General features: G+C 61.2%; 49 protein-coding genes and 2 pseudogenes (1 of these 51 running past the window's edge). 20 read left to right on the top strand and 31 right to left on the bottom strand.

The annotated features are described in order from the left end of the window. A protein-coding gene (locus tag AC2I9W_RS14045) for an aminotransferase class V-fold PLP-dependent enzyme (protein ID WP_486410563.1) crosses the window boundary here: on the top strand, positions 1-28 show its final stretch. Its footprint begins 1,121 nt before the window's first position; 28 of the gene's 1,149 nt are visible here — the last part of the coding sequence; its start codon lies off the left edge, out of view; its stop codon occupies positions 26-28. A 77-nt stretch (positions 29-105) separates the two neighbouring features. Continuing rightward, positions 106-516 (top strand): FKBP-type peptidyl-prolyl cis-trans isomerase, encoded by a 411-nt coding sequence (locus AC2I9W_RS14040; protein ID WP_486410562.1) that lies wholly within the window; start codon positions 106-108, stop codon positions 514-516. Here AC2I9W_RS14040 and norR read toward each other — a convergent pair whose 3' ends face one another. Continuing rightward, positions 517-2,121: a nitric oxide reductase transcriptional regulator NorR gene (gene norR / locus AC2I9W_RS14035; RefSeq protein WP_486410561.1), complete on the bottom strand. Its 1,605-nt coding sequence runs from the start codon at positions 2,119-2,121 to the stop codon at positions 517-519. A gap of 159 nt (positions 2,122-2,280) precedes the next feature. On the opposite strand from norR, the gene hmpA reads away from it, so the two are divergent. Further along, positions 2,281-3,459 carry an NO-inducible flavohemoprotein gene (gene hmpA / locus AC2I9W_RS14030; RefSeq protein ID WP_486410560.1) on the top strand — a complete coding sequence of 393 codons (1,179 nt, stop codon included), beginning with the start codon at positions 2,281-2,283 and terminating at the stop codon, positions 3,457-3,459. A gap of 403 nt (positions 3,460-3,862) precedes the next feature. Here the strand turns inward: hmpA and AC2I9W_RS14025 are convergent, their stop codons facing one another. After that, entirely contained in the window at positions 3,863-4,108 is a 246-nt protein-coding gene (locus tag AC2I9W_RS14025; protein ID WP_486410559.1) for a DUF3297 family protein, read from the bottom strand. A gap of 153 nt (positions 4,109-4,261) precedes the next feature. On the opposite strand from AC2I9W_RS14025, the gene AC2I9W_RS14020 reads away from it, so the two are divergent. Then, positions 4,262-5,587, top strand: a complete 1,326-nt coding sequence (locus AC2I9W_RS14020; protein ID WP_486410558.1) for a DUF445 domain-containing protein — start codon at positions 4,262-4,264, stop codon at positions 5,585-5,587. Positions 5,588-5,702: 115 nt separating this feature from the next. Here the strand turns inward: AC2I9W_RS14020 and AC2I9W_RS14015 are convergent, their stop codons facing one another. From AC2I9W_RS14015 to AC2I9W_RS14005, 3 genes and pseudogenes are all read right to left on the bottom strand, one after another. Then, a complete protein-coding gene (locus tag AC2I9W_RS14015) occupies positions 5,703-6,134 on the bottom strand; it encodes a hypothetical protein (protein ID WP_486410557.1) in 432 nt (143 codons plus the stop codon). Positions 6,135-6,244: 110 nt separating this feature from the next. Continuing rightward, on the bottom strand, positions 6,245-6,649 hold the full coding sequence (locus AC2I9W_RS14010) for a hypothetical protein (protein WP_486410556.1): 405 nt from the start codon (positions 6,647-6,649) through the stop codon (positions 6,245-6,247). A 111-nt stretch (positions 6,650-6,760) separates the two neighbouring features. Then, a pseudogene (locus AC2I9W_RS14005) lies at positions 6,761-7,135 on the bottom strand (ATP-binding protein); the annotation flags it as partial. 292 nt (positions 7,136-7,427) lie between these two features. On the opposite strand from AC2I9W_RS14005, the gene dsdA reads away from it, so the two are divergent. Continuing rightward, entirely contained in the window at positions 7,428-8,789 is a 1,362-nt protein-coding gene (gene dsdA / locus AC2I9W_RS14000; protein ID WP_486410555.1) for a D-serine ammonia-lyase, read from the top strand. Positions 8,790-8,815: 26 nt separating this feature from the next. Here the strand turns inward: dsdA and AC2I9W_RS13995 are convergent, their stop codons facing one another. Next, positions 8,816-9,163 (bottom strand): ankyrin repeat domain-containing protein, encoded by a 348-nt coding sequence (locus tag AC2I9W_RS13995; protein WP_486410554.1) that lies wholly within the window; start codon positions 9,161-9,163, stop codon positions 8,816-8,818. Positions 9,164-9,351: 188 nt separating this feature from the next. Here AC2I9W_RS13995 and AC2I9W_RS13990 point away from each other — a divergent pair, with 188 nt between their 5' ends. Continuing rightward, complete coding sequence (locus tag AC2I9W_RS13990) at positions 9,352-10,350, top strand: TauD/TfdA family dioxygenase (RefSeq protein WP_486410553.1); 999 nt, start codon at positions 9,352-9,354, stop codon at positions 10,348-10,350. A 260-nt stretch (positions 10,351-10,610) separates the two neighbouring features. Here AC2I9W_RS13990 and map read toward each other — a convergent pair whose 3' ends face one another. The 6 genes from map to purU form a co-directional block, all read right to left on the bottom strand. Beyond that, on the bottom strand, positions 10,611-11,405 hold the full coding sequence (map, locus tag AC2I9W_RS13985; RefSeq protein ID WP_486410552.1) for a type I methionyl aminopeptidase: 795 nt from the start codon (positions 11,403-11,405) through the stop codon (positions 10,611-10,613). After that, a complete protein-coding gene (locus tag AC2I9W_RS13980; protein WP_332677736.1) occupies positions 11,405-11,659 on the bottom strand; it encodes a ParD-like family protein in 255 nt (84 codons plus the stop codon). The genes map and AC2I9W_RS13980 overlap by 1 nt, the downstream gene beginning before the upstream one ends. Before the next feature lie 361 nt (positions 11,660-12,020). After that, the gene (locus tag AC2I9W_RS13975; RefSeq protein WP_486410551.1) at positions 12,021-13,568 is read right to left on the bottom strand and encodes an FAD-linked oxidase C-terminal domain-containing protein; all 1,548 of its coding nucleotides are present in this window, start codon (positions 13,566-13,568) and stop codon (positions 12,021-12,023) included. A 104-nt stretch (positions 13,569-13,672) separates the two neighbouring features. Further along, positions 13,673-15,628 carry a UvrD-helicase domain-containing protein gene (locus AC2I9W_RS13970; protein WP_486410550.1) on the bottom strand — a complete coding sequence of 652 codons (1,956 nt, stop codon included), beginning with the start codon at positions 15,626-15,628 and terminating at the stop codon, positions 13,673-13,675. A gap of 107 nt (positions 15,629-15,735) precedes the next feature. Next, entirely contained in the window at positions 15,736-16,638 is a 903-nt protein-coding gene (locus AC2I9W_RS13965; RefSeq protein WP_486410549.1) for a LysR substrate-binding domain-containing protein, read from the bottom strand. Between the two features lie 24 nt (positions 16,639-16,662). Beyond that, on the bottom strand, positions 16,663-17,511 hold the full coding sequence (gene purU / locus AC2I9W_RS13960) for a formyltetrahydrofolate deformylase (protein WP_486410548.1): 849 nt from the start codon (positions 17,509-17,511) through the stop codon (positions 16,663-16,665). 51 nt (positions 17,512-17,562) lie between these two features. Between purU and AC2I9W_RS13955 the strand changes: the two genes are divergently transcribed. Then, positions 17,563-20,280 (top strand): EAL domain-containing protein, encoded by a 2,718-nt coding sequence (locus AC2I9W_RS13955; RefSeq protein ID WP_486410547.1) that lies wholly within the window; start codon positions 17,563-17,565, stop codon positions 20,278-20,280. 46 nt (positions 20,281-20,326) lie between these two features. On the opposite strand, the gene AC2I9W_RS13950 is transcribed toward AC2I9W_RS13955, so the two are convergent. After that, positions 20,327-21,217: a ChaN family lipoprotein gene (locus AC2I9W_RS13950; protein WP_486410659.1), complete on the bottom strand. Its 891-nt coding sequence runs from the start codon at positions 21,215-21,217 to the stop codon at positions 20,327-20,329. A 156-nt stretch (positions 21,218-21,373) separates the two neighbouring features. Here AC2I9W_RS13950 and AC2I9W_RS13945 point away from each other — a divergent pair, with 156 nt between their 5' ends. Further along, positions 21,374-22,474: an AbrB family transcriptional regulator gene (locus AC2I9W_RS13945; protein WP_486410546.1), complete on the top strand. Its 1,101-nt coding sequence runs from the start codon at positions 21,374-21,376 to the stop codon at positions 22,472-22,474. Next, positions 22,471-22,704, top strand: coding sequence for a hypothetical protein (locus AC2I9W_RS13940; RefSeq protein ID WP_486410545.1), 234 nt, complete (start codon positions 22,471-22,473; stop codon positions 22,702-22,704). The genes AC2I9W_RS13945 and AC2I9W_RS13940 overlap by 4 nt, the downstream gene beginning before the upstream one ends. 78 nt (positions 22,705-22,782) lie before the next feature. Here AC2I9W_RS13940 and AC2I9W_RS13935 read toward each other — a convergent pair whose 3' ends face one another. The 3 genes from AC2I9W_RS13935 to AC2I9W_RS13925 all read right to left on the bottom strand — a co-directional run bounded on the left by AC2I9W_RS13935 (position 22,783) and on the right by AC2I9W_RS13925 (position 25,348). Then, positions 22,783-23,082: a BTH_I0359 family protein gene (locus AC2I9W_RS13935; protein ID WP_158393847.1), complete on the bottom strand. Its 300-nt coding sequence runs from the start codon at positions 23,080-23,082 to the stop codon at positions 22,783-22,785. A 292-nt stretch (positions 23,083-23,374) separates the two neighbouring features. Then, positions 23,375-24,535 (bottom strand): DUF3108 domain-containing protein, encoded by a 1,161-nt coding sequence (locus AC2I9W_RS13930; protein WP_486410544.1) that lies wholly within the window; start codon positions 24,533-24,535, stop codon positions 23,375-23,377. A gap of 21 nt (positions 24,536-24,556) precedes the next feature. Then, positions 24,557-25,348 (bottom strand): IclR family transcriptional regulator, encoded by a 792-nt coding sequence (locus AC2I9W_RS13925; RefSeq protein ID WP_486410658.1) that lies wholly within the window; start codon positions 25,346-25,348, stop codon positions 24,557-24,559. A gap of 108 nt (positions 25,349-25,456) precedes the next feature. On the opposite strand from AC2I9W_RS13925, the gene AC2I9W_RS13920 reads away from it, so the two are divergent. From AC2I9W_RS13920 to AC2I9W_RS13910, 3 genes are all read left to right on the top strand, one after another. Beyond that, positions 25,457-26,527 (top strand): fumarylacetoacetate hydrolase family protein, encoded by a 1,071-nt coding sequence (locus AC2I9W_RS13920; RefSeq protein WP_486410543.1) that lies wholly within the window; start codon positions 25,457-25,459, stop codon positions 26,525-26,527. 19 nt (positions 26,528-26,546) lie between these two features. Continuing rightward, entirely contained in the window at positions 26,547-27,542 is a 996-nt protein-coding gene (locus AC2I9W_RS13915) for a TraB/GumN family protein (protein ID WP_486410542.1), read from the top strand. A gap of 97 nt (positions 27,543-27,639) precedes the next feature. Continuing rightward, entirely contained in the window at positions 27,640-28,614 is a 975-nt protein-coding gene (locus tag AC2I9W_RS13910; protein ID WP_486410541.1) for a Bug family tripartite tricarboxylate transporter substrate binding protein, read from the top strand. A 91-nt stretch (positions 28,615-28,705) separates the two neighbouring features. Here AC2I9W_RS13910 and AC2I9W_RS13905 read toward each other — a convergent pair whose 3' ends face one another. From AC2I9W_RS13905 to AC2I9W_RS13885, 5 genes are all read right to left on the bottom strand, one after another. Next, positions 28,706-29,257: a RidA family protein gene (locus AC2I9W_RS13905; protein WP_486410540.1), complete on the bottom strand. Its 552-nt coding sequence runs from the start codon at positions 29,255-29,257 to the stop codon at positions 28,706-28,708. A 30-nt stretch (positions 29,258-29,287) separates the two neighbouring features. Next, positions 29,288-29,782: a c-type cytochrome gene (locus AC2I9W_RS13900; RefSeq protein ID WP_486410539.1), complete on the bottom strand. Its 495-nt coding sequence runs from the start codon at positions 29,780-29,782 to the stop codon at positions 29,288-29,290. Positions 29,783-29,810: 28 nt separating this feature from the next. Beyond that, positions 29,811-31,406, bottom strand: coding sequence for a flavin monoamine oxidase family protein (locus AC2I9W_RS13895; RefSeq protein ID WP_486410538.1), 1,596 nt, complete (start codon positions 31,404-31,406; stop codon positions 29,811-29,813). Positions 31,407-31,721: 315 nt separating this feature from the next. Continuing rightward, positions 31,722-33,278: a sensor domain-containing diguanylate cyclase gene (locus AC2I9W_RS13890; protein ID WP_486410537.1), complete on the bottom strand. Its 1,557-nt coding sequence runs from the start codon at positions 33,276-33,278 to the stop codon at positions 31,722-31,724. 140 nt (positions 33,279-33,418) lie between these two features. Further along, positions 33,419-35,092, bottom strand: coding sequence for an ABC1 kinase family protein (locus tag AC2I9W_RS13885; RefSeq protein WP_486410536.1), 1,674 nt, complete (start codon positions 35,090-35,092; stop codon positions 33,419-33,421). 392 nt (positions 35,093-35,484) lie between these two features. Between AC2I9W_RS13885 and AC2I9W_RS13880 the strand changes: the two genes are divergently transcribed. From AC2I9W_RS13880 to AC2I9W_RS13870, 3 genes are all read left to right on the top strand, one after another. Beyond that, positions 35,485-36,648 (top strand): ABC transporter substrate-binding protein, encoded by a 1,164-nt coding sequence (locus tag AC2I9W_RS13880; RefSeq protein ID WP_486410535.1) that lies wholly within the window; start codon positions 35,485-35,487, stop codon positions 36,646-36,648. 84 nt (positions 36,649-36,732) lie between these two features. Beyond that, the gene (locus tag AC2I9W_RS13875) at positions 36,733-37,944 is read left to right on the top strand and encodes a M20 aminoacylase family protein (RefSeq protein WP_486410534.1); all 1,212 of its coding nucleotides are present in this window, start codon (positions 36,733-36,735) and stop codon (positions 37,942-37,944) included. A 104-nt stretch (positions 37,945-38,048) separates the two neighbouring features. Next, positions 38,049-38,303 (top strand): acyl-CoA-binding protein, encoded by a 255-nt coding sequence (locus tag AC2I9W_RS13870; protein ID WP_486410533.1) that lies wholly within the window; start codon positions 38,049-38,051, stop codon positions 38,301-38,303. A gap of 125 nt (positions 38,304-38,428) precedes the next feature. On the opposite strand, the gene AC2I9W_RS13865 is transcribed toward AC2I9W_RS13870, so the two are convergent. Both AC2I9W_RS13865 and AC2I9W_RS13860 read right to left on the bottom strand, forming a co-directional pair. Further along, the gene (locus tag AC2I9W_RS13865; protein WP_486410532.1) at positions 38,429-40,114 is read right to left on the bottom strand and encodes a phosphoethanolamine transferase; all 1,686 of its coding nucleotides are present in this window, start codon (positions 40,112-40,114) and stop codon (positions 38,429-38,431) included. A gap of 129 nt (positions 40,115-40,243) precedes the next feature. Next, positions 40,244-41,425 (bottom strand): aminopeptidase, encoded by a 1,182-nt coding sequence (locus tag AC2I9W_RS13860; RefSeq protein ID WP_486410531.1) that lies wholly within the window; start codon positions 41,423-41,425, stop codon positions 40,244-40,246. A 42-nt stretch (positions 41,426-41,467) separates the two neighbouring features. Here AC2I9W_RS13860 and AC2I9W_RS13855 point away from each other — a divergent pair, with 42 nt between their 5' ends. The 3 genes from AC2I9W_RS13855 to AC2I9W_RS13845 all read left to right on the top strand — a co-directional run bounded on the left by AC2I9W_RS13855 (position 41,468) and on the right by AC2I9W_RS13845 (position 43,767). After that, on the top strand, positions 41,468-42,085 hold the full coding sequence (locus AC2I9W_RS13855) for a hypothetical protein (protein ID WP_158393833.1): 618 nt from the start codon (positions 41,468-41,470) through the stop codon (positions 42,083-42,085). A 74-nt stretch (positions 42,086-42,159) separates the two neighbouring features. Then, positions 42,160-43,431 carry a class I SAM-dependent methyltransferase gene (locus tag AC2I9W_RS13850; protein ID WP_486410530.1) on the top strand — a complete coding sequence of 424 codons (1,272 nt, stop codon included), beginning with the start codon at positions 42,160-42,162 and terminating at the stop codon, positions 43,429-43,431. A 12-nt stretch (positions 43,432-43,443) separates the two neighbouring features. Then, entirely contained in the window at positions 43,444-43,767 is a 324-nt protein-coding gene (locus AC2I9W_RS13845) for a DUF1840 domain-containing protein (protein WP_158393831.1), read from the top strand. 79 nt (positions 43,768-43,846) lie between these two features. On the opposite strand, the gene AC2I9W_RS13840 is transcribed toward AC2I9W_RS13845, so the two are convergent. The 8 genes from AC2I9W_RS13840 to AC2I9W_RS13805 form a co-directional block, all read right to left on the bottom strand. Then, positions 43,847-44,839, bottom strand: coding sequence for a tripartite tricarboxylate transporter substrate-binding protein (locus AC2I9W_RS13840; RefSeq protein WP_486410529.1), 993 nt, complete (start codon positions 44,837-44,839; stop codon positions 43,847-43,849). Between the two features lie 169 nt (positions 44,840-45,008). Further along, entirely contained in the window at positions 45,009-46,256 is a 1,248-nt protein-coding gene (locus AC2I9W_RS13835) for a phenylacetate--CoA ligase family protein (protein WP_486410528.1), read from the bottom strand. A gap of 160 nt (positions 46,257-46,416) precedes the next feature. Continuing rightward, positions 46,417-47,256 carry an ABC transporter ATP-binding protein gene (locus AC2I9W_RS13830; protein ID WP_486410527.1) on the bottom strand — a complete coding sequence of 280 codons (840 nt, stop codon included), beginning with the start codon at positions 47,254-47,256 and terminating at the stop codon, positions 46,417-46,419. 177 nt (positions 47,257-47,433) lie between these two features. Then, positions 47,434-48,747 (bottom strand): ABC transporter substrate-binding protein, encoded by a 1,314-nt coding sequence (locus AC2I9W_RS13825; protein ID WP_486410526.1) that lies wholly within the window; start codon positions 48,745-48,747, stop codon positions 47,434-47,436. A 189-nt stretch (positions 48,748-48,936) separates the two neighbouring features. Continuing rightward, positions 48,937-50,001: a branched-chain amino acid ABC transporter permease gene (locus AC2I9W_RS13820; RefSeq protein WP_486410525.1), complete on the bottom strand. Its 1,065-nt coding sequence runs from the start codon at positions 49,999-50,001 to the stop codon at positions 48,937-48,939. A gap of 17 nt (positions 50,002-50,018) precedes the next feature. Next, on the bottom strand, positions 50,019-50,948 hold the full coding sequence (locus tag AC2I9W_RS13815; RefSeq protein ID WP_486410524.1) for a branched-chain amino acid ABC transporter permease: 930 nt from the start codon (positions 50,946-50,948) through the stop codon (positions 50,019-50,021). 11 nt (positions 50,949-50,959) lie between these two features. Beyond that, positions 50,960-51,742, bottom strand: a complete 783-nt coding sequence (locus AC2I9W_RS13810; RefSeq protein WP_486410523.1) for an ABC transporter ATP-binding protein — start codon at positions 51,740-51,742, stop codon at positions 50,960-50,962. An 11-nt stretch (positions 51,743-51,753) separates the two neighbouring features. Continuing rightward, positions 51,754-53,688 carry an AMP-dependent synthetase/ligase gene (locus AC2I9W_RS13805; RefSeq protein WP_486410522.1) on the bottom strand — a complete coding sequence of 645 codons (1,935 nt, stop codon included), beginning with the start codon at positions 53,686-53,688 and terminating at the stop codon, positions 51,754-51,756. A 229-nt stretch (positions 53,689-53,917) separates the two neighbouring features. On the opposite strand from AC2I9W_RS13805, the gene AC2I9W_RS13800 reads away from it, so the two are divergent. Together AC2I9W_RS13800 and AC2I9W_RS13795 are read left to right on the top strand one after the other, a co-directional pair. Continuing rightward, positions 53,918-54,649, top strand: coding sequence for a Crp/Fnr family transcriptional regulator (locus AC2I9W_RS13800; protein WP_486410521.1), 732 nt, complete (start codon positions 53,918-53,920; stop codon positions 54,647-54,649). An 84-nt stretch (positions 54,650-54,733) separates the two neighbouring features. Beyond that, positions 54,734-55,538, top strand: a pseudogene (locus AC2I9W_RS13795) (pseudouridine synthase); the annotation flags it as partial.

The raw sequence follows: 55,538 nt of genomic DNA, 5'->3' as shown, positions 1-55,538 counted from the left end.
GATCGGCATCCCTGCAGCCAGGAACTGATCGCCGCATTGCGGTGATGAGATTTTGTCCCCGGCTTCGTAATAGAGTCGGGGTTTTGTTTGTTACAGCGCATACCCATGAAAAAAGCAGCATCTCTCGTCTGTGCCGTGTTTGCCATGTGGGCTGGCTCGGCCGCTCAGGCCGCGCCGGTCACCACCGCCAGCGGACTGATCTATGACAGCCAGGTGGAGGGCACAGGCCCTAGTCCCAAGGCGACAGACACCGTCAAGGTGCATTACCGTGGCTACTTTCCCGATACGGGCAAGGAGTTCGATAGCTCCTACGCGCGCAAGCAGCCCATCGAGTTTCCGCTCGATGGCGTGATCCCCTGCTGGACCGAGGGCGTGCAGAAGATGAAGGTGGGCGGCAAGGCCAAGTTCACCTGCCCACCCGAGATCGCCTACGGCAGCCGTGGGGCAGGACGCGCGGTTCCGCCCAATGCCACGTTGAATTTTGACGTCGAGCTGCTGGACATTCGGGGGCGTTGATCAGGGGCGCTGTATCTGAAGCCGCCGGGCCAGGCGCTGCAGATTGGCGCGGTCGAGCTGCAGCTCACGCGCTGCGGCGGCCCAGTTGCCATGGTGCCGGCTCAGGCTGGCGCTGACCAGCTGGCGCTCGTATTCGGTCACGGCAGCTCGCAGGCCGGCTTCGGGCAAGTCCATGGGCGGGTTTGCAAGCGGCGCGCTCTGGGCCGGTGCAGGCGCTGATGATGACGTGGGCGTGAGGGTTTCGGCACGGTCCCAGAGGTCGGCCAGTCCCAGGCTCACAATGCGCAGCCTTGTGCCTGAGCGGCTGGCGCTGCCGTCATGGCGGCTCAGGGCCTTGAGCACGGCACGACTGATCAGGTGCTCCAGCTCGCGCACATTGCCGGGCCAGCCATGCTTGAGCAAGGCAGCCTGTGCGGCGGCGTCCAGACGCAGCCCGCCCAGGTTGAGCCTTGAGCGGTTTTCTTCCAGAAAATACCCGGCCAGCTGCAGCACATCGCTGTCGCGCTCACGCAGTGGCGGCACATGGAGCGGATAGACATTGAGCCGGTGATAAAAGTCCGCGCGCATGCGCCCGGCGGCCACTTCCGCCGCCAGATCGCGGTTGGTGGCGGCAATCACACGCACATCCACATGGTGCTCGCGGTCCGAGCCCAGGCGCTGCAGCTGACCGCTTTGCAGCACCCGCAGCAGCTTGGCCTGCACGGGCAGCGACAGCTCTCCCACCTCGTCCAGAAACAGCGTGCCCTGGTGCGCCTGCTCGAACTTGCCGCTGCGCTCGCTCAAAGCGCCCGTGAAGGCGCCGCGCACATGGCCAAACAGCTCGCTTTCGACCAGGTTGTCGGGCAGGGCTGCGCAGTTGATGCTGATCATGGGCTTGCCCGCGCGGCCCGACTGCGCATGCACGGCCTGGGCCACCAGCTCCTTGCCGGTGCCGGTTTCGCCGGTGATGAGCACGCAAAGATCGCTGGCGGCGACCAAGGCCATGTCCTTTTGCAGCTGCCGCATGGCCGGGCTTGAGCCTTGCAGCCCGCGCTGGGCGGGCGCAGCCGCTCTGGCAGAGACGGTGGCACCACGTGCGAGCTGGGCCAGCTGGTGCACGCGCTCGGCCGTGGCCACGGTGGCGGCGGCCAGGTTGCTGAAGGCCTGCAGCATGGCCAGTGCGGCGGGGTCGGCAAAGCGGCCCGGCTCCAGCGCGTCCAGTGTCAGCAGTCCCCACGGCAGGCCGCCCAGCTGCAGCACACAGCCCATGCAGTCATGCACATGCAGCCCGTTAATGGCCTGGCCCTTGTGCGCTACTAGCCCGTCATAGGGATCGGGCAACGGGCTGTCAGGCGCAAAGCGCATGGCCTGTCCAGCGGCCAGCAACTGGGCAAAGCGCGGATGCTCGGCCAGGCGAAAGCGCCGCCCCAGCGTATCGGGCATCAGACCGTCGATGGCCATGGGGCGCAGCCATTCGCCTTCGAGCTTGAGCAGGGCCACGGCATCGGCGGGCAGCAGATTGCGCAGCGCGGCCAGCAGGCGGCGCAGACGCTCGCGCTCGCTCAGATCCTGGGCCAGATCGGCGATCAGCGGAATGACGGCATGGAGGACGTGGGATGTTGTCATATTGACATCAGGATGGGTCTAAAAGACTTCTTATGCTTGATGTCATATTGACTCATATTTCTGCAAGCCATTGTTTTGCAATGGTCTTGAGGTTGGCACGCAGCTTGCAGTTATTTGGTCAAGCCTTGCAACTGGCAAGGCGGCAACCTGGAGATTTGCATGCTGACCGAACGTCAACGCGAGATTGTCAAAGCCACCGTCCCTTTGCTGGAAACCGGCGGCGAAGCCCTGACCACCCATTTCTACCAAACCATGCTGGCCGAGTACCCCGAGGTGCGCCCGCTGTTCAATCAGGCCCACCAGCAAAGCGGTGCCCAGCCCCGCGCGCTGGCCCACAGCGTGCTGATGTATGCCAAGAACATCGACCGCCTGGAAGGCCTGGGCAATCTGCCCGCCCAAATCATCAACAAGCATGTGGCGCTGCAGGTGCAGGCCGAGCATTACCCCATCGTGGGTGCCTGCCTGCTGCGCGCGATTCGCGAGGTGCTGGGCGCTGAAATTGCGACCGATGAAGTCATCGCCGCCTGGGGCGCGGCCTATCAGCAGCTGGCCGATATTCTGATCGCGGCCGAGCGCAGCATCTACGAGCAGACCGCCAGCGCCGAAGGCGGCTGGCGCGGTGCGCGTGACTTCAAGCTGGTGAAGAAGGAGGCCGAGAGCGCCGAGATCACCTCGTTCTATCTGGAGCCAGCCGATGGCGGCGCGGTGATTGCCCATCAGCCCGGCCAGTACATCGGTCTGCGTGTGATGGTCGACGGTCTGGAGCAGCGCCGCAACTATTCGCTGTCTGCCGCCAGTAATGGCAAGAGCTATCGCATCAGCGTCAAGCGCGAAGCCGGTGGCAAGGTCTCGGGCTATCTGCACGATCAGGTGCAGGTGGGCGATGTGCTGCAGCTGTTTGCACCGTCGGGCCACTTCACGCTGCAAGAGGGCAGCAAGCCGCTGGTGCTGATCAGCGGCGGTGTGGGCATCACGCCCACCTTGCCCATGCTTCAGGCAGCGCTGCCCACGGGCCGCGAGATCACCTTTATCCACTGCGCGCGCGACCGTGGCGTCCATGCCTTTCGCGAGAAGATCGATGCGCTGGTGGCCGCCAATGAGCAGCTCACACGTCGTTATTGCTACGACCAGGCGGGCGACAGCGATGGCGTGGATGCGCAAGGCCTGCTGAGCACCGATCAACTGGGGCAGTGGCTGCCCGCATCCCGCGATGCCGATGTCTACTTCCTGGGCCCGCGTGGCTTTATGCGCAGCGTCAAGCAGTCGCTGCGTGATCTGGGCGTGCCTGACGCCCAGGTGCATTACGAGTTTTTTGGACCCGCGGAGGCGCTGGCTTGACGTTATTGCGGCCCTGAGCGGCTTTACCGGCCTTGCTGCTTCCTCCTCTTTCTACGCGCTGCGCGCTAGCGGGAGAGGACGAAGTGGTCGCGGCGGGGCGGCCCTTGCTCGGCGTCCCTCGCTTTGGGGCACGCCGGTTTTGTACGCTGTGATCTGCAAGCAATGGATGCTCATTAAAAAAGAGCTGCCTGCGCTTGGTATGTCTGGATTTCAATGCGAAAAGCATCTGAAACCCATGCAAATCCATCGCTGGCAGCTCTTTTTATGGAGTCATGACATTGCAAGCAGCTCTTTTTATTGAGACGCGGCCCAAGTGAGAGACATTGAGCAAGGGCCGTCCCGCAGCGAGAATGTCGTCCCCCTCCCGAAGAGAGAGGGGGAAGGCGCAAAGCGCCTCAGGGGGTCAACGATAGTAAGCCTCGACCGTCCCCTTGATCTTGATCAACAGGGGGTGGCCCTTGCGGTCCAGCGCCTTGCCGTGGGGTACTTTCACCCAGCCTTCGCTGATGCAGTATTCCTCGACGTCAAAACGCTCCTTGCCGTTAAAGCGGATGCCGATGTCGTGCTCGAACACGGCGGCCACATGGTGGGGGCTGCGAGGGTCGATGGACAGGTGGTCGGGCAGTTCGGGGCGGGTAGCGTCGGTCATGATTCTTGGGAAGTCAGGGATACAAAGCTCGCTATTTTCGGCGCATTTGCAAAAGCCTGTCTTGCCTCACACCATGTGTCAGACAAGGCAGACGGCTCTCAATCGGGGCTGCTGCCATAGGCGAGCAAGGCTGGCTCGCCTATGCTTGCACCCATGCTCACGCAAGAACAACGACTGTCTCTGCAGCAAGCCAAGCGCTTGCCGCTGATTCTTTTGCTGATCGTCACGGCCGGTTTTATCGCCACGGCGCTGGCGGGCTCGCGCTGGGGCATTGCGGGCCAGGCCGTGCCGCTGTGGCTGGTCTGCCTGCGTGCCATCTGCGAGGCCGCCATGGTCGGTGCACTGGCCGACTGGTTTGCCGTCTCGGCCCTGTTTCGGCGCATACCGCTGCCGCTGGTGGGGCGGCACACGGCCATCATCCCGCGCAACAAGGACCGCATAGGCCAGAACCTGGCCACGTTTGTGCGCGACAAGTTTCTCGATGCCCCCTCGCTGGTGGCGCTGATCGAGCGCAACAACCCGGCGCAGGCACTGGCGGACTGGCTGACGGCCCCGGCCAACAGCCAGTTGCTGGGTAAGCAAGTGGCGCGGCTGGCGCTGGCGGCGCTGGAGATGGTACAGGACAAGCAGGTCGAGAAGTTTCTGACACAGTCGCTCAAGGCTGTGATGCAGCATGTGGATCTGTCGCGCACGGCGGCTTCGCTGCTGTCGGGGCTGACGGCGGGCGGCCGCCACCAGGAGGTACTGGACGATGTGCTGGCGCGCATCAGCCGCGTGCTGCGCCAGGAGCAGACCCATGTGCTGATTGCACAGACGATTGTGATCTGGCTCAAGCGCGAGCACCCGATCAAGGAAAAAATGCTTCCCACGGACTGGCTCAGCGACAAGGGCGCAGCCATGATCGCTAGTGCGCTGGACAGCCTGCTGCAGGACGTGGCGCAAAACCCCGGACATCGGCTGCGCGAAGCTTTTGATGGCTCGATTCAGCGACTGATCGAGGGCTTGCAGAACGACCCGGCCTACGCCGAGCGGGTGGAGAAGCTGCGCAACTATCTGCTGCACGACGAGAAGCTGGCCGCCTATCTGCGTGAGCTATGGGCTGGCTGGCGTGCCAAGCTGGAGCGCGATCTGGCCGACGAAAACTCGGCCCTGGCGCGCCGTGCTGCGGTGATGGGGCGCTGGCTGGGCCAGGCGCTGGCGCATGACGAGGCGTTGCGCAGCTCCATGAACGAGCGCCTCAAGCGCTGGGCGACAACGCTGGCGCCCGATGTCTCGCAGTTCATTGCCAAGCATATTGCCGACACGGTCCAGCGCTGGAATGCCGAGCAGCTATCCGAGCTGATCGAGGCGCATATCGGCAAGGACCTGCAGTACATACGCATCAACGGCACGCTGGTGGGCGGAGCCGTCGGGCTGCTGCTGTTTGTGATCTCCCACGCCGGAGCCTTGTGGCGCAATCTGCTGGTGTGGTGGGCCTGAACGCTGAGGCTGAGTTCTATTGAATAGATAGCTGCAAGCGCTGGTTATTCAATGGTTTCAAGGTGATAAATGCTTGAAATCAACTTTTATCAAGCGCTGGCAGCTATCAAAACCATTAAGCGCTGGGCGTGGCCGGGTCGGATGGCAGCAGCTGCTTGCCAATCAGCTGCCAGGCCTTGGCGGCATCAGTCTGGCCGGCAAACAGGTGGCAGCTGGCAGCGGTCATGGCGATGCGGCCATTTTCGGGCTCCAGATCAAAGGCCAGTTCACACTGCGCGGCTGCATTGGCCCACATGACGAGCGCGTTCTTGTTCTCTTCTTTTTGCAGGGCGTGGGCTTCGGCCATCCAGGCCTGGGCCAGGCGGAAGGCGGCTTCGGGCTCGGTCATGTCGGCCTTGTGCGCCAGGTAGAACTCTTTGCCGGCCGCTTGCCACAGTGCGCGGGCCTGGTCGAAATTCTGTGTGGCAACCTTTTGCGCTTGCAGCACCAGTGCATTGCCCGCTTGCAGGTGGGCTTCGTAGGTCGAGGTGTCTTGGTCTTGAGGCATGGCCGATATTGTCCTCATTGCATGGCTGGACGAGGCGCATGCTCGCGCAAGTCCCCAGGACTGCCTCGGGACTTAGGCACCACTTCGGCCAGCGAGCTGGTTGCGAAGCGCTAGTAACGGAAATCGAGCTGGCGCGGGCTTTTGCCGATTTGCACGGACTGGGTCTGGCTGTTGCCGTCCTTGGTGGTGGCGGTGATCTGGTAGCTTCCGGCAGGCAGCTTGATCAGACAGACGGGGCCGTTGGCGATGAACTGGCTGCTGAGCTTGGGGGACTGCACATCGACCTTGACACTGGCCAGATAGGCTCCGCTTTTTTCTGCGAACAGCAGCGACAGCGGGTAGTTCTTCATTGCGGCGCGCATGGCCGTGGATTCATCCTCGCCGATGCCGCCGCAGCTGTAGCTCAGCGGGCCGACCTCTTGCATGGCTGGAATCTGGCTCTGTGACAGGGCAGGCAAAGCCAGCAAGGCGCTGGCGGCCAGAGTCAGTGCGGTGCGGTGGTTAAAACCAGGCATGGTGTTTCCTTTCTGAGAACCACAGACTGGCGATGCTGCGACTGCGGCGCGCTGCCGCTTGTAAGCCCTGCTTGGTGCTGCTTGTGGGTGGCGCAGGCATTTACGTGGCATTTACGCGGCGCTGCTGAACGTTGCAAGCGTCTGAGGCTGTTGCGGGTGTGGCTCGGCGGGCAGGCTCAGGCCAATGCGGGTGAGGTGCGGGCCTGACTCTGCAAACGCCTGCCCGCCATGCATGCGTGCAATGGCGGCCACGATGGCCAGGCCCAGCCCGTTGTTGCGGTCGCCCTGGCTGCGGGCGGCGTCGGAGCGGTAGAAACGGTCAAACAAGCGCGGCATATGCTCGGGTGCAATGGCCGGACCTTGGTTGCAGACGACCAGCGAGATCAGCCCCGGTTGCGGCGTGCTGATCTGTACTTTGATGGCGCTGCCCGGCGTGGCGTAGCGTGTGGCATTGCCCAGCAGATTGGACAGCGCACGGCGCAGCAGCAAGACTCGTGAGCAGGTGAAGGCCGAGGCGGCTGAAGCGGTGTGCCAGGGCGGACCGTCGCGCTTCAACTCCGGTGCTTATCCAGCAGACCTGCCACAGGCCGGTGGCGGCAAGACGCGGCAGGAGGTCATCAACGAGTTGCTCCAGGAAACTCCGGAGCAGCGGGAAGTCCGGCTGCGCTCTTTTTGCTGCTGAGTCCATGCCGGAAGCCCTGCTGGCTGAAGTTCGGGTTGCGTAGTGGTGGGGGGAGAGCGGCTACCATGCAGGCCGCTTATTGAAATCTTCGCCATCATGCCAAGTCGCCAAGCCCTACCGTCCCAGCTTTTGTCTCGGCTCTTGAACCAGCAGGCCCTGGACGCACTGCGCCAGGCCAGGCCCGCATTTTGGGCTGGGCGCTCCGAGTGTTGCAGCTCTGCACTGACACTGGGGCACGATCAGGTCGCGCAGGCCGTGGAGCGCATAAAGCGTTTTGCACCGCTGCTGCAAAAGCTGTTCCCCGAACTGCAGGCTTCGGATGGTCGTATCGAATCGCCCTTGCTGGCTGTGCCTGCGATGCAGCAGGCGCTGGGCCTGCCAGATGCCATGGGGCAGTTGTGGGTCAAGGCCGATCACTCGCTGCCCGTGGCAGGCTCGGTCAAGGCGCGTGGCGGTGTGCATGAGGTGCTGGAATATGCTGAGCAAGTGGCGCAGCAGCATGGACTGCTGGCCGATGGCGACTATCTGCACCTGGCCTCTGATGCGGCGCGGGCCGTGTTTGCGCAGTATCAGGTGGCGGTAGGCTCCACCGGCAATCTGGGCCTGTCGATTGGTGTCATGGCCTCGGCCCTGAGCTTCAAGGCCGTGGTGCATATGTCGGCCGATGCCAAGGAATGGAAAAAGCAGCGCCTGCGTGCACGCGGCGTGCAGGTGGTCGAGCATGAAGGCGACTACGCGCAGGCTGTGGCCGCCGGTCGCGCCTTGGCCGAACAAGATCCGCACTGCCATTTTGTGGACGACGAGCACTCGCTGTCTTTGCTGCTGGGCTATGCGGCGTCCGCTCCTTATCTGGTAGCGCAGCTCGCAGAAGCCAAGCGCGCTGTGGATGAAAAGCACCCTTTGTTTGTCTATATCCCCTGCGGCGTGGGCGGCGCGCCCGGTGGTGTGGCTCTGGGTTTGCAGCAGGCCTTTGGCGATCATGTGCACTGCTTTTTTGCCGAGCCTGTGCAGTCCCCCTGCTTCATGGCAGAGATGCTGGCGGCCAGCGGTGCGCTGCCAGAGTTGCCACGCCACCCTTCGGTCTATGCGCTGGGTCTGAACAATCAGACCGAGGCCGATGGTCTGGCCGTGCCTGCTGCCTCGGAACTGGCAGCCGATGTGGTGGGTGGTTTCCTTGCCGGGGTCTATACGGTGGAAGATGACACCTTGCTGCGCCACCTCTACCGCCTGCATGACAGCGAGGGACTGAATATCGAGCCTTCTGCCGCTGCGGGCTTCAGCGGGCCACGCGCCTTGCTGGACAGTGCTGCGGGTCAGGACTATCTGCAGCGCCAGAACCTGCTGCCCCACATGGGGAATGCCACGCACCTTGTCTGGACCACGGGAGGCCTGTTTGTGCCCGATGAGGAATATGCCCAATTTCTGGCACGCGGGCGGCAGCTGTGCGCAGCGGCTTGAGCGGATTGTTCAAGCCTCAGCAGCGTTCAGAGTGGCAGCCAGCGCTCCCAAAAACGAGCGCGTTTCGGTGACTCGGTGGCACCAAACTCCTGCAGCAGCCGCGTTATTTTGGGGCGCTGATATTGGCGGGCCGCTTGCAGCGGTGTCAGCTCGTCCAGTTGTGCCGCCAAGTTGGGGTTGGCTCCGTGTTCTAGCAGCACGCGCGCCACGTCGGCATGGCCGTTCAAGATGCTGACGACCAAGGCGGACATCATGGCCTCAGGATGCTGGTAGTCCACATCCACCCCTTCGTTGAGATGAAAGCGCACACAGGCCTCATCGCCACGCTCTGCTGCGTAGTACATGTCTTTCCAGTCACCGCCTGCACTGGCCATATCTGCTCCTTGAGTGGACTGTCTCCAGCCACTGTAGGCCAGAGTGCGGCGCAAGTGTGCAAAAAATGCCGGTGATGCCCCTCGTCTTGGATGGCGATTGCGCAGCACCGGGCTCAGGTACTTTGCGGGTTAGGATGCTGGTTTTTTGACGGGCTGAGGCAAGCACTTGGCTTGAGAGAAGGTACAACGTGAGCAGCATTCTTCTGAACCCGGTGACAGGTCCCGCCGCATGGCGTGGTGCAGACGTGGCCGGTGACACATCCTGGATTCATCACCTCAGCTCCGAAGCCATTGCTGCTCTGGATGCAGCCTTGGCGCATTTGCAGCAAAAGGGCCTGGCTTTTCCCGACTTCACGCAAGCCGACTTTCCTTTGCCCAAAGCCCTGCGCACCGAGCTGACGCGCTATGCCGAAGACTTGGAAAAAGGCATGGGTTTCTTGCTGCTGCGCGGCCTGCCCATCGAGCGCTATAGCGACGAGCAGATCAGCGCCATCTACTACGGCATTGGCCTGCACATGGGGCAGCCCGTGCGCCAGAACCCGCGTGGCGACTTGCTGGGTCTGGTCATGAACGTGGGCGACAAAACGAAGAAAACCACACGCGTTTACGAAACCAATAACTATCTGCCCTATCACACCGACCCCTCCGATGTGGTGGCTCTGCTGTGCGTGCGCAAGGCGAGAGAAGGCGGCTTGTCCAGCCTGGTCAGTGCCGCTGCTGTTTACAACGAAATTCTGCGCACCCACCCGGAATACCTGGGCCTGTACTACCGCCAGTGGCACTACGCCCACCTCTGCGAAAAAGGCGTGGAGCCGGGTTTGTCACCGCTGTTCAGCTACCACGAGGGCAAGCTGGCCTGCCGCTACCTGCGCCAGTACATCGAGCTGGGCCATGAAATGCGCGGCCAGCCGCTGACCCCTGTGGAGCTGGAAGCGCTGGATGTGTTTGACCGCGTGATGCACGACCCCGCGATGCGCCTGGACATGATGCTGGAGCCCGGTGATATGCAGTTCGCCAACAACTACATGGTGCTGCACTCCCGCAATGGCTTTGAAGACCATGACGCGCCAGAGCAGCGTCGCAAATTGCTGCGCCTGTGGCTGAAGATGCCCAATGCGCGGGCATTGGCACCGGAGTTTCCGGGACGCAATGGATTTCCGCTGCAGACGGATCAGGTGGCGGGCTAAACATACCTGCAAGCAGGCTTGCTTTGTAGCGATTTTATCAAATCAATAGCTGCCAGCGCTTGCTGGATAAGCGCTAGAGGCTGAAAAGGCTGTGAACTCTTTGCATGGGTTAGCAGCCTTTTTTGTTGAGTGATTTGAAGCTGTATTGGCGGCTTTCTGGGATGCCTTTGGAGGGCTGTTTGCGACCCAAAGCAGAAGTTCATGCCCAAAAAACGTTGTTCACAACTTTGGGTGTAAATAGTCTGTACAAAAGGATGTACTCAAGCGGGTTTGCGGGTATCTGTTCCATCTGGCCAAGTTGTTAAAACCTCGTAACCTTGGGCAGTGACCAGCACCATATGCTCCCACTGCGCGGACAAGGATCGGTCTTTGGTAACGACAGTCCAGCCATCTGGCATTTCCTTGGTCTCTGGCCGACCGGCATTGAGCATGGGCTCAATGGTGAAAATCATTCCGGCCTCTAACTGCAAGCCTTGCCCGCGCTTACCATAGTGCAGCACGGATGGCTTATCGTGATAGACAGTTCCAATGCCGTGGCCGCAGTATTCGCGCACGACACTGAAGTTGGCTTGCCGTGCGACAGATTGAATCGCATGCCCTATATCACCCAATGTTGCGCCAGGCTTTACCTGTTTAATCCCAGCTAGCATCGCGTCATAGGTGGTCTCCACCAAGCGCTTGGCCAGTACACTAGGTTCGCCAACAAAAAACATCCGGCTCGTGTCACCAAACCAGCCATTTTTGAAAACAGCGACATCGACGTTGATGATGTCCCCCTTTTTTAAGATTTTCTCTGGCGACGGGATGCCGTGGCAGACCACCTGATTGACTGAGGTGAGAATAGTCTTTGGATAGTCGCTGTAGCCCAGGTTGGCTGGTATCGCTCCTTGGATGTTGACGATGTAGTCATGGCAGCGTTTATCGAGCGCCTCGGTGCTCACGCCGGGCACCACATAGGGCTTGATCATGGCGAGCACATCAGCCGCCAATTGCGCCGCAACGCGTGCCATGCCAATCTCGTCGGCTGACCGGATGGGAATGTTGTGGCGCGTCATTAGGCCGCGCCTTGAGAGAGCGTTTTCTCGTCTGGTGCATGGACAGAAAATGCCGTGTGCAGGTTCAGTCCTCCCCTATGTTCCGCCTCAATCAATAACTGACAGATCTCTCGGTGGTCCAGATCTGGGTGTATTTCGGCGAGCATGCCCACCCGCATCCAATGCTCTGCCTGCGCATTGATGGACCTGCTGAGTGCGCCACTGGCTAAACGCAAGTTCTCGTGCATGTTGTCGGAGATTTTCACAATACCCATGAGTCACCAATATATGAACAATATATAAATTGTATATGATTCATATATCGCCATCGCCAATTTGGACGCATTGATCAGTGGCGTGGATTTCCATTTCGATCTGATAACTGTTCGGGGTATCCCACCAACGAAACGACCGGTGGGAAAGACTGCTTCTGGCCGACTCCGGCTATACACAGCATCAACGCCAAGTAACGAGCGAAGCAACGTTTCGGGTTGACTCAACACCGTCTTTCAGATCTCTAAAAAATATAGCTGCTTGTGCAGGCTGCGTAAGCGTCCAAGCCATATTTCATGCAAAAAAAGGCTTTTGACCAGCGTTGCCTCAGCGGTCAAAAGCCTTCAGCCCCATTGCTTTGCCTTAAAAACGTGGCAAGTCCGGGTGGCTGATCTGCCCGCCGCGCACCAGCATCTTGCCGTACTCTGCGCAGCGGTTGAGCGTGGGAATCACCTTGCCGGGGTTGAGCAGAGACTGCGGGTCAAACGCGGCCTTGAGGGCAAACATCTGCGCGTTTTCTGCCGTGGTGAACTGGGTGCACATGCTGTTGAGCTTTTCCACGCCCACGCCATGCTCGCCCGTTACTGTGCCGCCCATGGCGACGCTGGTTTCCAGAATGTCGGCGCCGAATAGTTCGCAGCGGTGCAGCTCGTCGGGGTTGTTGGCATCAAACAGAATCAGCGGGTGCAGATTGCCATCGCCCGCGTGAAACACGTTGGCGCAGCGCAGCTGGTATTTTTTCTCCATCTCCTGAATGGCCAGCAGGATGTCGGCCAGCCGTTTGCGTGGAATGGTGGAGTCCATGCACATGTAGTCGGGGCTGATGCGGCCGCTGGCTGGGAAGGCATTCTTGCGTCCGCTCCAGAAGCGCAGGCGCTCTTCTTCGCTGTTGCTCACGGTGATGGCCGTCGCTCCGGCGTTGCGCAGCACCTCGCTCATGTGGGCAATCTCTTCTTCGACCTCTTCGGGTGTGCCGTCGGATTCGCACAGCAAAATGGCCTCGGCCGTGAGGTCATAGCCTGCGCGCACAAAGTCTTCGACGGCGGCCGTCATGGGTTTGTCCATCATCTCAAGACCGGCCGGGATGATGCCTGCGGCAATCACGGCGGCGACGGCGTCACCGGCTTTGCGCACATCGTCAAAGCTGGCCATGATGCAGCGCGCCAGCATGGGCTTGGGAATGAGCTTGACGGTCACTTCGGTGACCACGGCCAGCATGCCCTCGCTGCCAATCATGATGGCCAGCAGGTCCAGGCCGGGGGTGTCCAGCGCATCGGAGCCGAATTCGACGGCCTCGCCCTCGATGGTGAAGCCCTTCACTTTCAGCACGTTGTGTATCGTCAGCCCGTATTTGAGGCAGTGCACGCCGCCCGAGTTTTCGGCCACATTGCCGCCAATCGTGCAGGCAATCTGGCTGCTGGGGTCGGGTGCGTAATACAGGCCGTAGGGCGCAGCGGCTTCGCTGATGGCGAGGTTGCGCACGCCGCATTGCACCCGGGCAGTACGGCTGGCGGCATCGACATCGAGAATCTTGTTGAACTTGGCCAGCGACAGAGTCACGCCCATGGGGTGGGGCATGGCACCGCCGGACAAGCCCGTGCCTGCGCCGCGCGCAATCACTGGCGCGTTGATGGCGTGGCAGGCTTTGAGGACGGCTTGCACCTGTTCGTAGGTTTCGGGCAGGCAGACCAGGAGGGGGCGCTGGCGGTAGGCGGTCAGGCCATCGCACTCATAGGGCGTGGTGTCTTCGCTTTGATAAAGCAAGGCATGGGCGGGTACATGGGGGCGCAGGGCGGCAAGCACTTCGGCCTGGCGTCGGGCGCGCTCGGATGGCTCAGGCTGTTGATGTGCGGCATTCGCGGCCACGCTGGAGCTGGCCACGAGATCGGTAAAGGTGCTGGCAGGCGTCATCCCTGCAAATGTAGGGTATGCGCCCGATCTGCAGTGTGAGCTTTATTGCAAAGCTGTTTGAAATGTGGTGTGCCAACGGTGCTGGAGTTTTCAAAAAACTATAGCTATGAGCGCTTTATAGGTAAGCGATTGAGCTGGTTTTTATTACTTTCCAGCACCCACAAGCGCTTGCTGGCGCGGGTCATGGCCACGTAGAGCATGTTGCGTTGAGGGCTGCTGGCATTGGAGGAAAAATGCCGGGAGTCGACAAAAGGCACAGCGACGTATTCATATTCATGGCCTTTGCTGCGCTCCACCGTGAGCAGTTGAAGGCTGGGCCTTTCCTGGCGCTGGTGCTGTGCAATGCTGGACTGCACCATGAGGCTCAGACGTCCCAGGAACTCATCGACCGACAGCCCGGTGCAGATGCGAGACAGTGCTTTCAGGCTGGCCAGGCATTGCTGCAACTCATCATGGCTGATGCAAGCCTGAGCAAAAAACTGCTGCAGCAGAGGGTGGCTACAGAGCTTTCCTGCATCGGCACCATGCTCTGCGGGAAGGGCCAGCCATCGAGCAGCGGGAGAATTTGGCGCGATGCGGACTGCAAAAAATCGACGTATGGCGGCTTGCTGACCCATGAGTTCGGCTGCAATGCGCAACGTATCTGACTCCGGTGTTGCGTCGCCCAGTGCTGCCATATCGAAAAGGCCATTGGCCAGCAGATCTTGATCGGGGGGATTGGCATGGCGCGCGTAGCGCATCAGCCCTTCAACCGCACTGCTCAAAATGCCTTGCGAGAGCTGGGCGGCGCCACTGCAGTCCTGCATGGCCCAGAGCATGGTCAGGACCAGTGCAATTTCGCGACGCTGATAGAAGCGCTGTATGCCTTTGCACGCATAGTGAACGCCTTCATGAGCGAACAGCCATTCAAGCTGTATCGAGTCTTCAGGCGAACGCAGGATGACACGCAGCACGGCGGGTGGAAGCTGCGGCTTGCGTGGTAGGCGGGTCACGGTGGCATGGATTTCCAGCAACTGCCGGGCGCATTCCTCATGGTCTCCATGACGATGTTCAAACCAGGCGGTGGCATTGCGGTAATGGGCCTCAAACTCCACACCGAAGAGCCGGTTCAGCTCCTGGCAGATGACGGGGCCAAAGCGGTAGGTGGTGTTGAGTGTGGCCTGAGCAGTATCTGCGGGCAGCTCCTGCAGGATGCGCTGGGCGCTGTCCCCAAAAATGGAGGCGGCTCCGGGCAGGATGTGCTGGTTGAAGTCGCCCACGCCTATGAAGCGGCCATTGCCTCGCGCCAGGTGGCGCAGCACCAGCAAAGCGGCTTCGTCCAGATCCTGCAGCTCGTCGAACAGCACGGCGTCGAAGCGGCCCTGCAGCCATGCAAAACTGGCCCCAAAGTCCAAGGCCGCCAGCTGGCAGGCCAAGGCATAGGTGCAATCGCCAGGCGCATAGAACAGCGGCTCCTGAGTGGGTCCGGCGCGCAGCCGTTCATAGCTGCGCAGCAGCCGGTACAGGCCATAGTCCAGCGCGTTGTCGCGACAATAGGCCAAAGCCGTGCAGCCGCTTTCATCCATGCTGCACTCGAGCATGCGCTGCTTTGCCAGAGCCTCGAAGGCGAGAAAGGCGCTGATGTCCAGGGGGCGGGAGAAGTAGTCTTCCAGCTCGGGGATGCCGCTTTCACCATGCCGCTGGACCTCTTGGGACAGTGCCGCGTGCGCTTGCTGGATGAGAAGGTTTTTCTCCAAGGCCGAGGACAGCAAAGGAGCGGGGTCGCCTTGCTCCTTGAGGATCTGGGCGCAAAGCTGCTCTAGTGTCAGAAGATGCAGGTCCTGGGGGCGAACGGCAGTAAACCGGGTCAGTCTATCCTGGATGGCCTTGATGCCTGCGTCCGAATAGGCCAGCATCAGCACATTGCGGGCACCCTTTGTCTGGATCAGGTCGGCAGCCTTGATGGCCAGCGTGGTGGTCTTGCCCGTGCCGGCCAGGGCGCGTATGAGCAAAGAGGGCGCCTCGCTGTTGAGGGCCAGGTTCTGGTCAAGTCCGGGGTAAAGCCTTGGCTGCGGGTTCATGCAGTGACTGCTCCATCTACGTTATCCATTGCTGGGCTTTGCACAAGGGCAGGCTTGTGCCGGGCAACCAATGGGCACTGCAAGGCAGTGAGGCCTCGCGCACTGCCTCAACTCATGGCCTGACGCAGCCAGTCAGCAAAGGCTGCACACTCCCAGCGATCCATGACGCCGGTCTTCCAGCACAGATAATGCGCATGTGGGCTGGGCGCGTCTATATCGAACAGGCGTACCAGCGTGCCGTTCTCCAGCCAGGGGGCTCCCAGCTTGTGCCTTACCAGGGCAATGCCCATGCTGGCCGAAGCGGCGTCGCACATCAGGCCGATGTCGTTGAACTGCGAGCCCTCATTCGGCTCGGCCATGTCGATGCCGGTGGCAGCGAACCAGGTACGCCAGGGCTCAAGAGGACTGCGCAGCAGCGGCATGCCCTCCAGGCTTTCGGGGTGCTCAAACGGGCCATGCTCGCGAATGAAACTGGGCGATGCCAGCGGCGTGATGGTGTCGCGGGCCAGTTCGATGTGCTCCACATCGGCATAGTGGCCGGGGCCAAAACGCACCATCAGGTCGGCTTCCTCGCCAATCACGTCCAGCAGCGGGATGGAGACCTGCAGCGCAATGTCGATCTCCGGATAGGCTTCGGTGAACTGACGCAGACGAGGAATCAGAATGACGCGCGCAAAAGTGGGTGTGACGGCCAGTTTCAGGCGTCGACGCCCCGGCGCTGCGGTGGCACCGGGAAAGCGCTGCAGTGCACCCAGGCCCTCACGTACATGGGCCAGGTAGGCGCTGCCATCTGTTGTTAATGAGAAATCGGTGCGGCCAAACAGGCGGGCCCCGAGAATCTGTTCCAGCTGCTTGACCCGGTGGCTGACGGCGCTGGGAGTGACGCACAGCTCTTCGGCTGTCAGCGTCACAGAGCGCAGTCTGGCCAGCGCTTCGAAAGTGAGCAGGCACTGAATCGGCGGAATGCGCCGAGCCGTCATGCTGTTCAAAGTGTCGGGGCTGCGGGTCATGCAGACAGTCCCAAGCCTTTCGGCTTAGCGAAAAACCACGGTCTTGTGACCGTTGAGAATCACGCGACGCTCGCTGTGCCACTTCACAGCGCGGGCCAGCACCTGGCTTTCGGTGTCACGGCCTCGGGCGGTGAGTGTTTCGACGGTGTCGGTATGGTCGGCGCGGGCTACGTCCTGTTCGATGATGGGGCCTTCATCCAAGTCGGCCGTTACATAGTGGGCCGTTGCGCCGATCAGCTTCACGCCGCGGTCATGCGCCTGGTAGTAAGGCTTGGCTCCCTTGAAACTGGGCAGGAAGCTGTGATGGATATTGATGGCACGGCCAGCCAGCTTCTTGCACAGGTCATTGGACAGCACTTGCATGTAGCGGGCCAGAACCACCAGTTCTGCACCTTCTTCTTCAATGATCTCGAACTGGCGCTCTTCGGCCTGGGCCTTGGTTGCTGCCGTTACGGGGATGTGATGGAAGGGGATGTTGTAGCTGGCCGCCAGTTGGTAGAACTCGCGGTGGTTGCTGATGATGGCCTTGATCTCGATGGGCAGCAGACCGGACTTCCAGCGGAACAGCAGGTCGTTGAGGCAGTGGCCTTCCTTGCTGACCATGATGACGGTCTTCATGCGCTCGGCCTTGGAGTGCAGGCTCCACTGCATCTGATACTGGTCCGCCAAGGCTGCGACAGAGGCCTTCAGCGAGGCGGTGTCTTTGCCGTCGCAGGCAAACTGCACGCGCATGAAAAACAGGCCGGTCACAGGGTCGTTGTACTGCGCTGCTTCTTCGATATTGCCGCCTTGTTCGAGCAAGAAGCCCGATACGGCATGCACCAGGCCCAGGCGGTCTGGGCAAGATAAAGTCAAAATATAGGCTTGGGTCATAGCTGGGCAATTGTCGCAGCAAGGCGAGGACCCTGCGGACAAAGGAAATACATGAAAAGCGAGGGGGGGCATTCTCGACTGACACCTGGGGTGATTGTCACTCTCTATGTGGGTCTGGGAGTGATGTGGCTGGCCGCTCAGGCAGCTGTGCTGGCTTATTTTGGGGTGTCGCCCAATCTCCAGTCTTTAGCGTGGCAGATTGCTCTGTTCGCGGTCTGGCTTCTGGGGACGGCTTTGGCCGTCTTATGGCTTATACGGCGCCAGCAACAGGCAGATCTGCAGAGACAGGAAGTGGCGCAGGAGCTGGACCTGGTGGTGCGCCATGCACCAGTCGGAATGGCGCGCGTGCATGTGGGCGGAGCCCAGATTGTCTGGGCCAATGCCAAGCTGGCAGGCTGGCTGGGGTGCAGTGTGGAGTCACTGCGCAACCAGGACTTTCGACGTGTCGTGCCTGCAGATGACGAGGCCGAGGTTGCGCTGCAGCTGGAGCGCTTGCTTGACGGCAGCATTGACTACTACCAAGTGCTGCGCCAGTGCGTTCATGCGCAAACAGGCAAGATCACGCCGGTGCTGTGCACGACGAGTCGCGTTGCGGCATCGGGTATGAGCGGGCCAGTGGCTCTGGTCTGCGTGCTGCAGGACCTCAGCGAAATGGTCAATGCGCGCAACGCCATGATGCGTAGCGAAACCATGCTGCGCATGGCGCTGGAGGGCAGCGGCAGCGGCGTCTGGGAGTGGGATGCCCAGGAGCAGCGGCTGAATTTTTCTTCGGGCATGGGGGCACTGCTGCGCTATCAAGGCCATGATCTGGCGCGTGATTTCGACTTCTACCAGCGGCTGCACCCTGAAGATGCAGCCCAGGCCCGCATTGAGGTCGAGCAGGCTCTGCAGCAGGGCAATCAGCTGGTGCTGACCGCCAGACTGCTGTGCTTTGATGGGCTGTACCGCTGGTTTCGGGCGCGTGGTCAGGCTTACAAGGACGGAGACGGGCGCTTGCTGCGCATTTCCGGGCTGCTGTCCGACCAAACGGCCAGCCGTGAAGCCGACGAGCGCCGCCGCCTGGCGTCCACCGTGGTGGACAACACGATCGAAGGTGTGGTGGTGACCGACGCGCACAGCCGCATTCTTTCGGTCAACAACTCGTTCACGCGATTGCTGGGCTTTAGCGAGCAAGAGATGCTGGGCCAGACGCCACGCATGTTTAAGTCGGGGCGCCACGGCAAGGAGTTCTACGACGCCATGTGGGCCAGCATGCGCGCCACAGGCCATTGGCAGGGCGAGATCTGGAACCGGCGCAAGAACGGTGAAATCTTCCCCGAGCGCATGTCGCTGAGCGCCGTCAAGGATGCCAATGACAAGGTCACGCACTACGTGTGCATGTTCACGGATATTTCGGCAGAAAAAGCACGCGAGAAGCAACTGGACTTTCTGGCGCATAGAGATGTGCTGACCGGGCTGCCCAATCGTGCCCAGTTTGCCCGCATGCTGGGCGATGCCGTGGAGCGCAGCCAGAACACCGGGATGGGCATGGCGGTGCTGCTCTTCAATATCGACCGCTTCAAGGATGTCAACGACAGCTATGGGCACTCGATTGGGGATGAAGTGCTCAGGCATGTCTCCACCCGCATGCAGGAAGCTTTGCGCAGTGGCGACATCATTGGTCGTCTGGCGGGCGATGAGCTTTGCGTGGTGGCTCAGTCTCTGAACGGGCGCCAGGCGGCGGTCGAGGTGGCAGAGCGCCTGATGGAGGCGGCTGCCATGCCCTGGAGCACTCCCGATGGTCTGTCGGTGGTGGTCAGCGTCAGCGCCGGCATCTGCCTTTATCCAGAGCATGCACTCACGGCAGAGGAGCTGCTGCAAGGTGCACATGCAGCGGTCTATGGGGCCAAGGCCAGAGGCTCCAATGCCTGGTGCTTCTTCCATGAAGATATGACCCAGGCAGCGCGTGAGCGGCTGGCGCTGGAGGCGAGACTGCGCCAAGCCCTGCAGTTGGGCCATATGCGTCTGTACTACCAGCCGCAAATCGACTTGCAAAGTGGTCGCCTGATTGGTGCCGAAGCACTGGTGCGCTGGCTAGACCCTGAAGAAGGCCTGATTTCTCCGGCGCGTTTTATTCCGGTGGCGGAAAGCACGGGCGTGATCGGCCCCTTGGGCCTGTGGGTGCTGAATGAGGCCTGCCGACAGGGGCAGGAATGGCGCAGTGCAGGCCTGCCGGACTTGAGGATTGCCGTGAATGTCTCGCTGCATCAGTTCTTGCTCACGGATATCGTGGGCGAAGCCGCTCAGGTACTGCAGAGCACGGGCTTCCCTGCCAGTCAGCTGGAGCTGGAGATCACCGAGAGCGCGCTGGCAGAGCGGCCTGAAGAAGCGCTGGCTGTGCTCAACCGGCTGCGTGATCTGGGGTTGCGCCTGGCCATTGATGACTTTGGAACCGGCTACTCCTCGCTGGCCCACCTCAAGCGCTTTCCGCTCGACCTGCTCAAGATCGACCAGGGCTTTATCCGTGACATTCCCAACAGCTGCGACGACATGACCATCAGCAGCTCTGTCATTGCCCTGGGTCATGCCATGGGTCTGAAGGTGTTGGCGGAAGGGGTGGAGACAGAGGAGCAACTGAAGTTCCTGCAGCAAAAAGGCTGCGACTTCTTTCAGGGCTACTTCTGCAGCCGCCCCTTGCCGGCCGAAGACTTCAAGCGCCTGCTGGAAAAGGTGCGCGATGGTCAGTCGTTGGTCGCTCTCGATAGCTCCGGCTTTTGCCCGGAGATCTGAGAGCGTCAATCCATTCTGAGTGCGGGCAGAGCTCAGGGGCCATGCCTCAAGGCTTGGCGGCATCCCTGTTGCTCCACTGCTTACGCAGCTTGGCGCATTGATCTTCCGAGGGGCTGCCTGGCAGGGTCAGCAGCTTGTCTGCTTTCATATTGATAGCTGACTGTGATTTATCCGATTGGGCTATGGCCACTTTTAGCTTCAAGTTTGCAGGTAGCCAGGTGGGCACGCCGATATCGCTGCGCACATGGCCGCGTCCTGCGACCAGCATCACGGCCTGGCCGGGTTGGCTTTGCTGTTGCACGGCAGCCGCCGTGACCTTGGCCATGGATTCATCGCGTGCCAGCTGAATGCGAGCCATGGGGGCGAGCTGCGATTCGGGCAGCAGGCCGCAGTGCCCTTCCTTGATGGCATCCAGCTGCAGCTGCCAGCCAGCGGCAGGCAGGTGGTTGTCATAGCGCGCTTCGCCCATGATCTGCTTCATCTGCGCACGCGGCAGATTGCCGCCCAGCACAGGCACACCGGCGCGCACGGCATTCATCACCATGGGGCCGTAGTCCTTCCAGGGCCATCCGCCGCCCGCGCCGCCGCTTTGCCACAGCAGTGCCTGTTGCGCCTCTTCATCCGTGGCTGTTTTTGGCAGGCTTGCAGTGCTTCCGCCTGCGGGCGCCATCTCTATGACCAAGGCGCTCAGGCGTTGCTGCGCGGCCAGCAGCCTGACGGTTTGCGCTTCCCACTGGTGATGGGCGATCTGGTCATGCTGCTCGCCCAGAGCGATGACCTGGACATTGCTCCATTGGGCCAGCGTCTGCTGCCATTCGGCGTCTGAGGTGAGAGCAGGGCTTTGGTGGGCGCAGCCTGCTGCCAGCAGTACACCAGCCAGTGCGCCAGCCTGTGCCAGGGAAGAAAGTGCGGGGCGCGTCAGCGCCTGTGATGTCATCCACATAAATATCAACCAGTCCAATCCGTTGAAAGACGGGGCATGGCTTTGTCGATATGGCTTTGCCCACCGGGTTTTGCCGCGATACTGCGGCCTGCAGCATTGTCGCGCCTTGCCGCAATCCCTGTGCTCTCCCCGTGCATCCTCAACGTGCATATGCCTTCTTTGCCTTACCCTCGATTCTTGGCCCAGGTGGCCGCCACCCTGCTGCTGGCCTGGCTGGCAGCGCAGCTATGCCTAGTGCTGCACACGCCGCTGCCGTGGATGCTGGGGCCGCTGATTTCGGTGTCGCTGGTCTCGATTGCCGGGGCACCCACACAAAGCTGGGGCAAGCTGCGTAATCTGGGTCAGTGGACGATTGGCGGCGCTTTGGGTCTGTATTTCACGCCAGCGGTGACGGCGCTGGTGGCAGGCCTGTGGTGGGCGATCGCGCTGGCCATTGTCTGGGCATTGGCTCTGGGGTGGGGCTTTGGCCGCTGGCTGTATCGGATGCAGGCGCCCAGCATGCTGCAGCTGCCGGGCATGACGGAATCCCGGCTGCGCGCCACCACCTATTTCTCAGGCTCGATTGGTGCGGCTTCAGAGATGACGCTGCTGGCCGAGCGCGAACATGCGCGCACCGATCTGGTGGCGGCCAGCCATAGTCTGCGGTTAGTCATCGTCACGGTGACGATTCCATTTGCACTGCAGTGGGCGGGCCTGCATGGCGACCCGAGCCTGCTGGCCCCCAGCATTCGTGTGGTGCAGTGGCCGGGCTTTGCGTGGATGGTGCTGGCAACGGGCGCAGGCGCCTGGTTGATGCTCAAGCTCAAGCGCGCCAACCCTTGGTTTCTGGGCGCGCTCATGGTGACCATGGGGCTGACCATGGCGGGCATTGAGCTGTCGGCCGTGCCGCAGTGGCTGATGAATGCGGCGCAGCTGGTCATTGGCGTCAGTCTGGGCGTGCGCTTCAGGCGCGAATTTCTGCACACCGCGCCGAGCTGGCTGGGTATGGTGGCGCTGGGCACTGTGGGCTTGATGCTGATCTGTGCGGGCTTTGCTTGGCTGCTGCACTGGGGCACGGGCCTGCCCTGGGTCACCCTGCTGCTGGCCACATCGCCGGGCGGTATTACCGAGATGGCCATCACCGCCAAGGTGCTGCAGCTGGGCGTGCCAGTGGTGACGGCCTTTCAGGTCTGCCGCCTGATTGCCGTGCTGCTGCTGGTGGCTCCGCTCTACCGGTGGGTCAATGGCAGAGAGGTACTCTCTGCAACATGAAAAAACCTTGGCTTATCTCTGTGGTCATCAGTTTGTGGATGGGCCTGGCAAGCGGTGCTCTGGTGATGTGGATGGCTTGGCAGCACAACCCGCAGTGCGAGATTCACTGTGCCGAGACGGGCATCGACTGGGCTTACTGGCTGACGCTGGGGGCAGGAGCAGGGCTGCTGGGATTTTTCTTCTGTCTGCTGCTGGCGCTCGTGGTGATGTGCTTGCTTAAAAAGCCATAGCTCTCTGTGTTGTCAGGCATGGGCGCAAATGCAAAAAAGCCACTCAGAATTTGAGTGGCTTTTTCGAGGGGCAATCGCTTAGTGAACGATCACCGGTTGTTGCGCCAGGCCGGTGTAGGTATCCAGGATTTCCTCGACCTCCTCTTCGGTTGGAGCATCCGTTTGCCAGGCCAGAATTTGCTTCTGGAACATTTCTGCCCAGGAGCCGTCCAGATACACCTCTTTGCCCGATCGCTTGTCCACGATTTCAAAGCCGTGACGGGGCAGTTGATGGACTCGCTCGATCTCGGCCTTGGCTTTGCCTGCCGGAGCGTCTGCTTCCATATCAGGTCGCAGATGGAGCACCGCAAAGGATTCTGAGTCGTAAAGCATTTGCATGGTGTTCCTCCTTTCACTTCCGTTTTGAGCTGCCAGCCATGGATATGGCGGCAGGGTGCTGCATTTCAAGCGTTGGACGCCTGCACCAGCACCTGGGCACAGTATTCCATGGATTGAACAGGACGGTGAGCAACCCGCTTTCTCAAGCTGTAGTAGGCGGTGCAGAAGGTGAGGCGACGGTACTTTTCTCGGGCTGGTACAGCTTGCAGGCCAAGGTCAGATCGCAAGCGAGCGCTTGCTGGGACTGAGGGTCAAGGTTTTCAGAAGGACTTGAGTAACCTGTAATGCCGGTCTATTGCACGGCAGGACGGTACTTCTTGAGCTGCAGATCCACAAAGTCATCCTGGCCCTGGGTGAGCTTGATGCGCACGGGCAGGTACTGCATGGCGGGGGCCAGCCAGACCGAACCACGCTGTTCGCTGCTGCTTTTGCCGGGCAGTTTATCCAGGCGCAGTGCCATCACGCTGCCAAAAGGCAGCTCCAGTGCTTCGGTGGGCCCTACGCGGAACTGCCAGCGCACCGCAGAGCGCGCACTGCTGGTGGTCAGCTCGATCAATGTGCCTGCGGGATAGCGTTCGGAATCAGCGGCCAGCAGGGCCGAGAGCTGCAAGAAGACGCTGAGTCGATCCTGCACGCCAGCGGTAATGGCTGCGTCGGTCTGGCCGCCGCTGTAACGGGCCTTGCCTTCGGCGACATCAAAGGCGGCAGACTGGTTTTTACGACCTTTGTCGCTGAAGTTCAGCGGCTGCAGTCCCTTGGGGGTGATCAGTCCATCGCTGGTCTGTGCACGCTCACCCATCAGAAACATGCTGATGGACTGGCGTGCCTGATAGTACTGGCCGTCATGCTGCCATTGCAGCTGGGCGCCGGCGGAGTATTGAAAGCCTTTGACCTGGCCCGAGGCATTGAACTCCAGCGTGGCGGAATCGGGCAAGCTCACTGGAAGCATGGTGTCCGGCGGCAATGGCGTGCCTCCGGCAGGCGTGACGATCAGCGGGCGCGCTGTTTCGGGGCCATGGGTTTCGGCGGGTTCTGTTGGCTCAGGGGCGGACTCCGCTGACGGTTCGGAAAGAGCTTCCTGCGATGGCGCTGGTGTTTCTGTCTCTGGGGCGCTTGGCTGCTGCTCCTGAGTTTCGGGCTGCTCTGGCTCCTGTTCCACAGGTTCGGGTGAGGGAGCCGGCGCAGGCGCAGGCGCAGGCAAAGGGGCCGGCTTGGGCCTTGGCTTTGGTGGCGGTGCAGGCTGGGGTGCAGGAGTTGGAGGAGGTGGTGCAGGCGGAGGAGGTGGTGGCTCCTGCAGCATGCGCGTCTCCATCACGATCTGGACGTCGCCTGTCTTGTCTTTGAGAGTGGGCTCTGGCAGGCCCAGGAACAGCAGGCCATGGGCAGTCAAGACCACTGCTGTCGCGGGCAGCAGTGCCTTGCGTGTGCAGTTTTGCTGAGGGCGTTGTCCCATGGGCGTGATGTGAAGTGAATCTCAGCGATGGAGCTCGCCGCGCCAGCCCAGGTCACTGGAGAGCTGGCGGGCTGCGGTCTGCAGCGGCTTGTCGATGGCTCCACCATATTCCGCATCGAAAGTCGCCAGTGAACCCAGGGTCATCAGGCCCAAGGCGATATGACCGGAGGCATCAAAGACCGGCGCGCAGAAAGCCACGATCCCCGGCAGCACGGTATCGACCACGCGCGCACAGCCGCGCTCGCGAACCTCGGCCAGCATGGCGGCCACGGCTTCTTCGGTCAGTGGCAGGTCCTGGCGCTTTGCCTTGCAGGCCCGCTCCAATTCAGGCTCCAGCAAGCAAGCCGTTGTTTCGCGTGGCAGCCAGGCGGCAAAGCAGCGCCCCGTGGCAGATGACAGCATGGGCATCACATCGCCCAGGCGCAGATTGGCAGTAACGGACTGCGCTGATTCTTCCCAGTGCACGATGGTGGGGCCGTGATTGCCCCAGACGGCAATGGCCAGCGTGTGGTTCAGGGTCTCCAGCAGGGCCGGTATGCGTTCGCGGGCCAGGCGCACCGGGTCCAGCCGGGCGATGGAGGCCAGGCCGATCTTGAGCGCCGCAGGCCCCAGGTCATAGCGAGAGTTGCGCGGGTCCTGGGTGACCAGGCCTATGCGTTGAAAGCTGACCAGATAGCGGTGTGCCTTGGCGGCACTCATGCCGGCAGCAGCGGCGACATCCTTGAGCATCAGCGGACCGCTGGCCAGGGCCAAGGCTTCGATGAGGGAGAACCCCACTTCGACCGATTGAATCCCCGCACGTTCCTTTTCCATTGCCATAGAATTGTGTTTTGTTTAGTTAAATTGATTTAACCAATCGTAATTGATGTGGAGCTCAGGCGTTGTGCCTGCATAGCTTGCCATCATGACAGGGAGCAGGGCATGAAACTGGCAACTTACAAAGATGGTTCGCGCGATGGGCAACTGATTGTCGTCTCGCGCGATCTGAGCATGGCCTGCTATGCCACAGGCATTGCCAACCGCATGCAGCAGGTGCTCGACGACTGGAGCTATATGGCACCCCAGCTGCAGGATCTGTCGCACGAACTCAACAGCGGCAAGGCCCGCCACGCTTTTCCTTTCGATCCCCAGCGTTGCATGGCTCCGCTGCCACGCGCCTATCAGTGGGCCGATGGCTCGGCCTATATCAACCACGTAGAGCTGGTGCGCAAGGCGCGCAACGCCGAAGTGCCCGCCAACTTCTACACCGACCCTCTGATGTACCAGGGCGGCAGCGATGACTTCATCGGCCCCTGCGACGATGTGATCGTGCCCAGCACGGCCATGGGCATTGACTTCGAGGCCGAGATTGCGGTGGTCACCGGTGATGTGCCCATGGGCACCGATGCCAAGGATGCGCTGGACGGCATTCGTCTGGTGATGCTGGTCAATGACGTCAGCCTGCGCAACCTGATTCCCAATGAGCTGGCCAAGGGCTTTGGCTTCTTCCAAAGCAAGCCTGCCACGGCTTTCAGCCCCGTGGCCGTGACGCTGGACGAGCTGGGCGATGCCTGGAAAGGAGGCCGCCTGCATCTGACGCTGCAGAGCACCTGGAACGGACGCAAGGTCGGCATGTGCGATGCGGGTGAGGAGATGACTTTCCACTTTGGCCAGCTGATCGCCCATATCTGCAAGACCCGCAATGTGCGCGCCGGCTCCATCGTGGGCAGCGGCACCGTGAGCAACAAGGGCGTGGAGACCGGCAGCGGCAAGAACAAGCGCATGGAATGGCCCAAGGGCTATAGCTGCATTGCCGAAAAGCGCTGCATCGAAACCATTCAGGACGGCGCGCCCAAGACCGAGTTCATGCAATACGGCGACACCATCCGTATCGAGATGAAGGGCAAGGATGGCCAGAGCATCTTCGGCGCCATTGACCAGAACATTGCTCCGCCCGGCGGCAATCGGGATGACGTGACTGAAGTCTCGTCTGCGGACGCTGCCCAGGAGTGATGCCTTGCAGCTGTCATCTATGCCAGTGCTGAAAACCGTGGCCACCCTGCTGCTTGCGTTATGCGCGGGTCTGTCCATGGCGGCAGAGCCTGAAGTTCACTGTGTTCCCCCTGCCAGTCCGCCCACTGCGGCCGAGGTGCAGGCCATGGCTCCTCATATCCAGGATCGAGGCCTGCTCTGGCGCGTGCAGGATGGCGAGCGCACCAGCTGGCTCTACGGCACTTTGCATGTGGGCAAGCGGGAGTGGATGTTGCCGGGCCGCACCATCGTGCACGCCATGGCTGGTGCAGACCTGCTGGCGCTGGAGTTGGATGTGCTGGATCCGCAGATCATGCAGGAGTTGATGGAAGGCTTGCAGGCCCGCGCCGGAGCGCCGGCGCTGCCGGATGAGCTGGAGGCAAGACTGGCCCGACATCGCAAGCAGGCCTGTGCCGAGCACTTGAGCGCGCAGCGGCCAGATGCTCAGTTGCTGGGCTTGCTCAGCGAGTTTGGGCGCAGGCAGGGTCTGATGGCCGAGTTCGGGGCCGATATGTTGCTGGCAGGCATGGCTCAGCAATTGGGCAAGCCCGTGCTGGGGCTGGAGTCTGTGCAGACCCAGCTGCAGGAGCTGCTGTCCGACGATCCGGCCGAGGTGCGGCAAAGCGTGCGTGACGGGCTGGATCAGCTGGAAGACCCCAAGGCGCCGGCCATCCTCAGGCAACTGGCGCAGCTGTGGGCCAGTGGCAATGAAAAGAAGCTGGCGAGCTATGCCGACTGGTGCGACTGCATCAAGACCGAACGTGACCGGCTGAAGTACGACCGCCTGATGGATGGGCGCAACCCCGGCATGGCCGAGGGCATCGCGACCCAGATCCAGCAGGGCAAGACCGTGTTTGCCGCTGTGGGAGCACTGCACATGGTCGGGCCTCAGGGACTGCCCGAGCTGCTGCGGCAAAAAGGCTATCGGGTTGAGCGTGTGAGCTTCAAGCCGTTGGCGGCACAAAAATCGGAGCCAAAACCGCCTCAAACCGAATAGAGACAAGCGCTAGCTGCTATCAATTCATAAAAACAGGCAGCGGTGCGGGGTCTACAAAAATTTCATAACCCCTAGACAACCCTCAAGGAGACAAACCATGGATCGTCGTCAATTCTTGGCTGCCGTGGCCGCCAGTTCGGCTGCTGCCGCATCCCCCTTTGCCATGGCGCAGGACTGGCCTGCCAGCCCCGTGCGCTGGGTCGTTCCCTACCCACCAGGAGGCGGCACCGATGTGCTGGCCCGCACGGTGGCCGAGGCCATGCGCAAGACGCTGAACCAGACCATCGTGGTGGACAACCGTCCCGGCGCCTCGACCAATATCGGCGGCCAGATGGTGGCCTCGGCCAAGCCCGACGGCTACACCATCATGTCGGCCGACAATGCCATCCTGGCCTATAACGAACACCTGTTCCGTAAGCTGCCCTTCAGCCCCGAAAAGGACTTTACCTATGTGGGCGGCATCAGCCGCTTCCCCATGGCGTTGGTGGTCAACCCCGCTTTTGAAGCCAAGGATTTCAAGGAATTCCTGGCCTACGCCAAGGCCAACCCCGGTACGCTCAACTACGCCTCGCCCGGCAACGGCTCGCCCCACCACCTGGCCATGGAGCTGTTCAAGAACCGCACCGGCACCAGCCTGACCCACATCCCCTACAAGGGAGCAGCCCCCGCGCTGGCCGACGTGATGGGTGGCCAGGTGCCTTGCATGTTCCTGGACCTGGCCTTGGGCCTGCCCGTGATTCAGTCCGGCAAGGTGCGAGCCCTGGCCATTGGCACCGCCAAGCGCGTGCCCAATCTGCCCAATGTGCCCACGCTGGCCGAGCTGGGCTTGAAGGACTCCGAGGTCTATGCCTTCCAGGGCATTCTGGGCCCCAAGGGGCTGCCACCCGCCATCGTGCAGCGCCTCAACGCAGCTCTGCAAAAAGCGTTCGAGGATCCCGATGTGATCAAGCGCATGGCCGACTTCGGCATGGAAGCGCTGCCCGGCACGCCCGAGCAGTTCCACGCCATGGCCCGTGCCGAAGCCAAGCGCTGGGGCGAGGTCATCAAGGCCGCTGGCGTGAAGCTGGACTGATTACTTTGAAGCTGCAAAAAGGCCCGGCTTTGAGCGGGCCTTTTTGCATCAAATGTGCCTCAAGCGCTTGTCCATAAAGCGCTATCAGCTATCAAATTGAAGGTTTCGCTTTGGCGGCGCGCACCGCCACCACTTCAATCTCTACATACCAGGCCGGGTTGGCCAGCGCGGCAATCTGGAAGGCCGAGCGGGCGGGCAGATGGGGCTGCGCTGCCGTGCCGAAAAACTGGGTGTAGCCGCGCATAAAACCGGCAAAGTCCATCTTGCCGCCCTTGGCCGGATCGGCCACCAGAAAGACCTGCATCTTCACCACATCGCTCATGCTGAGGTTCATGCTTTTGAGCTGCTCTTCCAGCCCTTGGAGGATGGCCACGGTCTGGCCCTCGGTGTCGCCGCCGTAGGCTGCGGGATCGGTGGCAGGCTTGGACTTGTCCACCACGGGCGGCACCTTACCCGATAGATAGACGGTGCGCGCATCGGTGGGAATTTCCACGGCAGCGGCGATAGGGAAGGTGGATCCCGGTGTCTTGTAGCGCACGACATCGCCGCCCCCAGCGGTGGTGGCAGCACAGCCGGTGAGCAGGGCGGCTGCGCCCAAAGCGGCAGCGGTGATGGTGGTCTTGAGGATGGATGGAATGTTCATGGGATCTCCTGAATGAATTGGTGGGGGCGCTTACTGGGTGATGCGAAAGGGCTTGACGTCAGCGGCGGTCAGCTTGTCGGTGAACTGGTTGCCAAAGTTGCTACGCACATAGTTCACGACCTCGGCAATCTGCTCGTCAGAGAGCTTGCTGGCAAAAGAGGGCATGCCGTGCAGCCCGTTCATGACGACCGAGGCAGGGTAGGCGGCAGCGGCCAGCTTGGGGTTGGAGGCAAGGGCAGGGTAAAAGCCCGCGCCCTTGGCGCCTTCGCCTTTGGCCATGTGGCAGCCCTGGCAGGTGCTCTGGTACAGGGCTTCACCGCCGGTTTGCGAAAAGCGCGGGCGCAGCGACGAGAAGTTGCTCATCAGCGCTTGGGTGTCTGCGGCGCTGATGGCCAGGATGGCGGCGGACTGCAGCGGCTGCAGGTTTTTCACATCCTGCGTGCCCTGTGATTGGGCCAGCGCTCCCGCAGAAAGACCCAAAGCCAGGGCGGATGCGGCGCAAAGACGGTGCAATGTGTTCATCATGGTGTGCTCTTTCTAGAGATGTGGGTGGTCAGAGGCTGGAGGCCTTGGCATGCAGGCGCTGGATGGCGTCCAGCGAGGACAGCACGGCGCCCTCCTGCCAGGCGGGGATGTACGAGACATGCTCGCCCGCCAGCACCAGGCGGCCATCGACCTGGGCCAGGTTCTGGTAGTGCTGCTCGCGCAGGGCGTCGGTCCAGTTGCCAAAGCAGCCGTTGATCCAGGGAATGCGGTGCCAGGCCACGGATACGCCGTTGAGGAACTCCTGCTTGTATTGAGGGTGAATCTGCGCGCCGTACTCCAGCGCCAGGCGGATGCGCTCGGCTGGTTTGAGCGAGGAAAAGCGGTAGCTGTTGCTGTTTTCAAAGGCGTAGCCGCCCAGCAGCACGGCGGGGCCGCTGCCCATATAGCCGGTGGAGGGGTAGGAAATCTGCTGAATGGGCAGATCGGTGTAGCTGATGCCGCCGTAGATGCGCTCGTCTTCCTCCCAGAAGCGGCGTTTGAACTCCAGGCCTACTTTCATGGAGCTGCCGTAGGGCACAGCGGCAATGGCGTTTTGCATGGCGCTGCTGGCCTGCACTTCGATCTGGCTGAGGATGGACAGCGGAATGGTGCACACGCACCAGTCGGCACGGGCATGCAGTGTGGCACCGGGCTTGAGGCTGTCCACATAGTCCACGGTCACGCCCTTGTCGTTTTGCGCGATCCTGGTGACTTTGGCGTTGTAGCGAATGGCCGGGCCCAGATCGCGGGCCATGGCTTGCGCCAGCATGTCCATGCCGCCCTCGGGCTGGAAGATGGCGCTGTGGAACTCGTAGATATTGCCCACGCCCATCTGGCGCCACAGATTGGACTCCAGCAGATCGTGCAGTCCCATGGGCGTGGAGGGCTTGGCCAGCGCCATCAGGCCGCCGCCGGGGTCGATGTCGTAGCCGCGGAAATCGCTGACCGCATTGCTTGAGCGGTAGCGGTATTCCTTGTCCAGTACGCCCCAGGCCTTGAGGCCTTCCAGCAGGCGCTCCTTGTCCTCCTTGCTGACGGCCTGGTCCAGCGCACCTTGGTTCGTGGCCTTGGACAGCAATTCGGCTACATGGCCATAGACATCGGTTTGCACATGGCGAAAGCGCTGGGGCTTGCCCGCCAGGGCCTTGCTGTTGTGCAGATAGGCGTTGTAGTTGACCTGGTTGAAGGCTTCAAGCTTGATGCCAAAGCGCTTGTAGTAGTCCAGCATCGCGTGGTGGTGGTAGGGCACGCGCCAGGGGCCGGGGTTGAAATAGTTGCCCTTGGCAAAGCCGACTTTCTGGCGTGTGCCATCCAGTTCGGTGAATTCGTCGCCACCGCGTAGCGTCCAGCAGCGGCCACCGGCGCGGCCCTGAAATTCGAGCAGCTGCACCTTGTAGCCCGCAGCGCGCAATTCAATCGCGGCCACCATGCCGGCCAGGCCTGCGCCCAGCACCAGTACGGTGGAGCCGGGCTTAGCATGGCTCAGCTTGACGGGGCCGCTGTAGTGCGATTCGGCGGCATAGCCGAGAGAAGACATGGCCTGGTACATGGCACTGCCGCCGGCGACTTTGCCGATCATGGAAAGCAGTTGTCTGCGGCTGACGGTTGAGCGTGGCTCTGACATGGGTACTCCTGTGCTGTGAATCCATTGCGCCGCCCTTGTGGGGCGACGTCTTACAGGGAGTTGAGCAAGAGCTGTGCCAGAGCTGCGATGCCGGTCATTAACTCAATGAAATCATGGGTTTGCTGTGCTTTTGAGCTTGAAGTGTCTCAATCCTTTGTACCGCTTATGGTGCATGCTCACTAATTTGAAGCATCACTGATCAAATTGGTGCAATCAGCCTGCACGCTCAGGCGTGAAAAAAGGCGTATTCGCTGCTATTGCGAATACGCCTTGGGGATGGTGGGCGGGAGCGGTCCTTAGGTCTTCAGCACGCTTTTAGCTCGCCGCTGCAAGGGGGCTGACCATGACACGGTTGCGTCCCCCATTCTTGGCGGCATAGAGCATGGCATCGGCCTGTTCAAAGACGCCGGCGATATCCGCATGGCTTTGAGGCCAGTGGGCCACGCCCAAAGAGATGGTGATGTGGCCGACCTGCGCAAGCTCCATCTTCTCTACCAGCAGGCGCAGGCGCTCGGCGGCACTTGCGGCGGCCTCCAGCGGTGCATCGGGCAGCAGCAGTAAGAACTCCTCTCCGCCCACGCGGCAGGGCAGGTCGCCGGAGCGTGAGACTTCGCGCATGGTTCGCGCCAGCTGCTTGAGCACCTCGTCACCCGTGCTGTGGCCGTAGCTGTCGTTGATGCGCTTGAAGTGATCAATGTCGATCGCAATGACGGAAAAAGGCTGCACCCGAGACTCAAGACTGGCGATGGCTGCCTCCAGATGGCGGCGGTTGCCCAGGCCCGTCAGCGGGTCGGTGTTCACATCCTCGCGCAGCTTGGTGATGTTGCGCTGCAAAAGACTCAGGCCTTTGAGCATGGCTTTCTTGAGCTCATGGGATTCGAAGTACCAGGATTTGACGTCCTGAATGGACTGGGCTGTTTCGGGCCTGTCCATGTCGTTTGCGCTGTTGGCCAGCTGGCGCAGCGGGCGGGCGATCTGGCGCGCGCTCCACCAGATGACGATCAGCATCAGTGCTGCAATGGGCAGCGTCTTGTAGAGCACGGAGCGCATCAGCTTGTCCAGCGGCGCCAGTGTGGAGGCCTTGGGGCGCTGAGCGACGATGCCCCAGCCCGCCGATGGAATGGTGGCGTAGCCGGCCAGCATTTGCACTCCCTTGCTGTTGAGTACCGGAGACGTGCCGGACTGGCCCTGGGTCACGGCGTTGATGACCTCGTTGTTCTTGATGGTGTCGCCCACGCGGCTGCTCTCCGGGTGGTAGATGATGCGGCGGTCGCTGTCCACCACATAGACATAGGTGCCGTCCTGGTAGAAATGTGAGCCCAGCAAGGTATCGAGAATGCTTTCGTCCTTGAGGTAGATGCTGCCGCCCACGGCACCCAGGTAGGTGCCGGCTTGGCTGAAGATGGGCTGGGAGATGAAGACGATGTAGTTGCCGGCAACGGATAGATAGGGCTTGCTGATGACCGGGCCCCGGGTTTTCAGCGTCTCGATCACCCCCGGACTCTCCAGTGTCTTGCCCTTGATCTGCAGCGTCTCTGGGGAGGTGGCCAGCACATAGCCGGTGGGGTCGATGATGGTGACGGAGTTAAAGCTCTTGGTCTGCAGACGCAGGCGATTGGCCTCTTGCGACAGGTAGTCGGTGTTCTTCATCTGCGTTCCCATAAGCCGGGCGCTGTAGGCCAGCTGCTGCAGCGCAGAGTGCAGAAAATCGTCCGTGCTCCTGGCCAGCTTGGTGGCGTAGGCGTGGTGGCCTTCCAGCGTGGTGTCGATCAGCTGCTGGCGCTGCACCAGATAGCCGGCATAGAAGGTGTTGGCAAAAGGGATAAGCGCGCTGAGCAGTGTCAGCACCAGAATCAGACGACGTAAGTCCATGACGCTCTGCAGGGCGGAGCTGCAGCCAGTAATTCAAAAAACGCACAGGCTGCTGCCTGCAGGCAGGCCCGAGGGCGATTATGGATGGAGCCTTGCCGCTGCGAGCCACAGGCCCTGATTCTGGGTATGGGCAATGGGAACTACTGCAGTGCCTTTTGGCGCCGCATGGTCAGCACCAGAACCGCAAGGCTTATACAGGCTCCCAACACGCCGAGCACGGCAAAGACAGGAATGTCCCATAGGCGCAAATCCCAGGCCAGCAAGGTGGGGCCCATGCCCAGCACAAAGGCGCCGGCGACGACGGCCAAGGCCAGGCGGGTGGCTGCACGCTCGACCGCGGTGGACAGGCGCTCCAGATGGTGAATGTCCATATCCACGGCCACGCGCCCCTGCTTGAGGCGGTACATCAGCAGGCGCAGGGTTTGCGGCACATCGCCCGCTACTTCGTACAGCTGCGCCATGGCCGCCTGCTTCTCGCGCAGCAGTCGCTTGGGAGAATAGCGGGCCTTGATCTGCGCGGCCACCATGGGGCGCATGGTTTGCACCACGTCAAACTGCGAATCCAGTTGCAGCAGCACGCGATCGGCCGTCACCAGCGCCTTGAACAACAAGGCCAAGTCTGAGGGTAGGGCCACCTCGGCCTCGCGGGCCAGATTCATCAGCTGCATGATGGCGTTTGACAGCGAGAGTGTGGCTTCGGCCTGGCGGCGTGCCACATAGTGCTCCACCGCCGTTTCCAGGCGCGAGATATCGCTGTGCGCCTCGCCGCTCCACTCCAGCAGCGTCATCAGCAAGGCGTCGGCATCGCTGTCCACAATGGCACGCAGCAGCATCAAAAACTGGTCGCGGCGGTGCGGCGACAAATGGCCGACCAGGCCAAAGTCCAGAAAGCCCACCCGATTGCCGGACAGGGCAAAGACGTTGCCGGGGTGTGGGTCGGCGTGGAACAGACCATCGCGCAGCACCATCTGCAAAAAAGCCTGCGCGCCGCGCCGGGCCAGCAGCGGGTGGTCGAAATGCGGCAGCTCGGCGGCCTTGTTGGCGGGCACGCCGTCCAGCCAGTCCTGCACCAGGATTTCCGGGCCGCTGAGCTCCCAGACAATGCCGGGGATGACGATGTCGTCCTGTGCCGCAAAGGCTTTGGCCACGGCTTCGTTGTTCTGGCCTTCGATGGTGAAGTCCAGCTCTTCCTGCAAGGCGGTGCTGACTTGACGCGCGACTTCACTGGGGTTGTAGCGGCGCAGCGGGCTGAAGCGCTCTTGCAGCACGGCGGCCATGTGGCGCATCAGCCGGGCATCGGCTTCCAGACCGGCGCGTATGCCGGGGCGCTGGACTTTGACGACGACTTCGCGTGCGCCGCCATCAGCCTGGCGCACTGCAGCGCGATAGACCTGGGCCATGGAGGCAGAGGCCAGCGGCGTGCTGTCAAAACGCTCAAAAGCCTGCTCTACCGGCATGCCCAGCTGAGCTTCGATATGGGGTTGCATCAGCTCCCAGGGCAGCGGCTGGGCCTGGGTGTGCAACTGCTCCAGAGCCTGCGTCCACTCGGCTGGCAGAAGGTCGGAGCGGGTCGCCAGAATCTGCCCGAGTTTGACGAAGGTGGGGCCCAGCGCTTCGATGGCCATGCGCACGCGTTCAGGGCGACTGGGAGGCAGAGCATCCAGCGAAGGGTTCTCTGCAGAGGACTTCCATTGCGCCCACCGCGAAAGTCCCAGTGTCTGCACGATATCGGTCAGGCCAAAGCGCAGCAAAGTGCCCACGATTTCCTGAAGACGGGCCCGGTCACGAACGGCAACAACAGCGGTTTGCAGCATGGATTGATTTCTCCTTGTCCGCAAAAAGCATAACGCTGCCGCAGAGAAAGATTTTTTTGCTCCTTTTCAAAGAGCTTTTAGCGCTTTGTTTTTCTTGTTTTGATAGTGGTTTCTATCTGAATTTCTTTCAAATATTGCGCTACATGCTTTTAAAAATATAGCGAAGACCTTGATGTGAGCGGGCTGAAATAGCTCAGGCAGAGGGCGCGGACGCCGTTGAGAGAACGTTCTCCACAGACGCTGACATACCACTGAAAAATGGCTGGATTGAAATCAGCGTGTGCGCCTATTATTTGCCTCGCATTCGCCGCCACACCGTGGCGGGCGCGCAAACCCAAAGGGCTGAAAAAAGCCCTGAATAAAAAGCCATAAGCAACCAGAGAGTGAGAGCAATGCAAGACAAACCAATGGGATGGAATCGTCGTCAATGGATGGCCACGGCTGCTGCGGGAGCAACGCTGGGCGGCTGGAGCGGGCTCGGTCTGGCGCAGGAAGCCAGCGGGCCGATTGTGCTGGGACAGTCCTGTGCGCTCAGCGGCCCCTCGGCGCAGCTGGGGACGCAGTTTTCGCAGGGTGCCAAGCTGTACTTCGATCAGCTCAATGCCCAGGGCGGCATTGGGCGGCGTCAGGTGGAGTTGCGCACGCTCGATGACGGCTATGAGCCCGAGCGCTGCGTGGCCAACACCCAGAAATTTCTGGCCGACGATGTGATGGCCTTGTTCGGCTATCTGGGCACGCCCACCAGCATGGCGGCTTTGCCCTTGCTACAAAAGGCCAAGGTGCCGCTGATTGCGCCGCTGACCGGTGGTGCGGGGCTGCGCGATCCCAAGCTGGCGCAGACGGTCTTCAATCTGCGGGCCTCTTATGCGGATGAAACCGCCCTCATGGTCAAGCAACTGGTGTCGCTGGGCCTCAAGAAAATTGCGGTCTTCTACCAGAACGATGCCTATGGCCAGTCCGGGCTGGAGGGCGTGACGCAGGCCCTGGCCAGCCAGGGCCTCAAGCCTGCGGGTGCAGCCACGGTGGAGCGCAACTCGCAGGATGTGAGCAAGGCCGTCAAGGCATTGGTGCCGCTGGGTGCTGATGTGATCGTGCAGGTGGGTACGTATGGAGCCAGTGCTGCCTTTGTGCGTGCGGCGCGCCAGGCAGGCTATGGCGGCCAGTTCTACAACGTGTCGTTTGTCGGCACATCGGCACTTGCGCAGGCCTTGGGCAAGGAGGCTGAGGGGGTGGTGGTGACCCAGGTCGTGCCATCGCCTTACAGAACCACGCACCCGCTGGCGCGCGAGTTCCATGCAGCTCTGCAAAAAAGCGGCGCCACGCTGCAGCCCAATTACTCGAGCATGGAAGGCTTTCTGGCGGCCCGAGTGGTGGGCGAGGCCTTGAAGGCTGCTGCTGCCGCCAGTCGCCTGCAGCGCGATGGGCTGGTGGCCGCTCTGGAGTCCCTGAATGGGCAGCAGGTGGCGGGCTTTCCCATCGCTTTTCGCCCTCAGCCGGGCAAGCCGCGCTTTGTGGAGCTTTCCATGCTCACCGGCGACGGCAAGGTCCGCGTGTGAGGCTTTGCGCTCGTATGGGCGCAGCGCCCTGAAACTTGGGTCATCATGGCATTTTTGCCAATGATGATCCCAAGGAGAGAGCGCATGGCCCTGCTGCCCGAACTACAAGCAAGCGCCCCTGACATTGCCGCGTTGCGGCGCGATATTCATGCCCACCCAGAGCTGTGCTTCGAGGAAATTCGCACCTCGGACCTGGTCGCTGAAAAGCTGGAGCAATGGGGTATCCCCATACATCGCGGGCTGGGCAAGACGGGGGTGGTGGGCATCATCCACGGGCGTGACGGCGGTCAAAGCGGCCGCGCCATCGGCCTGCGCGCCGACATGGATGCCCTGCCCATGCAGGAGTTCAACAGCTTCGAGCACGCCAGCCGCCACGCGGGCAAGATGCACGCCTGTGGTCACGACGGTCACACTGCCATGCTGCTGGCTGCCGCGCAATATCTGGCCGCACATCGCGACAGCTTTGAAGGCACGGTCTACGCCATCTTCCAGCCCGCCGAAGAAGGGGGCGGCGGTGCGCACGAGATGATCAAGGACGGACTGTTCAAACAGTTCCCCATGCAGGCCGTGTTTGGCATGCACAACTGGCCGGGCATGAAGGCCGGCACCATGGCCGTGGGCGCAGGCCCGGCCATGGCTTCCAGCAATGAATTCAAGATTGTGGTGCGCGGCAAGGGCGGCCACGCGGCCATGCCGCACATGGTGGTGGACCCAGTTCCTGTGGCGGCCCAGCTCATCATGGCTTTCCAGACCATCGTCAGCCGCAACGTCAAACCCATCGAAGCGGGCGTGGTCTCGGTCACCATGGTGCACGCTGGCGAGGCCACCAATGTGGTGCCCGACAGCGTCGAGCTGCAGGGCACGGTGCGCACTTTCACGCTGGAAGTGCTGGACTTGATCGAGCAGCGCATGAAGCAGATCAGCGAGTCTCTGTGCGCCGCGCATGGCACGCAGTGCGAGTTCGAGTTTGTGCGCAATTACCCGCCCACCATCAATACCGCGCCCGAAGCCGAGTTTGCCCAAGCCGTGATGCGCGAGATTCTGGGGGATGCCGGCGTGGTGCCGCAGGAGCCCTCCATGGGCGCCGAAGACTTTGCCTTCATGCTGCTGGAAAAGCCCGGTGCCTACTGCTTCATCGCCAACGGTGACGGCGACCACCGCGCTCTTGGTCACGGCGGCGGCCCTTGCACCCTGCACAACCCCAGCTACGACTTCAACGATGCGCTGATTCCGCTGGGAGGCACCTTCTGGGTCAGGCTGGCCCAGTGCTGGCTGGCGGATCCGACACGCCGCTAAAAGCCGTTGCCCGCTATGAGTACCTCTTAAAAAGAACGGTCGTTCTAATTTTGGTGATTTGTCGCTACACTGGCTTGCATACCTATCAGTCAAGGAGACCCGCCATGTCCGATTTGCAAGCCCGGTTTGAAGAAACCGTCAAGAACTCCACCTCATTGGGAGAGCGGCCTGACAATGCCACGCTGCTCAAGATCTACGCGCTGTACAAGCAGGCCACGCAAGGCGATAACGAAGGCAAGAAGCCCAGCTTCACCGACATGGTGGCGCGCGCCAAGTGGGATGCCTGGGCAAAGCTGGAGGGCACGACGGCAGATGAGGCCAAGCAGCAATACATCGACCTGATCGAATCGTTGAAGTGAGTGCAGTCACAGCAGCCTGGCAACTGGAATCGTAAAAATTCATAGCTGCTAGCGCAGTCTGTATATGGGCTGAAGGCCGATAAGACTCAAAGTCCTCTCGGCCTTTTTCGTGAGCCAGCTGTAACTCAGCTGGTTTTGCGACAGCTGGCAAAGGCGTCCAGGGGGCGCTGGTAGGCGGGCGAGGAAACATCCATCAGCCCCAGCACGGTATGGAACAGGTTGTCGTGGGAGCGGGGCTGATCCAGTGTTTTGCCCAGGCAGTCCTGATCCAGGTGTGTGCGTGCGCCCAGCGTGCTCAGCCAGGCAATCATGGGCACATGCTTTTGCGCCTCCGGTGCCATGGCGTAGGGCATGCCGTGCAGATAAACATCCATCTCGCCCAGCGACTCGCCGTGATCGGACATGTAGAACATGCCGGTTTCAAACTGGGCTTGCTGTGTCTTGAGCCAGTCTATGGTCTGAGCCAGAAAGCGGTCGGTGTAGCGAATGGAGTTGTCATAGACGTTGACCACATCCTGGCGAGAGCAACTCGACAAGGCATTGGTGGCGCACTCGGGCTGGAAGGCCTTGAGGTCGGGTGTGGAGCGCTTGAAGTATTCGGGGCCGTGACTGCCCATCTGGTGCATGACCAGCACCAGCCCCTTGGCGCGCCGGGCGGGGTCCAGTTGGGCGATGCGCTCGTCCAGGCCGCTGAGCAGCATGCCGTCCAGGCACTCTCCATCCCTGGCGCACAGGGCCTTGCCGTCGGGTGTGTTCACGCTGTCCGAGGTGCTGGCCATGGGAGTGCGCTTGCAAACGCCCTTGCAGCCGGCCTGATTGTCGATCCAGAGCACTGCCAGGCCAGCGGCCTGCAGAACGTCGAGCAGGTTGTCATGCTCGACCTTGGAGGCATAAAAGCCTTCGCGGCCCAGATGAGAAAACATGCAGGGCACGGATTCGCGGGTGCTGGTGCCGCAGGAGTGCGCATTGCGCCAGCTCAGCACCTTGCGCTGTGCCAGCTCCGGGTTGGTGTCGCGCGCATAGCCGTTGAGGCTGAAATGGTCGGCGCGGGCCGTTTCACCGACCACCAGCACCAGCAGCGGCGGCTTTTGTGCAGAGGCGTAGCTGCTGCCCAGTGCTGCGTCCCCTGTGATGCTGACAAAGGGGTGGGGCTTGTTGAGCAGAGGATCGAGCGTGACGGAGGCGGCTGAGAGTACAGGGTTGATTGGATTGATCATGTAGCGCAGCCACAGGTTGTTGCGCACCACAGGCGCCAGGTCCTTGTACGACACCGCCAGGGCGCTGCCCAGCAGCATGAGACTGGCGAGCACCAGCACCGTGGTGCGCAGCACATTGCGCCACGCGCTGCTGGCACGTTTGAGCGGCGTCTTCCACAGCCAGACGGCTGGCAGGATGGCGATGACCAGAACCTGGGCCAGCAGCTTGATGTTCAAGAGGTCTGCACTTTCGCGGGCGTCGGTCTGCAGGATGTTGTGGATCATGCCCCGGTCCATCACCGTGCCATAGCTGACCATAAAGTACTGGGCGCAGGCAGCAACCAGCAGCAGCGCTATCCAGAAAGGCTTGGTAAAGCGGGGCCAGGCGAACAAGGCCATGGGCAGCAGGCAGGCGCCCAGCACCAGGGGCAGTACACGCAAGGCCAGAATGCTCAGGCTGCCGTTGTAGCCCTCCAGCGAGGGCAGGCGCAGCCACAGTGCCCAGTTGGCGCTCAGCGTTAGCCAGATGGCTAAAGCCAGTGCGATGAACTGGGGTGTGCGAGGCTGAAAGAGGCGTGAGGACGCAGGGACTGATGCGAAGGTCGATGAAGCCACGGTAGAAGGCCAAAAAACGGTATGCAGAAAGTCTGATGAGACTTTCTTAAAAGCCGCTGAAGCCGTCGAAGCTGTCTCGGAGATCGCTCCCGCCCTGAGACAGGAGGTCCTTGTGCCCCTAAGGCGCTCTTATTGGCACATGGGTGATGTGCCTGAGGCCGCCCCCCATTGCTCGCACAGCCGCTGCTTGCGCTGCTCGGGAGGCAGCTTGGCCAGCTCGCGCATCTGGGTGTGAAAGTGCTGCCAGGTTTGGGGTGTGGCGGGTGCATCACCGCGCAGTCGCTGCCACCAGTGGGACATGGCCGGAACCCAGTCGTCATAAGCGGCCAGTGCGCCAAAGCTGGCGTTGTTGGCCTGGGCGACCCAGCGGTCGGTTTGCGACAGGCGCTGGAAGTATTGCTCGCGCAGGGCGGGAGTGGTCAGCAGGGGCTCGTCACTGGCGACCCACTGCGCTCTGAGTTGTGCATAAGTGCTGCGGAATTCTTCAAAGACTTTGCTTTTGATAGCTGTAAGCGCTTTGCTATCAAGGGCTTGCGTTTCTTTTTGTGCATAAATTGACTGCAAGCGATGGCGGGTCTCGCGCGTGAGTTGCTGCCAGAGGCTGCGCCGCTGCTGGGCTCGTTGCCAGCGTTGCTGCGCAGCGGGGCTGGCATGCGCCTGCAGCCACAGCGGCGTGGCCATGCGCTCCACCGTGGTGGCAAAGGATTCGTTGAAGGCGGTATCGTTTTTGACGTAGAGCTGCTGGTGTGCCAGCTCGTGAAACAGCAGGCCGGCAAAGTCTCCCTCCTGCCAGTCGATAAAGCTGCTGAGCAAGGGGTCTCCGCCCAGCCAGTTCAGATAGCCGAGCGTGGAGTACGCCGGCACGCCGTAGACGCTGACCTCCAGGCCCTGGCTATGCATTTCATACGCTTTGGCGTGTGCGTCCGCTTCGGCAAAGTAGCCTCGGTAGGCAATGCAGCCGGTAATGGGAAAGCACCACTGGTGCATCTCTAGACTGTCGGGCGGAGCCGCGACCACGTTCCAGACCGCAAACGGGCGCGGCAACTGCGCGTATCGGGTGTAGCTGGCATTGTCGGGCAGGGCCAGTTCCTGGCTGGCAAAGCGGCGCATCTGCTGCGCCGCCTCCAGCCGCTGGCGCAAGGGCGGCGGTGTTTTTGCGTCTGCCAGCCAGTCATCAATGGGGCGTGCCGCCTGAAGAATCTGCATCTGGCCCTTGAAACCCTGCCAGTAATAGCCGGCGCTGCTGCAGCCGGACAAGCCGACAATTGCGGCGGCAAATCCCAGTGCGGCCGTCAGGCTGACTACACTCATCCTTTTTCTCATTGCGCTTGTTCGCCAGTCTGGTTTCGTTTCATGGATTTTTTAACGCTCGCCATCATTGTCACCACCGTGCTCTATATCCTCAAGAAGCAGGAGCAAAAGCAGCACACCCAGTTGCTGGCCCAGCATCTGTCGCGTTTTCAGATTGAAAAGCTCATGGCCAATCTGATGGAGGGCTATTTGCGTGTGATTGCCGAAAAAGACGAGCAGCGCCGGGCACAGATATGGCCGGTGCTAGCCAACACGGAAAGCAGCCTGGTGAGCCAGTTCCAGCGCTTTGCCGATGAATTTGCGACGCTGCCGGCTGAGCAGACCCGGGCCAGCACCTTGCCGCTGGCCTTGCCGTATATGACGCGGGTTCTGCCGTCTGCCACGATGGACGTGCGTGCTGCCATGAAGCTGCATGCGCAGGCCATGGCGGCTGCACGTGTGGGAGAGGCGGTGGATGAGCAGGAGCGCAAAAGCCGGGCCTTCACCATGACGGCTGAGCTGATGCTGATGCAGCACACCTGCCACTGGTTTTGCCGCAGCCGCACGATTGCCTCCATGCGTTTGCTGGCGCGCCACAAAACGGCGTATGAGCAAGTGTTGCAATCTGTTTCTCCAGCGACGCTCAAGGCCTATGAGAAGCTGGTGAACTCCCGTAGCTGAGTCACCTGCGTGCCTGTGGATGCGGGCAAGCGATGGTTGTGCTGGCCTTGACCCTGTCATGCGTGACATGAACAATGGTTTGCATGAAAAACCTGTTGAGCACATTGGAGCCGCTGCTTGCAAGACTTCCTGTGACGGCATCGGTACAGCTTCCTTCAGGGGAGCGCATCGGCCCTGAGCGCAGTGCGGTTCAATTGATTTTTCGCTCTCCCAAGGCATTGGCGGCCTTGCTGGAGGGGCAGGTGGGCAGCATAGGCTCTGCCATCGTGGAGGGCTGGGTCGACGTCCACGGCAGCGCCCGGGACATCATGGCAGCCGCCACGGGCTTGCTTCATGGCAGCCCGGTAAGCCACAAGCCTTCATGGCTGGGCCAGAAGGTCTCCAAGGCGAAATCTCTGGCCATGCATACCCTGGTCAGGGATGCGGAGCAGATACAGTTTCATTACGACCTGTCTGACGACTTCTACGCGCTGTGGCTGGACCCGCGCCGTGTGTACTCCTGCGCTTACTACCAGGATCAGAGCATGAGCCTGGCGCAGGCGCAGGAGGCCAAGCTCGATCACATTTGCAAAAAGCTCAAACTGCAGCCCGGAGAGCGCTTCTGGGACATAGGCTCGGGCTGGGGCGGGCTGATCTTCTGGGCCGCAGAGCATTACGGCGTGAAGGCGCACGGCATTACCTTGTCACGCAACCAGTTTGAGCATGTGCAGCGGCTGATTGTGGAAAAAGGCCTGCAGGGCCAGGTCCAGGTGGAACTGCGTGACTATCGCAAGATGGAGGGCGTGCAGCCTTTTGACAAGATCGGCTCGGTCGGCATGTTCGAGCATGTGGGCAGTGCCAACCTGCCCGAGTATTTTCAGACCATCTACTCCATGCTCAAGCCCGGTGGGATGGCGCTGGTGCATGGCATTACGGCGGGCGGCGTCAGCAATGTGGAGCTGGGTGCAGGCATGGGGGAGTTCATCAATCGCTACATCTTCCCGGGGGGCGAACTCATGCATGTCAGCCGTGTGCTGCATGACCTGGCAGCCAGCGGGCTGGAGATGGTGGATACCGAGAATCTACGACCCCATTACGCCCGTACCCTGTGGGCATGGTCGGATTCGCTGGAGCAGCAAATGGATGCCGCCAGCGCCATCCTGCGCGCTCAGTACGACGAGGAAAAAGCCCTCAAGGCGCTGAAGGCCTACCGCCTGTATCTGGCTGGTTGCGCCATGGGTTTTGAGCAAGGCTGGATTGCGCTGCATCAGATGCTGTGCATCCGGCCTGATGCCGATATGGAAAGCGGAGTCATGACTGGAGCGCAGAGCAGCTATCCTTTCAACCGCGAATACATCTATCGCTGAAGGAATAGCACCATGCCCTACAAATTCAAATCGCGCGCTACAGCAGATCTCATCATGCTCGATGCCAATGGCCGCAAGCTGCTGGAAATCATTGGCAAGTCTCCGGATGAGGCCAGCGGCATCATCACGGTGGAGCAAATTCCGGCTGCGATTGCGGCTTTGGAAGCCGCCGCTGCAGAAGAGGCCGCCAGACTCAAGGCGGAGACCGAAGAGGATGCCGTGCAAGAGGACGCACAGGCTTCAGCCAAAGACGGCGTGGGTCTGAGCCAGCGCATCGTGCCTTTTGTGGACATGCTCAGACGCAGTGCAGCCGAAGGCAAGGAAGTGACCTGGTAAACACTGCCTGAGCCGCGTTGTTGATGCACATGAAAAAGCCTGCAGATGCAGGCTTTTTGTTTGGAGAGGCGAAGGCCTATCAGTCGGCGTAAATGCCGGCGGCCTTGATGACCTTGCCCCACTTGGCGATTTCACTCTCCACAAACTTCTTGTGACCAGCGGGGGTGATGCGGTCATCCGTGGCAATCACGGCACCCAGTGCTTCCTGACGCTTGATGAACTCGGGGTCCTTCAGGGAAGCCTTCATGGCCTCGTTGACCTTCTTGACCACGTCGGCAGGTGTGCCCTTGGGAGCGTACAGGCCGTGCCAGATAGTCACGTTGAAGTCCTTCATGCCCAGGGACTGCAGCGTGGGCAGATCCTTGAGAGCAGGCGTTGTCAGAGGCTTGGAGGTGGTCACCGCATACGCCTGCACCTTCTTGGCGGCGATCTGCGAGGTGGTATTGGTGGTCTGGTCACACAGCAGGTCCACCTGGTTGCCCATCAGGTCGGCAATCGCGGGAGCGGCGCCCTTGTAGGGTACGGGTGTCATTTCCTGCTGCAGTGATGCCTGGAACATCAGGCCGCACAGGTGCGAGGCAGAGCCCACGCCGGCATTGGCCAGATTCACCTTGCCCTGGTTCTTGCCAACCCAGTCCTTGACTTCAGCGAAGTTCTTGGCGGGCAGTGTGGGGCGACCGATCAGTGTCATGGGCACATCGTTGATGATGCCGGCGTACTCGAAATCATTGAGCACGTTGAAAGACAGCTTGCGGTACAGCGTAGGGATGGTGGACATGCCGATGTGCGTGAGCAGCAGCGTGTAGCCGTCATTCTTGGCGCGTGCGGCCTTGGCGGTGCCGATAGTGCTGCCAGCGCCGTCGGCGTTGTCGATGACGATGGTGGCATTGTTCATGTGCTTGCGCATGGACTCGGCCAGGTCGCGTGCCACCTTGTCGGTGGGGCCGCCTGCGGTAAAGGGCACGATGATGGTCACGGTCTTGCCAGCAGCGGGGTAGCTGCTGTCGGCGTGGCTGCTGATGGCTGCGGTAGCGGCCAGAGCAACGGCGGCGATTTTGAAATACGTCTTCATTTTGTCTCCCTGAGTTCACGTCCGCCAAGACCAAGAAAGTTGGCTTACCCTGACGCGAAACCGGATTCTAGGTAGCGAGAAAGCGTAGGGTTTTATTTTTTTTCTAAGTGTTAACCCCGGATTGAGCGCGTGAACACATCTTGTTTGCGCTTGCGCAAAAAAGAAGCCTTTACTGGTAGCTTCGCGCGTCCTCAATCACCTTCCCATCATTGGGAAGGCTGCCTGGTGCGAGCATCTGCACTTCGCCGCGAAGCTTGGTGACTTCGCGCAGGGTGTCCGTGACCTGCAAGGCAAAGCCGGGAGCGGTCTCGGTGGTTTCTATCTGCAGCTGCATCTGGTCATTAGCCATTTCTCCGGTCACGACCAACCTGGCTTTGGCGATTTGAGGAAAGCGCTTGACGACTTCGGCCACCTGCTTGGCATGGACAAACATGCCGCGCACCTTGGTGGTCTGGTCGGCGCGACCCATCCAGCCCTTGATACGAGCATTGGTACGGCCAGTGGGGCATTGGCCGGGCAGATAGGCAGAGAGATCGCCCGTGCCGAAACGGATCAGCGGATAGTCGGGGTTGAGCGTGGTGATGACCAGCTCGCCCACTTCGCCCTCGGCGACTGGGTCGCCCGTGCCGGGGCGCACGATTTCCACAATCACACCTTCGTCCAGCACCAGGCCTTCGCGGGCTGCAGTTTCATAGGCAATCAAGCCCAGATCGGCTGTGCCATAGCTCTGGTAGGCATCAATGCCATGCTCTTGCATCCACTGGCTCAGCGATGGTGGGAAGGCTTCACCGCTGACCATGGCCTTGGTCAGGCTGGGCAGCTTGATGCCCATCTCTGCGGCCTTTTCCACAATGATCTTGAGAAAGCTGGGCGTGCCTACATAAGCCGCTGGGCGCAGGTCGGCCATGGCTTGCACCTGCTGTTCGGTCTGGCCCGTGCCGCCCGCAAACACGGTGCAGCCCAGCGCCTGTGCACCGGTTTCCATCATCGATCCAGCAGGCACAAAGTGGTAGGAAAAGCAGTTGTGCACCAGCTCGCCAGCCCTGAAGCCTGCGGCATGCATGGAGCGCGCCATGCGCCAGTAATCGGGGCGGCGGCTTTCAGGCTCGTAAATAGGCCCTGGGCTGGCAAACAGGCGGGGCATGTCACGCCCCAGCTCAATGGCATTGAACCCACCAAAAATCTGCTCAGGACGCTGAGCGCCTTGACGCTCCAGCAACTCGCTCTTGCGCGTCACCGGCAGCTGCGCCAGCGCCGCGCGGCTGGTGATACCGGCTGCATTCACCCCCTGCAAAATATCGGCAAACGCCGCCGATTTTTGCTGCGCATGGGCGATCTGTGCAGGTAAGGCGGCCATCAATGCTGCTTCGCGCTCATCAGGGCTGCGCGTTTCCAGAGAATCGTAGAAGTCACTCATGGCAAATCCTGTCGAAAAATCAGCAAGCAAAACTGAAGTCAATGGGCGCAACCTAAAAACTGGCGCGCACCAAGCCAGAGACAGCGGGCAAGCGCCGCCCCGCAGCGAGGCTGTCGTCCCCCTCTGGGGGAAGGCGCTGTAGCGCCTCAGGGGGATAGGGTCAGGCCAGCCAGCGCTTGCGCCTCTTGTAGCTCTTCACATCCTTGAAACTCTTGCGCTCGCCGCCGCCCACGCCCAGGTAGAACTCCTTGACGTCTTCATTGCTAGCCAGGTCGCTGGCTTTGCCATCCATGACGATGCGGCCACTCTCCATGATGTAGCCGTAGTCGGCGTACTTGAGCGCCATATTGGTGTTCTGCTCGGCCAGCAGGAAGGTGACTTTTTCCTTGCTGTTGAGGTCTTTGACGATGTGGAAAACCTCGTCCACGATCTGGGGCGCAAGGCCCATGGAGGGCTCGTCCAGGAGCACCATGCGCGGATTGCTCATCAGCGCCCGGCCAATGGCGCACATCTGCTGCTCGCCACCCGATGTATAGGCTGCCTGGCTGGTGCGGCGGGTCTTGAGACGCGGAAAATAGTTGTAGACCTTTTCCAGGTTGGCAGCGATCTCGCCCTTGTCGGTGCGGGTGTAGCTGCCCGTCATCAGGTTTTCTTCGATGGTCAGGTGGGCAAAGCAGTGCCGGCCTTCCATGACCTGTACCACGCCGCGCTTGACCAGCTCGGCGGGCGTGAGGTTGGCGATCTGCTCCCCTTCCAGCGTGATGCCGCCCTTGGTGACTTCGCCGCGCTCGCCCTTGAGTAGATTGGAGATGGCGCGCAGCGTGGTGGTCTTGCCCGCGCCATTGCCGCCCAGCAAGGCCACGATGCTCTGGTGCGGCACCTGCAGCGACACGCCCTTGAGCACCAGAATCACATGGTTGTAGATGACCTCAATGCCATTGACTTCCACCAGGGGCGCGGTCTGGGCAGGGGCGGAAAAGGTGTGCGGGGAGTCGGTCATACGGTCACCTGAAACTCAAAATAGATAGCTGTATGCGCTTGATGGATAAGCGCTTGAGGCTGATTTTTTATAAATCCGCTTGTTGCGAGACCAGTCTTGCTCAGAGGCGTCAAACAAGAGCCGCCCCGCAGCGAGGATGTCATCCCCTCTCGTTGAGAGGGGATGGTGCCAACGACATCAGTTGCAGGTACGCACCTTGATGTTTTTCTCCTTGGCGTACTTGTCCGCGTATTCCTTGTACAGCGGATCCAGCAGAGCCTTGTCGGCCTGGTACCAGTCGGAGGTCACCTTGAACTTGCTGCCGTCCCAGGTGGCGATACGCGCCCAGTCGGCGCCCAGGTGGTTGTCGCAGCTGGTCTTGAAGGGGCGGATGATCTTGCCGAAGCCCAGCTCATTGAGGCGCTCCTGCGTCAGGTTGAGGTTCTCCAGACCCCAGCGCACTTGCTCGGGCGTCATGACCTTGCCCTTGCCGTACTTCTCCTGAGCGGTGCGGATGGCTTCCACCTGCAGCATGGAGATCACCATGCCTCGGGTATGCGCCAGCTGACCCAGCTCCTTGGCGTCCTTAGCAGTGCCCTGGCCCTTGTCGTAGAGCATGGACTTGATGTCCGCATGCACCTTGTCGCTCTCGGCCGTGTTGTGGATGGTGACGGTGTTGTAGCCCTTGGCACCGGCGCCGATGTCCTTGACGTCATGGTCAGAACCACCCCACCACACGGCGTACATCTTCTCGCGAGGGTAGCCCGTGGCCTGTGCTTCGCGCACGGCGGTGGGCGTCATCACGCCGGCCGACCACAGCAGCACATAGTCGGGGCGGTTCTGGCGGATCTGCAGCCAGGTGGACTTCTGCTCCACACCGGGGGCAGTCACGGGCAGCTTGATCAGCTCGAAGCCTTCCTTGGCGGCGCGCTTTTCCAGCAGCGGGATAGGCTCCTTGCCATAAGGCGAGTCGTGATAGACCAAGGCGATCTTCTTGCCCTTGAGGTTGCCCTTTTCCTTCTTCAGAATGTCCTGCACGATGGAATCGGCTGCAGTCCAGTAATTGCCCAGCAGCGGGAAGTTCCACTCGAAGACCTTGCCGTCCACGGACTGAGACAGGCCATAGCCGGGAGTGACCACGGGAACCTTGTCGCTGGGAGCCTTGTCCGTCACGGCAAAGGTGATGCCGGTGGACTGGGTATCAAAGCCGGAGGCACCGCCGTCCTTGTTTTTCAGGCGCTCATAGCACTCCACACCCTTGGCAGTGTCATAGGCGGTTTCGCATTCTTCGAACTTGATCTTCACGCCGTTGATGCCGCCCTTGGCATTGACCAGCTTCAGGTAGTCCTGCTTGCCGTCACCCCATGGAATACCCAGGGGTGCGAACTGGCCGGTACGGTACACCAGCAGGGGCACAAATTGTTCCTGGGCTTGCACAGCGGGCGAGGCCATCAAGGCCCCCATGCCTGCAGCGACAGTGGCGGCAGCAATCGCAACTTTCTTGAACATCATCGACGGTCTCCTTGGGTTGTTTGGGACGCTGTCCCGGTTGCAGGCACTCTGTGGTGTCTTGTAGAAACGAAATTCACGTTCTCTGAACGAGCACAAACCATGTCAGGGGCACCGAGCAAGAGCCGCCTCGCGGCGAAGGTGCCGTCCCCCTTGGGGGAAGCCGCGTCAGCGGCACAGGGGGTAGTCATCTCAATGAGGAAACGGCCACACGCGCAGCTTCTGGCGAGCCGTGGACCACAGCTTGGCCAGTCCATGGGGTTCCACAATCAGGAAGAACACGATGAGCGCACCAAAAATCATGTGCTCCAGATAAGTGGCCGTGGCGGTGGACAGCGGCAGGCCCAACCAGTGCGGCACCTGGTTGAGCAGCAGGGGCAGCAGCACAAAGAAGGCGGCGCCAAAGATGCTGCCTACGACCGAGCCCAGGCCGCCGATGATGATCATGAACAGCAGCTGCAGAGAGCGGTCCAGACTGAAGGCAGCAGGCTCCCAGGCACCCAGGTGGACAAAGCCCCAGAGTGCGCCGGCTACGCCGACGATAAAGCTGCTGACGGCAAAGGCCGAGAGCTTGGCGTAGGTGGGGCGAATGCCGATCACGCTGGCGGCCACGTCCATGTCGCGCATCGCCATCCACTCACGGCCTACCGAGCTGCGCACCAGATTTTTAGCGGCCAGACCCAGTACACAGAGAATGACCAGACACAGCAGGTATTTCTCCATGGGGGTGTCGATCTGCCAGCTCAGAATGGCCAGTGGCTTGGCGCTGACGGAGCCGGATGAGGAGTTGTTCGTCACCCATGCAGCGCGGGTGGCCAGCCAGTCCACAAAGAACTGAGCCGCCAGTGTGGCTACCGCCAGATACAGGCCGCGAATGCGCAGGCTGGGCAGGCCAAAAATCACGCCGAACACCATGGCGATCAGCCCGCCGCCGATCAGCGCCACGAGCAAAGGCATGCCTTCGATGCGAGCCTGCAGGTTGTAGGCCGCATAAGCACCCACGGCCATGAAGGCGGCCGTGCCCAGCGAGATCTGTCCGCAGTAGCCCACCAGAATGTTCAGGCCCAGCGCCGCCAGAGACATGATGACAAAGGGGATCAGAATCGCCTGAAAGGTGTAGTCGCTGGCGATGAAGGGCACTGCCAGAAAGGCAAAGGCCAGCACAAGCAGGATGGCCCAGCGGTCCTGCGCTACACCAAAGATCTGCTGATCTGCTGCGTAGCTGGTCTTGAACTGGCCGTTTTCGCGATAAAACATGTTTTTGCTCTCCCAGTTCAGACGCGGTCAATGATCTTGTCACCAAACAAACCTTGGGGGCGCACCAGCAAGAAGCACAGGGCCAGACCATAGGCAAACCAGGTCTCGATGCCGCCGCCCACCATGGGGCCGAGATAGACTTCGGAGAGCTTCTCGCCCACACCGATGATCAGGCCGCCGATGATGGCGCCGGGCAGCGAGGTCAGGCCGCCCAGAATCACCACGGGCAGGGCCTTCAGGGCCACCAGCGATAGCGAATACTGCACGCCGAGCTTGCTGCCCCAGATGATGCCGACCACCAGCGCCACGCCGCCCGCCACCGACCAGACGATGACCCAGATGCGCGACAGCGGGATGCCGATGGACTGTGCCGCCTGGTGGTCGTCGGCCACGGCACGCAGGGCGCGACCGGTCTTGGTCTTCTGAAAGAAGATGCTCAGGCAGATCACCAGGATGGCGGCGATGCAGGCTGCGTAGAGGTCTTCCAGGCTGATCATCACGCCGCCCTGAAACAGACCATCCATGATGAAAATAGGGTCCTTGGGCATGCCCACGTCGATCTTGTAGACCTCGGAACCAAACACCATGGGGCCAAGGCCATCGAGCAGGTAGGCAATGCCCAGCGTGGCCATCAGCAAGGTGATGGGCTCCTGATTGACCAGATGGCGCAGGGCCAGCCGCTCGATCACCCAGGCAACGACCACCATCAGTGCCAGCGTGACGACGATGGCCAGCAGGTTGCCGACAAGGCCCGGCTCCATGCCCAGCCAGCTGGGAATCCACTGCGAAAAGCGCGCCATGGCCAGGGCCGAGAACAGCACCATCGCGCCCTGCGCAAAGTTGAAAACGCCCGAAGCCTTGAAGATCAGTACAAAGCCGATGGCGATCAGTGCGTACAGCGTGCCCACCATGAGGCCGCCGAACAAGGTTTCCAGAAAAAATCCCATGCTTTGCTCCTTCAGTGACCCGCGCCGAGGTAGGCCCGGATCACGTCTTCGTTGTTGCGCACTTCATCGGGTTCGCCATCGCCGATCTTCTTGCCGTAGTCCAGCACCACGACGCGGTCGCTGATGTCCATGACCACACCCATGTCGTGCTCGATCAGCACGATGGTGGTTCCAAACTCTTCGTTGACGTCGAGAATGAAGCGGCACATGTCCTGCTTTTCTTCCACGTTCATGCCTGCCATGGGCTCGTCCAGCAGCAACACCTGTGGCTCCATGGCGAGAGCTCGGCCTAGGTCCACACGCTTTTGCAGGCCATAGGGCAACTGGCCCACGGGTGTCTTGCGCCAGGCCTGAATTTCTAGAAAGTCGATGATGTGTTCGACAAACTCACGATGGGCAATCTCCTCACGCTTTGCAGGCCCCAAATGCAGAGCCTGCATGAGGAGATTGCTCTTAATTTTGAGGTTGCGGCCGGTCATGATGTTGTCGATCACGCTCATGCCCTTGAACAGCGCCAGATTCTGGAAGGTGCGGGCCACGCCCATCTCGGCGACCTGTCGGCTGTTCATATGACTGAAGGTCTGGCCGCGGAAGGTGATGGAGCCTTCGGACGGGGTGTACACGCCATTGATGCAGTTGAGCATCGAGCTCTTGCCTGCGCCATTGGGGCCGATGATGGAGCGGATCTCATGCTCTCTGACGTTGAACGAAATGTCGGTCAGAGCCTTCACCCCGCCAAAGCGCAGGCTGATGTTCTTGATGTCCAGAATGACGTCGCCGGTTTTTCTTGTCATGGGTGCTCCTCTCAGGCGGCGCGTGTGGTGGCTGGGTGCAATTGCGCGTCGACGATGGACAGCGTGGCGCTGACGCTGCCGGTGCGGCCATCTTCAAACTTCACCAAGGTCTCGATGAACTGCTCCTTCTTGCCGGTGTACAGCGCATCGACCAGCACGCCATATTTATCGGCAATAAAGTTGCGACGGACCTTGCGGGTACGGGTAAGCTCGTCGTCATCGGGGTCCAGCTCCTTGTGCAGCACCAGAAAGCGAGCCACCTGGGTGTCGGCCATGCCGGCTTCGCTGGCGAGGTCGGCATTGACCTTGGCAATGCACTCGGCCACCAGCTCCAGCACCTTGGCCTTGCTGGCCAAGTCCACATAGCCGCCATAAGGCAGGCCTTGACGCTCGGCCCAGTTGCCCACGGCTTCGTAGTCGATGTTGATGAAGGCGCAGACTTCGTCCCTGCCGTGCCCGAAGCACACGGCCTCCTTGATGTGGGGGAAGAACTTGAGCTTGTTTTCGATGTAGTTGGGCGCAAACATGGCACCGCGGCTGGTCTTGCCCACGTCCTTGGCCCGGTCGATGATGCGCAACTGGCCGCTGGCGTCGATCACGCCGGCATCGCCGGTGTGGAAGTAGCCGTCGGCATCAATGACTTCGGCGGTGGCGTCAGGCCGTTTGTAGTACTCCTTGAGTACCGACACGCCCTTGACCAGAACCTCGCCGTTGTCGGCAATCTTGAGCTCAATACCAGGAGCAGCTTGGCCCACGCTGGAGAGTTCCACCTGCCCATCGCGCTGCAGGCAGACGTAGGCACAGGTCTCGGTCTGGCCGTAGAGCTGCTTGAGATTGATGCCAATGGAGCGGAAGAAGCGAAATAGCTCAGGCCCAATAGCCGCACCCGCCGTATAAGCCACGCGAATGCGCGACAGGCCCATGGCGTTGCGCAGCGGCCCGTAAATGAAGAAGTTGCCCAATTGGTACTTGAGCCTGTCCATGGCGCCAACGCTCTTGCCATCCAGGATGTCCGAGCCCACGCGGCGCGCCACATCCATGGCCTTGGCATACATCCACTGCTTGAGGGGCGAGGCGTCTTCCATGCGGATGGAGACCGAGGTCAGCATGCCCTCGAAGATGCGCGGAGGTGCAAAGTAGTAGCTGGGGCCGATTTCCCGCAGGTCGATGGAGACAGTTGCGGCCGATTCAGGGCAGTTGATGGTGAAGCCCGCCACCAGCCACTGCGCAAACGAGAACAGATGGTCGCCCACCCAGGCAGGGGGCAGATAGCAGATCACATTGTCTGCAGCGTTCAGCTTGTCGGTCTGCACACCGCCACGTGCAGACTCGCCAAAGCTGGCGTGGGTCTGGCATACCCCCTTGGGTTTGCCCGTGGTGCCCGAGGTGTAGAGGATGACCGAAACATCATCGGGCTGCACTGCCTGCACCATGGCCTCATAGGCACCGGGGTGCAGCTCATCCCATGCTTTGCCTTGGGCCAGCAGCTCTTCGGTGCTGATCAGGCCGGGTTGGTCGTACTTGCGCAGGCCGCGTGGGTCGTCATAGATGATGTGGCGAATGCTGGGCACGTTCTCGCGCACCTCCAGCAGCTTGTCCACCTGCTCCTGATTTTCGGCAAAGGCAAACGCGATCTCTGCGTCCTCCATCACGAACATCATCTCGGCAGCCACGGCATCCTGGTAGAGCGGAATCGGTACAGCGCCGCAGCTTTGCACGGCCAGAAAGCCCAGGTAGACATGGGGCCGGTTGTCGCTGATGAAAGCCAGATTCTGGCCGCGCTCCAGACCCAAGGCACGCAGGCCGCAAGCCATGTGGCGCACGGTTTGCGCGGCTTCGCGCCAGCTCCAGGTTTGCCAGATGCCATATTCCTTCTCACGAAGAGCGGGTGCATCAGGGCGTTCTGTCGCGTGCTTGAGCAGCAGCTGAGGGAACGTGGTTGTCATGCCGGATCCTTTGAGTCTTGGGAGAAAACGGTGTCTAACAGCCGTTCTCGAAAGTCTTGCAAGCATGCTAAGGATGACTTTGACGTCAGGATGTCTGTTTGACGACAATTTGCGGGAAAGCCTTGATAGTGGAAATCCGCTGTAACAAATGCTGCTGAAATTGATGCAATTGCTGCCTCGTGGAAATCCCGCTGTTGTGGCCGCTCGGCTTTGGCAATGCTTGCAGCCCATGAGTCATGAACTGTCATTGCACCAGAGGCGGCGCAAGCCCTCGGAGGCGGAGTTGCAAGGTATTCCATGGTGGCCCGTGCTGCTGCCGCAGGAGCGCGAGAACGTGCTGAGGGTGCTGCTGGTAGGTGATGCAGAGCCTGGCGACTATGTCTGCCGCATCGGGCGGCCACCGACCTACTGGTTTGGTGTGGTGGACGGCTTGCTCAAGATGAACACCGAGAACGCCGATGGCGTCAGCATGACGCTGGCGGGGCTGCCGCCGGGGGGCTGGTTTGGCGAAGGCACGGTCATCAAGCGCGAGCCTTACCGCTACAACGTGCAGGCCATTCGCAAATCGGTGGTCGGAGGCCTGCCCATCGACATGTTTCATTGGTTGCTGGACCACTCCATAGGCTTTAACCGCTTTGTGATGAACCAACTCAACGAGCGTCTGGGGCAGTTCATTGCAGCGCGCGAGATCGATCGTATGAGCAACCCTGATCTGCGCGTGGCGCGTAGTCTGGCGGCACTGTTTAACCCGCTGCTGTATCCCGGAGTGGGGCAGGTGCTGCGCATCACCCAGCAGGAGCTGGCCAACCTGGTGGGACTGTCGCGCCAGCGTGTCAACGAGGCACTGTCGGTTTTGCAGCGTGAGCGCGTGATTCAGATCGAATATGGCGGCTTGCGTGTGCTGGAGCTGGAGGCTCTGCGCTATGGAGAGTTCTGCTCTCCCCGCAAGACGCTTGCTTGAGAGACTGGCTATAACCTAGGACCGCGCTGGAATTGTGGATAACTTCCGGCTCGCGCCCGCGCGTCGCGAGACAATTGCGGCCAAATGTCAGTCAATCCTCCTAAAGAGCCCGGCACCCCAGGTGCTGGCAATTCCTCCGCGCCGTCCGATTCTTCTTCGGCGCGCCCTGTTTTGCGTGCACCCTCCAAACCAGCCAAGGCAGACCGCCCCGCTGGTGGTGACCGTTCCGATCGCGGCTCACGCGGCGATGGCCTGCGTGGTGATCGTGGTGCCCGCCCTCAGCGTGATGACCGCGGCGGTCGTGGCGACCGTGGAGATCGTCCACGCGCTTCCGGCTTTGGTCGTCCTGATGGCGGACGTCCTGTTCGTGATGACGGCGAACGCCGTGGCGGCTTCTCGCAGCGCGATGATCGTCCTCGCTTTAGCCGCGACGATCGCCCATCGGAAGGCGGCGAGCGCCGCTTTGGCGGCGGTGACCGAGGTTTCCGTCCTTACGGCGAATCGCGTGAAGGCGGCGACCGTGGTGGAGAACGTCGCGAATTCCGTCCCCGTGATGACCGTCGTGACGATCGTCCTCAAAATCGCGATGGTCGTGACTTTGGTGACCGTCCCCGCAGCGGTGGCTTTGGTCGCCCGGATCAAGGTGGCGAGCGCCGTGAATTCCGTCCCCGCGATGATCGCCGTGACGATCGTCCACAAGGCCGTGACTTTGGTGACCGTCCTCGCAGCGGCGGCTTTGGCCGCCCGGATCAAGGCGGAGAACGCCGCGAATACCAGCCTCGAGATGGCGAGCGCCGCGAGTATCAACCACGTGACCGTTTTGAAGGCCGCCGCGATGATCGTCGTGACGATCGTCCACAGGGCCGTGACTTTGGTGACCGTCCCCGCA

Source organism: Comamonas sp. FUJ_7 (assembly GCF_057369555.1).
Note: the sequence above shows the minus strand (reverse complement) of the source record. Positions and strands in the feature narration are given on the sequence as shown.

What these genes read in the sequence shown, in the direction of transcription:
- AC2I9W_RS14040 (WP_486410562.1), top strand. Translation starts at nt 106, where the DNA reads ATGAAAAAAGCAGCATCTCTCGTCTGTGCCGTGTTTGCCATGTGGGCT.
- norR (WP_486410561.1), bottom strand. Translation starts at nt 2,121, where the DNA reads ATGACAACATCCCACGTCCTCCATGCCGTCATTCCGCTGATCGCCGAT.
- hmpA (WP_486410560.1), top strand. Translation starts at nt 2,281, where the DNA reads ATGCTGACCGAACGTCAACGCGAGATTGTCAAAGCCACCGTCCCTTTG.
- AC2I9W_RS14025 (WP_486410559.1), bottom strand. Translation starts at nt 4,108, where the DNA reads ATGACCGACGCTACCCGCCCCGAACTGCCCGACCACCTGTCCATCGAC.
- AC2I9W_RS14020 (WP_486410558.1), top strand. Translation starts at nt 4,262, where the DNA reads ATGCTCACGCAAGAACAACGACTGTCTCTGCAGCAAGCCAAGCGCTTG.
- AC2I9W_RS14015 (WP_486410557.1), bottom strand. Translation starts at nt 6,134, where the DNA reads ATGCCTCAAGACCAAGACACCTCGACCTACGAAGCCCACCTGCAAGCG.
- AC2I9W_RS14010 (WP_486410556.1), bottom strand. Translation starts at nt 6,649, where the DNA reads ATGCCTGGTTTTAACCACCGCACCGCACTGACTCTGGCCGCCAGCGCC.
- dsdA (WP_486410555.1), top strand. Translation starts at nt 7,428, where the DNA reads ATGCCAAGTCGCCAAGCCCTACCGTCCCAGCTTTTGTCTCGGCTCTTG.
- AC2I9W_RS13995 (WP_486410554.1), bottom strand. Translation starts at nt 9,163, where the DNA reads ATGGCCAGTGCAGGCGGTGACTGGAAAGACATGTACTACGCAGCAGAG.
- map (WP_486410552.1), bottom strand. Translation starts at nt 11,405, where the DNA reads ATGACGCGCCACAACATTCCCATCCGGTCAGCCGACGAGATTGGCATG.
- AC2I9W_RS13980 (WP_332677736.1), bottom strand. Translation starts at nt 11,659, where the DNA reads ATGGGTATTGTGAAAATCTCCGACAACATGCACGAGAACTTGCGTTTA.
- AC2I9W_RS13975 (WP_486410551.1), bottom strand. Translation starts at nt 13,568, where the DNA reads ATGACGCCTGCCAGCACCTTTACCGATCTCGTGGCCAGCTCCAGCGTG.
- AC2I9W_RS13970 (WP_486410550.1), bottom strand. Translation starts at nt 15,628, where the DNA reads ATGAACCCGCAGCCAAGGCTTTACCCCGGACTTGACCAGAACCTGGCC.
- AC2I9W_RS13965 (WP_486410549.1), bottom strand. Translation starts at nt 16,638, where the DNA reads ATGACCCGCAGCCCCGACACTTTGAACAGCATGACGGCTCGGCGCATT.
- purU (WP_486410548.1), bottom strand. Translation starts at nt 17,511, where the DNA reads ATGACCCAAGCCTATATTTTGACTTTATCTTGCCCAGACCGCCTGGGC.
- AC2I9W_RS13955 (WP_486410547.1), top strand. Translation starts at nt 17,563, where the DNA reads ATGAAAAGCGAGGGGGGGCATTCTCGACTGACACCTGGGGTGATTGTC.
- AC2I9W_RS13950 (WP_486410659.1), bottom strand. Translation starts at nt 21,217, where the DNA reads ATGACATCACAGGCGCTGACGCGCCCCGCACTTTCTTCCCTGGCACAG.
- AC2I9W_RS13945 (WP_486410546.1), top strand. Translation starts at nt 21,374, where the DNA reads ATGCCTTCTTTGCCTTACCCTCGATTCTTGGCCCAGGTGGCCGCCACC.
- AC2I9W_RS13940 (WP_486410545.1), top strand. Translation starts at nt 22,471, where the DNA reads ATGAAAAAACCTTGGCTTATCTCTGTGGTCATCAGTTTGTGGATGGGC.
- AC2I9W_RS13935 (WP_158393847.1), bottom strand. Translation starts at nt 23,082, where the DNA reads ATGCAAATGCTTTACGACTCAGAATCCTTTGCGGTGCTCCATCTGCGA.
- AC2I9W_RS13930 (WP_486410544.1), bottom strand. Translation starts at nt 24,535, where the DNA reads ATGGGACAACGCCCTCAGCAAAACTGCACACGCAAGGCACTGCTGCCC.
- AC2I9W_RS13925 (WP_486410658.1), bottom strand. Translation starts at nt 25,348, where the DNA reads ATGGAAAAGGAACGTGCGGGGATTCAATCGGTCGAAGTGGGGTTCTCC.
- AC2I9W_RS13920 (WP_486410543.1), top strand. Translation starts at nt 25,457, where the DNA reads ATGAAACTGGCAACTTACAAAGATGGTTCGCGCGATGGGCAACTGATT.
- AC2I9W_RS13915 (WP_486410542.1), top strand. Translation starts at nt 26,547, where the DNA reads ATGCCAGTGCTGAAAACCGTGGCCACCCTGCTGCTTGCGTTATGCGCG.
- AC2I9W_RS13910 (WP_486410541.1), top strand. Translation starts at nt 27,640, where the DNA reads ATGGATCGTCGTCAATTCTTGGCTGCCGTGGCCGCCAGTTCGGCTGCT.
- AC2I9W_RS13905 (WP_486410540.1), bottom strand. Translation starts at nt 29,257, where the DNA reads ATGAACATTCCATCCATCCTCAAGACCACCATCACCGCTGCCGCTTTG.
- AC2I9W_RS13900 (WP_486410539.1), bottom strand. Translation starts at nt 29,782, where the DNA reads ATGATGAACACATTGCACCGTCTTTGCGCCGCATCCGCCCTGGCTTTG.
- AC2I9W_RS13895 (WP_486410538.1), bottom strand. Translation starts at nt 31,406, where the DNA reads ATGTCAGAGCCACGCTCAACCGTCAGCCGCAGACAACTGCTTTCCATG.
- AC2I9W_RS13890 (WP_486410537.1), bottom strand. Translation starts at nt 33,278, where the DNA reads ATGGACTTACGTCGTCTGATTCTGGTGCTGACACTGCTCAGCGCGCTT.
- AC2I9W_RS13885 (WP_486410536.1), bottom strand. Translation starts at nt 35,092, where the DNA reads ATGCTGCAAACCGCTGTTGTTGCCGTTCGTGACCGGGCCCGTCTTCAG.
- AC2I9W_RS13880 (WP_486410535.1), top strand. Translation starts at nt 35,485, where the DNA reads ATGCAAGACAAACCAATGGGATGGAATCGTCGTCAATGGATGGCCACG.
- AC2I9W_RS13875 (WP_486410534.1), top strand. Translation starts at nt 36,733, where the DNA reads ATGGCCCTGCTGCCCGAACTACAAGCAAGCGCCCCTGACATTGCCGCG.
- AC2I9W_RS13870 (WP_486410533.1), top strand. Translation starts at nt 38,049, where the DNA reads ATGTCCGATTTGCAAGCCCGGTTTGAAGAAACCGTCAAGAACTCCACC.
- AC2I9W_RS13860 (WP_486410531.1), bottom strand. Translation starts at nt 41,425, where the DNA reads ATGAGTGTAGTCAGCCTGACGGCCGCACTGGGATTTGCCGCCGCAATT.
- AC2I9W_RS13855 (WP_158393833.1), top strand. Translation starts at nt 41,468, where the DNA reads ATGGATTTTTTAACGCTCGCCATCATTGTCACCACCGTGCTCTATATC.
- AC2I9W_RS13850 (WP_486410530.1), top strand. Translation starts at nt 42,160, where the DNA reads ATGGTTTGCATGAAAAACCTGTTGAGCACATTGGAGCCGCTGCTTGCA.
- AC2I9W_RS13845 (WP_158393831.1), top strand. Translation starts at nt 43,444, where the DNA reads ATGCCCTACAAATTCAAATCGCGCGCTACAGCAGATCTCATCATGCTC.
- AC2I9W_RS13840 (WP_486410529.1), bottom strand. Translation starts at nt 44,839, where the DNA reads ATGAAGACGTATTTCAAAATCGCCGCCGTTGCTCTGGCCGCTACCGCA.
- AC2I9W_RS13835 (WP_486410528.1), bottom strand. Translation starts at nt 46,256, where the DNA reads ATGAGTGACTTCTACGATTCTCTGGAAACGCGCAGCCCTGATGAGCGC.
- AC2I9W_RS13830 (WP_486410527.1), bottom strand. Translation starts at nt 47,256, where the DNA reads ATGACCGACTCCCCGCACACCTTTTCCGCCCCTGCCCAGACCGCGCCC.
- AC2I9W_RS13825 (WP_486410526.1), bottom strand. Translation starts at nt 48,747, where the DNA reads ATGATGTTCAAGAAAGTTGCGATTGCTGCCGCCACTGTCGCTGCAGGC.
- AC2I9W_RS13820 (WP_486410525.1), bottom strand. Translation starts at nt 50,001, where the DNA reads ATGTTTTATCGCGAAAACGGCCAGTTCAAGACCAGCTACGCAGCAGAT.
- AC2I9W_RS13815 (WP_486410524.1), bottom strand. Translation starts at nt 50,948, where the DNA reads ATGGGATTTTTTCTGGAAACCTTGTTCGGCGGCCTCATGGTGGGCACG.
- AC2I9W_RS13810 (WP_486410523.1), bottom strand. Translation starts at nt 51,742, where the DNA reads ATGACAAGAAAAACCGGCGACGTCATTCTGGACATCAAGAACATCAGC.
- AC2I9W_RS13805 (WP_486410522.1), bottom strand. Translation starts at nt 53,688, where the DNA reads ATGACAACCACGTTCCCTCAGCTGCTGCTCAAGCACGCGACAGAACGC.
- AC2I9W_RS13800 (WP_486410521.1), top strand. Translation starts at nt 53,918, where the DNA reads ATGAGTCATGAACTGTCATTGCACCAGAGGCGGCGCAAGCCCTCGGAG.